59 protein-coding genes and 1 riboswitch (2 of these 60 cut by a window edge) are annotated in these 57671 nt (G+C 41.4%); of the genes, 27 read left to right on the top strand and 32 right to left on the bottom strand.

Translation table 11 applies throughout. The features are described from left to right. From FW757_RS04530 to FW757_RS04520, 3 genes are all read right to left on the bottom strand, one after another. A protein-coding gene (locus FW757_RS04530) for an OmpA family protein (protein ID WP_149980472.1) crosses the window boundary here: on the bottom strand, positions 1–324 show its 5' portion. It extends 741 nt beyond the left edge of the window; 324 of the gene's 1065 nt are visible here — the first part of the coding sequence; it begins with the start codon at positions 322–324; its stop codon lies beyond the left edge, outside the window. Between the two features lie 463 nt (positions 325–787). Then, positions 788–2203 carry a protein adenylyltransferase SelO gene (locus FW757_RS04525; protein WP_404674838.1) on the bottom strand — a complete coding sequence of 472 codons (1416 nt, stop codon included), beginning with the start codon at positions 2201–2203 and terminating at the stop codon, positions 788–790. 8 nt (positions 2204–2211) lie between these two features. Beyond that, positions 2212–2913: a DNA-3-methyladenine glycosylase I gene (locus FW757_RS04520; protein WP_404674839.1), complete on the bottom strand. Its 702-nt coding sequence runs from the start codon at positions 2911–2913 to the stop codon at positions 2212–2214. 190 nt (positions 2914–3103) lie between these two features. Continuing rightward, positions 3104–3297: riboswitch (Lysine riboswitch) on the top strand. Between the two features lie 132 nt (positions 3298–3429). On the opposite strand from FW757_RS04520, the gene dapA reads away from it, so the two are divergent. The 5 genes from dapA to FW757_RS04495 all read left to right on the top strand — a co-directional run bounded on the left by dapA (position 3430) and on the right by FW757_RS04495 (position 8728). Further along, positions 3430–4314, top strand: a complete 885-nt coding sequence (gene dapA, locus FW757_RS04515; protein ID WP_446440904.1) for a 4-hydroxy-tetrahydrodipicolinate synthase — start codon at positions 3430–3432, stop codon at positions 4312–4314. 15 nt (positions 4315–4329) lie between these two features. Continuing rightward, positions 4330–5070 carry a 2,3,4,5-tetrahydropyridine-2,6-dicarboxylate N-succinyltransferase gene (locus FW757_RS04510; protein ID WP_149980468.1) on the top strand — a complete coding sequence of 247 codons (741 nt, stop codon included), beginning with the start codon at positions 4330–4332 and terminating at the stop codon, positions 5068–5070. Continuing rightward, a complete protein-coding gene (locus FW757_RS04505) occupies positions 5070–6275 on the top strand; it encodes a PLP-dependent decarboxylase (protein WP_182768012.1) in 1206 nt (401 codons plus the stop codon). The genes FW757_RS04510 and FW757_RS04505 overlap by 1 nt, the downstream gene beginning before the upstream one ends. Positions 6276–6280: 5 nt before the next feature. After that, a complete protein-coding gene (locus FW757_RS04500; RefSeq protein WP_182768011.1) occupies positions 6281–7402 on the top strand; it encodes a succinylglutamate desuccinylase/aspartoacylase family protein in 1122 nt (373 codons plus the stop codon). Between the two features lie 285 nt (positions 7403–7687). Continuing rightward, positions 7688–8728 (top strand): phospholipase A, encoded by a 1041-nt coding sequence (locus FW757_RS04495; protein ID WP_446440903.1) that lies wholly within the window; start codon positions 7688–7690, stop codon positions 8726–8728. A 52-nt stretch (positions 8729–8780) separates the two neighbouring features. Here FW757_RS04495 and FW757_RS04490 read toward each other — a convergent pair whose 3' ends face one another. Then, entirely contained in the window at positions 8781–9674 is an 894-nt protein-coding gene (locus tag FW757_RS04490; RefSeq protein WP_145237973.1) for a bifunctional GNAT family N-acetyltransferase/hotdog fold thioesterase, read from the bottom strand. 217 nt (positions 9675–9891) lie between these two features. On the opposite strand from FW757_RS04490, the gene FW757_RS04485 reads away from it, so the two are divergent. Next, the gene (locus FW757_RS04485) at positions 9892–10581 is read left to right on the top strand and encodes a spermidine synthase (RefSeq protein ID WP_182718985.1); all 690 of its coding nucleotides are present in this window, start codon (positions 9892–9894) and stop codon (positions 10579–10581) included. A gap of 13 nt (positions 10582–10594) precedes the next feature. Here FW757_RS04485 and dtd read toward each other — a convergent pair whose 3' ends face one another. From dtd to FW757_RS04470, 3 genes are read right to left on the bottom strand one after another with little or no spacing between them, the layout of a single operon-like run. Continuing rightward, positions 10595–11032, bottom strand: a complete 438-nt coding sequence (gene dtd, locus FW757_RS04480) for a D-aminoacyl-tRNA deacylase (RefSeq protein ID WP_182794424.1) — start codon at positions 11030–11032, stop codon at positions 10595–10597. Beyond that, positions 11020–11973 (bottom strand): alpha/beta fold hydrolase, encoded by a 954-nt coding sequence (locus tag FW757_RS04475; RefSeq protein WP_182794423.1) that lies wholly within the window; start codon positions 11971–11973, stop codon positions 11020–11022. Before FW757_RS04475 ends, dtd begins: the two co-directional genes overlap by 13 nt. A gap of 32 nt (positions 11974–12005) precedes the next feature. Further along, positions 12006–12899 (bottom strand): virulence factor BrkB family protein, encoded by an 894-nt coding sequence (locus FW757_RS04470; RefSeq protein WP_145237963.1) that lies wholly within the window; start codon positions 12897–12899, stop codon positions 12006–12008. 88 nt (positions 12900–12987) lie between these two features. Between FW757_RS04470 and FW757_RS04465 the strand changes: the two genes are divergently transcribed. Beyond that, entirely contained in the window at positions 12988–13644 is a 657-nt protein-coding gene (locus FW757_RS04465) for a DUF2959 domain-containing protein (protein WP_446440902.1), read from the top strand. Positions 13645–13821: 177 nt separating this feature from the next. Beyond that, entirely contained in the window at positions 13822–14913 is a 1092-nt protein-coding gene (locus FW757_RS04460) for an MBL fold metallo-hydrolase (protein WP_446440901.1), read from the top strand. Here FW757_RS04460 and FW757_RS04455 read toward each other — a convergent pair. Further along, on the bottom strand, positions 14908–15153 hold the full coding sequence (locus FW757_RS04455; protein WP_446440931.1) for a hypothetical protein: 246 nt from the start codon (positions 15151–15153) through the stop codon (positions 14908–14910). The genes FW757_RS04460 and FW757_RS04455 overlap by 6 nt on opposite strands. A 217-nt stretch (positions 15154–15370) precedes the next feature. Between FW757_RS04455 and FW757_RS04450 the strand changes: the two genes are divergently transcribed. After that, positions 15371–16099: a CBM9 family sugar-binding protein gene (locus FW757_RS04450; RefSeq protein WP_446440900.1), complete on the top strand. Its 729-nt coding sequence runs from the start codon at positions 15371–15373 to the stop codon at positions 16097–16099. A gap of 461 nt (positions 16100–16560) precedes the next feature. Here FW757_RS04450 and typA read toward each other — a convergent pair whose 3' ends face one another. Continuing rightward, positions 16561–18384: a translational GTPase TypA gene (gene typA / locus FW757_RS04445; protein ID WP_145237948.1), complete on the bottom strand. Its 1824-nt coding sequence runs from the start codon at positions 18382–18384 to the stop codon at positions 16561–16563. A gap of 518 nt (positions 18385–18902) precedes the next feature. On the opposite strand from typA, the gene glnA reads away from it, so the two are divergent. From glnA to FW757_RS04420, 5 genes are all read left to right on the top strand, one after another. Further along, positions 18903–20309, top strand: coding sequence for a glutamate--ammonia ligase (gene glnA, locus FW757_RS04440; RefSeq protein WP_182718979.1), 1407 nt, complete (start codon positions 18903–18905; stop codon positions 20307–20309). 132 nt (positions 20310–20441) lie between these two features. Next, positions 20442–20954, top strand: a complete 513-nt coding sequence (locus FW757_RS04435; RefSeq protein ID WP_246175485.1) for a DUF4124 domain-containing protein — start codon at positions 20442–20444, stop codon at positions 20952–20954. A 90-nt stretch (positions 20955–21044) separates the two neighbouring features. Next, on the top strand, positions 21045–22115 hold the full coding sequence (gene glnL / locus FW757_RS04430) for a nitrogen regulation protein NR(II) (RefSeq protein ID WP_145237942.1): 1071 nt from the start codon (positions 21045–21047) through the stop codon (positions 22113–22115). An 18-nt stretch (positions 22116–22133) separates the two neighbouring features. After that, a complete protein-coding gene (ntrC, locus tag FW757_RS04425; protein ID WP_145237940.1) occupies positions 22134–23519 on the top strand; it encodes a nitrogen regulation protein NR(I) in 1386 nt (461 codons plus the stop codon). A 28-nt stretch (positions 23520–23547) separates the two neighbouring features. Further along, complete coding sequence (locus FW757_RS04420) at positions 23548–24006, top strand: cyclic nucleotide-binding domain-containing protein (protein WP_182718978.1); 459 nt, start codon at positions 23548–23550, stop codon at positions 24004–24006. On the opposite strand, the gene FW757_RS04415 is transcribed toward FW757_RS04420, so the two are convergent. Both FW757_RS04415 and FW757_RS04410 read right to left on the bottom strand, forming a co-directional pair. Continuing rightward, positions 24003–24668 (bottom strand): hypothetical protein, encoded by a 666-nt coding sequence (locus tag FW757_RS04415; protein ID WP_182740375.1) that lies wholly within the window; start codon positions 24666–24668, stop codon positions 24003–24005. The genes FW757_RS04420 and FW757_RS04415 overlap by 4 nt on opposite strands. A 56-nt stretch (positions 24669–24724) precedes the next feature. After that, on the bottom strand, positions 24725–25012 hold the full coding sequence (locus FW757_RS04410) for a hypothetical protein (protein WP_149980458.1): 288 nt from the start codon (positions 25010–25012) through the stop codon (positions 24725–24727). A gap of 257 nt (positions 25013–25269) precedes the next feature. On the opposite strand from FW757_RS04410, the gene FW757_RS04405 reads away from it, so the two are divergent. From FW757_RS04405 to FW757_RS04385, 5 genes are all read left to right on the top strand, one after another. After that, complete coding sequence (locus tag FW757_RS04405) at positions 25270–25653, top strand: RNA-binding S4 domain-containing protein (protein WP_446440899.1); 384 nt, start codon at positions 25270–25272, stop codon at positions 25651–25653. Positions 25654–25736: 83 nt separating this feature from the next. After that, positions 25737–26156: a hypothetical protein gene (locus FW757_RS04400; protein ID WP_149980456.1), complete on the top strand. Its 420-nt coding sequence runs from the start codon at positions 25737–25739 to the stop codon at positions 26154–26156. Positions 26157–26364: 208 nt separating this feature from the next. Then, positions 26365–29112, top strand: a complete 2748-nt coding sequence (gene acnA / locus FW757_RS04395) for an aconitate hydratase AcnA (protein WP_182761257.1) — start codon at positions 26365–26367, stop codon at positions 29110–29112. Positions 29113–29237: 125 nt separating this feature from the next. After that, the gene (locus tag FW757_RS04390; RefSeq protein WP_149980454.1) at positions 29238–29474 is read left to right on the top strand and encodes a hypothetical protein; all 237 of its coding nucleotides are present in this window, start codon (positions 29238–29240) and stop codon (positions 29472–29474) included. Beyond that, complete coding sequence (locus tag FW757_RS04385) at positions 29458–30330, top strand: substrate-binding periplasmic protein (RefSeq protein WP_182718974.1); 873 nt, start codon at positions 29458–29460, stop codon at positions 30328–30330. Before FW757_RS04390 ends, FW757_RS04385 begins: the two co-directional genes overlap by 17 nt. Here FW757_RS04385 and FW757_RS04380 read toward each other — a convergent pair. The 5 genes from FW757_RS04380 to FW757_RS04360 form a co-directional block, all read right to left on the bottom strand. Continuing rightward, positions 30327–30857, bottom strand: coding sequence for a DUF4124 domain-containing protein (locus FW757_RS04380; RefSeq protein WP_182740372.1), 531 nt, complete (start codon positions 30855–30857; stop codon positions 30327–30329). The two genes, FW757_RS04385 and FW757_RS04380, sit on opposite strands and share 4 nt — an antisense overlap. A gap of 45 nt (positions 30858–30902) precedes the next feature. After that, positions 30903–31640: a transporter substrate-binding domain-containing protein gene (locus tag FW757_RS04375; RefSeq protein WP_182718972.1), complete on the bottom strand. Its 738-nt coding sequence runs from the start codon at positions 31638–31640 to the stop codon at positions 30903–30905. Between the two features lie 104 nt (positions 31641–31744). Further along, positions 31745–32485: a phosphoadenylyl-sulfate reductase gene (locus tag FW757_RS04370; protein WP_149980450.1), complete on the bottom strand. Its 741-nt coding sequence runs from the start codon at positions 32483–32485 to the stop codon at positions 31745–31747. Between the two features lie 43 nt (positions 32486–32528). Then, positions 32529–34226, bottom strand: coding sequence for an assimilatory sulfite reductase (NADPH) hemoprotein subunit (gene cysI / locus FW757_RS04365; RefSeq protein ID WP_149980449.1), 1698 nt, complete (start codon positions 34224–34226; stop codon positions 32529–32531). Positions 34227–34288: 62 nt separating this feature from the next. Next, entirely contained in the window at positions 34289–36097 is a 1809-nt protein-coding gene (locus tag FW757_RS04360) for an assimilatory sulfite reductase (NADPH) flavoprotein subunit (protein ID WP_446440898.1), read from the bottom strand. A 406-nt stretch (positions 36098–36503) separates the two neighbouring features. Between FW757_RS04360 and FW757_RS04355 the strand changes: the two genes are divergently transcribed. Beyond that, positions 36504–38135, top strand: coding sequence for an endonuclease (locus FW757_RS04355; RefSeq protein ID WP_446440897.1), 1632 nt, complete (start codon positions 36504–36506; stop codon positions 38133–38135). 592 nt (positions 38136–38727) lie between these two features. On the opposite strand, the gene rpsQ is transcribed toward FW757_RS04355, so the two are convergent. The 11 genes from rpsQ to rpsJ are packed head-to-tail and all read right to left on the bottom strand — an operon-like array spanning position 38728 to position 43694. After that, positions 38728–38985, bottom strand: a complete 258-nt coding sequence (gene rpsQ / locus FW757_RS04350) for a 30S ribosomal protein S17 (protein WP_016709053.1) — start codon at positions 38983–38985, stop codon at positions 38728–38730. After that, positions 38985–39176: a 50S ribosomal protein L29 gene (gene rpmC / locus FW757_RS04345; RefSeq protein ID WP_054552371.1), complete on the bottom strand. Its 192-nt coding sequence runs from the start codon at positions 39174–39176 to the stop codon at positions 38985–38987. Before rpmC ends, rpsQ begins: the two co-directional genes overlap by 1 nt. After that, positions 39176–39589, bottom strand: a complete 414-nt coding sequence (rplP, locus tag FW757_RS04340) for a 50S ribosomal protein L16 (protein ID WP_002957890.1) — start codon at positions 39587–39589, stop codon at positions 39176–39178. Before rplP ends, rpmC begins: the two co-directional genes overlap by 1 nt. A 12-nt stretch (positions 39590–39601) precedes the next feature. After that, positions 39602–40303: a 30S ribosomal protein S3 gene (gene rpsC / locus FW757_RS04335; RefSeq protein WP_054206128.1), complete on the bottom strand. Its 702-nt coding sequence runs from the start codon at positions 40301–40303 to the stop codon at positions 39602–39604. Positions 40304–40314: 11 nt separating this feature from the next. After that, positions 40315–40647: a 50S ribosomal protein L22 gene (gene rplV / locus FW757_RS04330; protein ID WP_004588690.1), complete on the bottom strand. Its 333-nt coding sequence runs from the start codon at positions 40645–40647 to the stop codon at positions 40315–40317. A gap of 14 nt (positions 40648–40661) precedes the next feature. Beyond that, entirely contained in the window at positions 40662–40940 is a 279-nt protein-coding gene (rpsS, locus tag FW757_RS04325; RefSeq protein WP_010561269.1) for a 30S ribosomal protein S19, read from the bottom strand. Positions 40941–40955: 15 nt separating this feature from the next. Further along, positions 40956–41780, bottom strand: coding sequence for a 50S ribosomal protein L2 (gene rplB, locus FW757_RS04320; RefSeq protein WP_007376192.1), 825 nt, complete (start codon positions 41778–41780; stop codon positions 40956–40958). A 17-nt stretch (positions 41781–41797) separates the two neighbouring features. Continuing rightward, positions 41798–42100 (bottom strand): 50S ribosomal protein L23, encoded by a 303-nt coding sequence (gene rplW / locus FW757_RS04315; protein WP_054206127.1) that lies wholly within the window; start codon positions 42098–42100, stop codon positions 41798–41800. After that, the gene (rplD, locus tag FW757_RS04310) at positions 42097–42702 is read right to left on the bottom strand and encodes a 50S ribosomal protein L4 (protein WP_054206126.1); all 606 of its coding nucleotides are present in this window, start codon (positions 42700–42702) and stop codon (positions 42097–42099) included. Before rplD ends, rplW begins: the two co-directional genes overlap by 4 nt. Before the next feature lie 17 nt (positions 42703–42719). Next, positions 42720–43355 (bottom strand): 50S ribosomal protein L3, encoded by a 636-nt coding sequence (gene rplC, locus FW757_RS04305; protein WP_054206125.1) that lies wholly within the window; start codon positions 43353–43355, stop codon positions 42720–42722. 27 nt (positions 43356–43382) lie between these two features. Beyond that, on the bottom strand, positions 43383–43694 hold the full coding sequence (gene rpsJ, locus FW757_RS04300) for a 30S ribosomal protein S10 (RefSeq protein WP_002957900.1): 312 nt from the start codon (positions 43692–43694) through the stop codon (positions 43383–43385). Positions 43695–44113: 419 nt separating this feature from the next. On the opposite strand from rpsJ, the gene plsB reads away from it, so the two are divergent. Beyond that, complete coding sequence (plsB, locus tag FW757_RS04295) at positions 44114–46558, top strand: glycerol-3-phosphate 1-O-acyltransferase PlsB (protein ID WP_446440896.1); 2445 nt, start codon at positions 44114–44116, stop codon at positions 46556–46558. 14 nt (positions 46559–46572) lie between these two features. Here plsB and tesB read toward each other — a convergent pair whose 3' ends face one another. Next, positions 46573–47430 (bottom strand): acyl-CoA thioesterase II, encoded by an 858-nt coding sequence (tesB, locus tag FW757_RS04290; protein ID WP_182760127.1) that lies wholly within the window; start codon positions 47428–47430, stop codon positions 46573–46575. A 76-nt stretch (positions 47431–47506) separates the two neighbouring features. Between tesB and FW757_RS04285 the strand changes: the two genes are divergently transcribed. After that, positions 47507–47965 (top strand): EVE domain-containing protein, encoded by a 459-nt coding sequence (locus FW757_RS04285; RefSeq protein WP_446440895.1) that lies wholly within the window; start codon positions 47507–47509, stop codon positions 47963–47965. Positions 47966–48051: 86 nt separating this feature from the next. Continuing rightward, positions 48052–49083: a cytosolic protein gene (locus tag FW757_RS04280; RefSeq protein WP_149980444.1), complete on the top strand. Its 1032-nt coding sequence runs from the start codon at positions 48052–48054 to the stop codon at positions 49081–49083. A gap of 62 nt (positions 49084–49145) precedes the next feature. On the opposite strand, the gene FW757_RS04275 is transcribed toward FW757_RS04280, so the two are convergent. Together FW757_RS04275 and FW757_RS04270 are read right to left on the bottom strand one after the other, a co-directional pair. Then, complete coding sequence (locus FW757_RS04275; RefSeq protein ID WP_149980443.1) at positions 49146–49355, bottom strand: hypothetical protein; 210 nt, start codon at positions 49353–49355, stop codon at positions 49146–49148. Next, on the bottom strand, positions 49355–50422 hold the full coding sequence (locus FW757_RS04270) for a potassium channel protein (protein ID WP_182718559.1): 1068 nt from the start codon (positions 50420–50422) through the stop codon (positions 49355–49357). Before FW757_RS04270 ends, FW757_RS04275 begins: the two co-directional genes overlap by 1 nt. A gap of 168 nt (positions 50423–50590) precedes the next feature. On the opposite strand from FW757_RS04270, the gene FW757_RS04265 reads away from it, so the two are divergent. Both FW757_RS04265 and FW757_RS04260 read left to right on the top strand, forming a co-directional pair. Then, positions 50591–51541: a chemotaxis protein CheV gene (locus FW757_RS04265; protein ID WP_149980441.1), complete on the top strand. Its 951-nt coding sequence runs from the start codon at positions 50591–50593 to the stop codon at positions 51539–51541. A gap of 165 nt (positions 51542–51706) precedes the next feature. Beyond that, complete coding sequence (locus tag FW757_RS04260; RefSeq protein WP_182767859.1) at positions 51707–53020, top strand: short-chain fatty acid transporter; 1314 nt, start codon at positions 51707–51709, stop codon at positions 53018–53020. A gap of 51 nt (positions 53021–53071) precedes the next feature. Here FW757_RS04260 and FW757_RS04255 read toward each other — a convergent pair whose 3' ends face one another. Further along, positions 53072–54088 carry a metalloprotease gene (locus tag FW757_RS04255; RefSeq protein ID WP_182718563.1) on the bottom strand — a complete coding sequence of 339 codons (1017 nt, stop codon included), beginning with the start codon at positions 54086–54088 and terminating at the stop codon, positions 53072–53074. 144 nt (positions 54089–54232) lie between these two features. On the opposite strand from FW757_RS04255, the gene FW757_RS04250 reads away from it, so the two are divergent. Next, on the top strand, positions 54233–55453 hold the full coding sequence (locus tag FW757_RS04250; protein ID WP_149980438.1) for an EAL domain-containing response regulator: 1221 nt from the start codon (positions 54233–54235) through the stop codon (positions 55451–55453). Here the strand turns inward: FW757_RS04250 and FW757_RS04245 are convergent. Beyond that, positions 55450–56526, bottom strand: coding sequence for a CNNM domain-containing protein (locus tag FW757_RS04245; RefSeq protein ID WP_182718562.1), 1077 nt, complete (start codon positions 56524–56526; stop codon positions 55450–55452). The genes FW757_RS04250 and FW757_RS04245 overlap by 4 nt on opposite strands. 156 nt (positions 56527–56682) lie before the next feature. Here FW757_RS04245 and FW757_RS04240 point away from each other — a divergent pair, with 156 nt between their 5' ends. Continuing rightward, positions 56683–57671, top strand: the 5' portion of a protein-coding gene (locus FW757_RS04240) for an alpha/beta hydrolase family protein (RefSeq protein ID WP_182718557.1). 1507 nt of this gene lie beyond the right edge of the window; the window shows 989 of its 2496 coding nt (coding positions 1–989); the start codon lies at positions 56683–56685; its stop codon lies off the right edge, out of view.

Below are 57671 nucleotides of genomic sequence, written 5' to 3'. Positions count from 1 at the left end.
GTTGATGTGATAAAGACCATCAATACCTAAACGGTCGCCGTCCATGCTTGTTGCGTTCATGGCAGGATTTGCATTTGAAATGTCAAAATCCATATCAGCATATTCTAGACGTGCACTCCAGTAATCGTTAAAACGATAACCAATTTCTGCACCCCAACCAGTTGAATCATCAACGTTAGTACCTGCGCTTCCACGGACATTTTCCCATGAAGCATCGTAATAATCGCCAAAAGCACCGATAAAGAAACCTTCTTTTTCAGCAGCGAAACTTGAAGCGCTAGTTGCAGCTAGTGCTAAAGCAATAGTAAGTGATTTTAATTTCATTGTTTCCTTCCCATTTTCACAATTAAAATTGTAGCTAAGAGACCCTAGCTCAATAAGTTTAACCATAGAGTACCGTATCTTTAGTTAATCATTACTTAACGAAAATATTTAAATGCATATTTTGCAATTTAACTATTTATTAAAATAAAGCGCCCTACATTATAGTTCAGATAAAAAACTTTACCTAACTTGCACATCTATCGATTGTCAGCATTGTAATTGCTATCACTGCAATTTCAGCCACAACGTTTCTAATATCTTTGGCTTTAATAATTTAAATGCTTAAGCTAATGAGTGCATTATATTGGTTAATTTTAAATCAACAAGTAGTTAAGCATATTTATTTCTTATAATTATTAATAAATAACAGCTTTTAACTAAAGATCTGGATGTATAAGTCACATCAATTCATTAGTCATCGCTCAATTTACGAACAATACGCCTAACAATCAGCACTGCGTTATTATGTTCCGCAGAATGTTTGGTAATTAGTATCCCCATCAACAGGCGGGGAGTACCAAAATGCAGGGCTTGCCAACAATTGGTAAGGCGACCTCAAGGCCGTTAAATATTCATCTAACATGCTGCTTTCACCAGTACTTTCATACTGCTGTATTATGCTTTCAACAATATGATTACGCGGGATCAAGCGTGGGTTGGCTTGGCGCATCAGCTGATAGCTTTGCGTATTTGTTCTGGCTAACCACTTAATAGACCAACCAGCCAAGTCACTCGGAATGGCAGTCTGACCTTGCAATGATTCTGTTAAGGAGTCAAAAGTATTGGTGTAATCAAGCTGATGGGTTTTCAGTAAAGTTAATAACTCGGATACTAATTCAGCATCGCCATCTTGATGACCATCAAAGCCCAGTTTTTTCGCCCACATCTGTGTAAAGGCTTGATGAAACTGCTCAGCAAAACCATTTATTAATGGGCTTAATAGCTCAACAGCCTGCTCTTCGTCATCGCTAATTAAAGGAATTAAACTTTCAGCTAAACGTGCACAATTCCAATTAGCAATATTAGGTTGATTGCCAAAAGCATAGCGACCTTGGCGATCAATAGAACTAAATACAGTATCAAAATCAAACTGATTCATCATTGCACAAGGGCCATAATCGATGGTCTCACCACTGACGAGCGTATTATCAGTATTCATTACTCCATGAATAAAACCAACCCGCATCCAGCTAACAATCAGGCTAACTTGCTTTTCAATTACCGCACTTAAAAATGCCAAATAACGCGCAGAGCCCGTAGACTTTATCTCAGGATAATGACGCTCAATAGCTAAATCAGCTAAGGCTTTTAAACCAGTCTCGTCACCTTGCGCAGCTAAATACTGAAACGAACCGACACGTATATGACTACTAGCAACGCGGGTAACAATGGCTCCTTGTTGTGGTGGTTGACGGTAAACTGTTTCACCACTGGCAACAACTGCCAAACAACGTGTCGTCGCTATGCCAAGCCCGTGCATTGCCTCACTCATTATATATTCACGTACCGCAGGACCGATCGCACAACGGCCATCACCTCCACGTGAAAATGGCGTAGCACCAGAACCTTTGAGTTGAATGTCCCAAAGCTGTTGCTGCTGATCAGTGACAGCCCCTAATAAATGTGCCCGCCCATCACCTAAACGCGGTGAAAAATGTCCAAATTGATGCCCTGAGTAACCTAATGCCACAGCAGCAACATCGCTGTTATTAAGATTACCAGAAAAAATTACCGCACGTTCTGATGTGGCAACCTCAATATTAAGCTGCCTAGCTAACGTATCGTTCCACAGCAGTAAGTTTGGAGCAATAACAGCACTTGGCTGATCCGCCACAGCAAAATCATCAGCAATCTGGGTGTAACGAGCAACTAATTTCATAGTATTCCTTAGGCTTGGGTTGTTTGTATACCAACGCGATTATCGCCCACGCTGTATGCAACTAACAGACTGAGCTCTTGTAGGCTTAATCCGCTTTGTTGCTGCAATTCATTAAAAAAATGTTGAGCGCTGGCAAGTGACTTTTTAGTTTGTAAACCGCCATCAATTATTTTATGAGCACGGAGATAACTTTCTACATCACGCGATAATAAAAAAGTGTCTTTCCCTAAGATTCGCAATGCATAAGGGCCGGTGTTACCACCTAAACGCGCCCCATGCTTTTTTAAATACCCCCACAAACCAATAATATCGTCGCTCGGCCAATCTGCAATAAACTGACTAAAACTGCCATGTTCACTTGCCACTTCATGGATCATATACGCATTTTCTGGGATCGTTTGCACTTTTTTAAAGTTACGAACGATTCGCTCATCGGTGGCTTTTTGCTCAAGCATATCTGGCGGCATCATTAATAATTTAGCCACACTAAAATCCCAAAATACTTCCCGAAAACCTGGCCATTTATTGTTGATCACTGACCAATAAAAACCACTTTGAAAAATTTTGCGGGTAAACTCTTCAAGCCATGCATCATCAGGTAAAGCAGTTAATTGCTTTGCATTTTGAGGGGCAACAAGTAATTGCTGTAACATTACTTCGCTACCTTTTCGCTGTGCCGCTCGTTGATATATATCTTGAAATTTTTCCATTACTCACTACCACTGCTTGTTATTACGCTTACTGTAACGCTATTTACGTTGTAAAAAAATGTCAGGAGCACATTGCAGCTAAAAATAAACTTAAAAATATCCAGCCTTGACACCTAGACGGCTAAAATGCTTTAATCTTTCGCATTACCCCTATTAAAGGTGTGAGTTTTAAACGATAAAACTTACACCATGGGCTAGAAGAGGTGCGTTATTCAGGTAACGTATGTGAGGAGCACACACTCCAGTGATCATACGTGAGGGGAATTAACGCCGAGAAGTAACACTTTTTGTGAAGTTTTACTTCGGGCGACTGGGTTGAATCCCAGCGACTGTCACCAATAACAGCTTGGCTGTTAAAATATTTGGTGGAGAGCTTCTGGTCTTAGCGTAATAAGGCCATAGCGCCCTATTATATTAAGCCCATTCGCTCTTCGAATTATTAGTTCGAACGACGTTAATGTGGCTCCAATCATAAAAGCTTATTAACTCCTCGAATCACTTATAAGTTCGTGAGAGATGATCAATAACTTCAATTTAAATGACTACCCTTTGTGGACGGCACTCGTCACGCCATTTACTGACGCTGGTGAAGTCGACTATGCCACTCTTGATCAGTTAGTTGCACAGCAGCAAGTGGCTAACAATGGTATTTTATTACTTGGTAGCACCGGCGAAGGCCTCGCACTAACACTCAAAGAGCAACAAGCGATTGTTGAACACGTGTGCCAATTAATGCCAACAGTACCGCTGATGGTTGCAGTAGGCGGTATAAATCTAAAGCAACAACTTGCCTGGGTTGAATACTGTAATCAGTTACCCATTCATAGCTATTTACTGGGCACTCCCCTATACGCTAAGCCCGGCGTGGTAGGCCAAACACATTGGTTTGAAAGCTTACTTAATACCAGTAAACATCCTTGCATGCTTTATAACGTACCAGGGCGCAGTGCTGTTGATATTCCATCGGCCGTAATTAGCAACTTGAAAGACCATAAAAACTTGTGGGCACTCAAAGAAGCCAGTGGCGACATTGCTAAATTTGAAGGTTTTAGAAAAGTCGCACCTAATTTAGCTATTTTTAGCGGTGACGATGCACTGATGCCTTACTTTGCCCAGGCTGGCGCAAAAGGTTTAGTCTCTGTGGCTGCTAATGCATGGCCTGTGCAAACCCATGAGTTTGTAAAACGAAGTCTCAGCGGTCAACACCCCAATTTATTTGCCGACTGGTCACAAGCCATTCAAAGCTTGTTTGCTGTCGCAAACCCTATCCCCGTCAAAGTATTGATGCATTTACAAGGGCGAATTAACAGCCCGTACTTACGTCCACCTTTGACGCATCTTGAGTTAACGCAAACTGATTGTATTAACAACGCAAACAACACCATTTTATCTTGGCATTAAATACAGGTTTTTATAATGAGCTGGTTAGAACTACTAAATAATTTAGAATCGGGCGCAGTGCGCGCAGCAACACAAGACGACAACGGCCAATGGCATGCTAACGTTCTGGTAAAACAAGGTATTTTAGAAGCGTTTAAAAATGGCACTAATACCGAATTTCCAGGTGGCTTTGTTGATAAACACAATTTAGCACCACAAGGTTTTGCAGCCGATGCTGGAGTGCGTATGGTACCTGGTGGCTCAAGCGTTCGCCGTGGCGCACACGTTGCTAAGGGCACGATTATTATGCCACCAGCATATGTAAACATTGGTGCCTTTATCGACGAAGGCACTATGGTTGATAGCCACGCGTTAGTGGGGTCGTGTGCGCAAGTAGGTAAAAATGTACATTTAAGCGCTGCTGTACAACTAGGCGGTGTACTTGAACCTATTGGTGCAAACCCGGTGGTGATAGAAGACGATGCATTCATCGGTGCAGGTTGCGTGATTGTTGAAGGCGTAGTAGTGAAAAAAGGCGCGGTGCTCGCACCAGGTGTACGCTTATCAGCAACTATTCCTGTTTATGACTGTGTTAATGAGCGCCAGCTGGCTAAAGGCGAGCCTATTCCTGAATACGCGATTGTTATTCCAGGTTCTCGCCCAGCTTCTAATACTTGGGCCCGCGAGCAAGGATTAAGTATGTCGTGTGCATTAATTGTAAAATACCGTGATGAACAAAGTGATGCATCATTGCTGCTTGAAGAGGTTTTACGTTAATGAGCTTTTTGAGCACGCCAGTTAAAACCGCCATTGATGAGCTATCAACTGCGCTTGATACACCCTTTTTTATTTACGACCTTGATACATTAAACGCACACTTAACGCGGTTAGTGACGCAAACTGAGGTAAAACTGTGGTATGCCGTAAAAGCTAACCCATTATCTAAAGTCATTCAAAGCTTAGATAACGCGGGTTTTAACTTTGATGTGGCAAGTAAGGGCGAACTTGAGCAAGTACTTGCTCAAGGTATTAACAGCGAGCGCGTGCTCAATACAGGGCCAGCCAAAAGCCCAAAACAAATTAAACACTTTATTGCGCGCGGCGTACGTACCTTTGTTGCCGAAAGCCTTAATCAAGTACGCTGGCTTAACGAGCAAGCAAGCTTACAAAACTGTCAGTTACAGGTATTACTGCGAGTGCAATTACGCTGGCCTGAAGGGGAAAAAAACCCACTTGGTGGCGATAGCCTTACTCCATTTGGTTTAGGTTGCGATGAATGGCAAGCGCTAAATACTAGCGACTACCCAGCGCTTAATTTTGACGGTCTGCATATTTTTCAGTGGGGCAACATGCTTAGCAGCGACAAACTCGCTGAGCTGTGGACACAAATGATTACGCCGTTAACAAAGCTTGCCAACGATTTAGGTATTCACTTAAAAGTACTCGACTTAGGCGGTGGTTTAGGTATTCCTTACACTCTTGATGCACCAACCTTAAGTTGGGATGCGCTCATTGATGCATTAGCTAACATTAAACATGCCGCAGGCGTACAAGAACTCTGGATGGAGCTTGGCCGTTATGCTGTGGGCGAATGCGGTCATTACGCAACGCCTGTCGTTGAGCGAAAACTTAACTATGCCCAACAACAAGTGATCTTAAGCGGCGGTATTAATCATTTATTGCGCCCTGCAGTCACCAGCCAAGATTTCCCAGCACGATTATTACGAGACTCAACTGCTGCATACCAAACTATGAGCTTATATGGGCCATTATGTACAGCACTTGATTGCTTAGGTGAACATCAATTACCTAGTGATTTAAATGAGCAAGACTGGTTGGTGTTTAGCCAATGTGGCGCGTACGGCTTTACCGAAAGTATGCCGTATTTTTTATGTCATGAGCTAGCAGCTGAATACACATTACAAAATGGCGAGCTTAACTGTATTCGCACAGCTGAAGATGCCAGCTACTACTTAAGGTAATTGAGATGAGTACGACTAAAGCTATAAGCCAAGAAAACATAGTAGTTGGTGAAGTTGCCAACGGCCTACCGCTCACAATTCCTGTCTATCGTTTAAAAGGCGATGGCACTGGGCCAAGTGTGTATGTGCAAGCTAATATGCACGGTGCAGAAGTACAAGGCAATGCGGTTATTTACCAATTACTTGAGCAGCTTAAGCACCTTGAACTCAAAGGCGATATCACCCTAGTGCCTTACGCGAACCCAATTGGTTGCAATCAAAAATCGGGGGAATTTACCCTTGGTCGTTTTGATCCAATCACCGGCACCAACTGGAACCGCATGTATCACTGTAATAGTAAGCTCGCGAGCCAATTTGCTGAGCAATATAGTGATGCCGATGAGCAAACCTTAAAAAGTGCGTTTAAAGCCGCACTGATTGATGAAGTAGACCAACAACTCAGCGGTCCAGCTTATCGCCTAACTACAGGCAAACGCATTGCACTTAACTTGCAAAAGTTGGCACACCAAGCTGATATCGTGCTCGACTTACACACAGGCCCCATTTCGAGTCAGCATTTATATTGCCCAGATTATGCCAAGGCCAGTGCCAACTACTTTAATATTCCTCATGTATTAATCATCCCTAATGATTTTGCAGGAGCAATGGATGAAGCAAGTTTTTGCCCATGGTGGCAATTAACCGAGGCATTAGCTCAACAAGGGCGTGAGTTTAAAGTGCAGGTTGAAGCTTTTACGGTCGAACTCGGCAGCCAAGAAAAAATCGATTTAACTGCGGCCCTTGATGATGCTAATAGTATTTTAAGTTACCTAAATCACAAGCAGGTATTCGTTGATGCCCCCTATCAGCCAAAAGTAATGAAGCGCTACGGCTGTGATTTAAATGATTACCTTGCTTACTATGCACCTATGGGCGGCATGGTTGAGTATATAGCGCCACTTGGCGGCCATATCAAAGCTGGCGAGCCGATTGCTAGAGTATTGCGAATGGAGCGCTACCTAGCAGAGCAACCATTACAAACCCTAACACTTGATTGTGACGCCATCGCGATTTTGCATTTTGCTTCAGCAAGCGTAAACCAAGGCACCGAACTATATAAATTCTTTACTAACGTATTTGAGCTTTAATTTTTATATCAAGCTCAACCCTTCTCATTGCGTGAGAGCACGACTATCCAATTGGAAAAAGTGCATTGAACAAGCGGCTTCGGCCGCTTTTTCTTTGTATTTATGGGCAAAAAGCGCCACAATCAACTAAGTTCAGTAACAATTCACTGATATTCAGTTAAAGTAAATGCTGGATAAATGTATGGGATAGGTATCTTAGTCGTTTTATGATACTGAAATTAGCCTATTCTCATTTACGAAAAACACAATAGCTACTCTCTATTTGATTTTATCAAAGGAATAATAATGACTTGGCACTATGGGATCCTATTTACTGCACTATTATCAAGCTCTGCATTCGCACAATCAGAATCAACAGCAAAAACCAACGAGCAAGATGATGATGTCGAGCTAGTAAAGCAATGTATTTTAAATGAGGCAATTGGCGGGGCTGGCGAGATGACGCTAGCACAACTGCGTGAAAAATGCTCATCACTTGATGAAAGCAAACAACTTACCGCACTCGATAAGCGCCAAGCACGCGAAGAAGTAAGTAAAGAAAACCGTAATGTTATTACCCCACACAAACGTAACTACATTTTACCTGTTTCTTATGTATCCCACCCAAACAATAGCTCGTTTGAAGCGTATGACGAACTAACCGGTGAAAAACAAGATGAACCACTCGATAACTTAGAAACAAAATATCAGCTTTCAATTAAGGTACCTATTTTCGATGATTTTTCTGATGAAGACCAGGCTATATTTTTTGCCTTTACATTACAGTCATATTGGCAGCTTTATAACAAAGAAAGTTCCTCACCATTTCGTGAGACCAACTATGAGCCTGAAATTTTTTGGGTTAATTATTTAGATAAAAAGCACGTTCCATGGGGCGACGAAATGGCAGTAGTCCTTGGTATTTCGCATCAATCTAACGGTAATAGTCAGCCTGATTCGCGCTCATGGAACCGTATTTATGCAAACTTTTTGTGGGAAAACGATGGCTATGTGTTTAGCTTTAAACCTTGGTACCGTATTTCAGAAAGCGAGAAGGAAACGCCATTAGATCCAAGAGGTGATGATAACCCTGATATTTACAAATACATGGGTTACTTTGAATTTAGCGGTGCATATCGACTTAATGATCATGAATTTAGTTTTATGACCCGCAATAATTTAAATTCAGATAACCGCGGTGCAATTCAGCTTGATTGGTCATTCCCATTATGGGGCCGAGTTCGCGGTTACGCCCAATACTTCAACGGCTACGGTGAAAGTTTAATTGATTATAACGCTGACATAGAACGTATTGGCGTGGGTATATTATTAACTGATTTACTATAAAAAAAGGCCAAGCAATTGCTTGGCCTTATCTTTTGTTTGCTCTGAATTCTAACTACTTAATAATTCTAAATGTACCTTCAAACTCAGCAACCAGTAACTCACCATCGTAGATTTCCACTGGCACTACATAGCTCGCTTTACCTTCTGACTCTAACTCGGCTAATTTACCCTTACAGCCGCTTAAATCAACGCTGCCACGTGGGTCGTTATTAAGCGGTTTTAAATATTTAATATTAGCATCAGCTAACACAATATTACCTTCAAGCCCGGCTTCTTTGAGTGCTAAATAAGTCGCGCCCCAGCCGGTTAACGTCGCTAAACTATAAATAGAGCCAGCAAACATAGTGTTATGCAAGTTTAAGTTCGCATTTAAATCTGCACTGGTGGTAAATTGCCAATCAGTGTAACTTTCAACTTTAATGCCCATAGCATCGCTGATCGGAATAGATTCGCGCCAGGTATTTTGCAGAACTTGGGTCCAATTGGGATGGCGGAACCAGCCTGGCTCAGACGGTTTTTGTTTCACCATTTTCCAGTGTTGTACATCATCGTAAGCTAAGTGAGCCTTTTCTTTTAATTCATAACCATGACGTTTGTAAAATTCTAATGCTCGTTCACGAGCGAATAAAACTAACTCATCGGCGTCTTGAGTCCAGGCTATTTTCTCGAGCTCATGCAATAAACGGCTACCAATGTGTTGATTACGGTTACCTTGTGCAACGGCCATATAACGGACTTGCGCTTGTTGTTGATTATTAAAATGCAGTCGTGCAACACCTAACACTGCCCCCTCTTTATTTTTAATAAAGCGATGCTCAGCATCTTGCTCTAAATCATCCTGCTCAGAACCACGCGGTTCATTCCAAGGCGCGCGCAATACTTGCCAACGTAATTGATAATACGCTTGCCAATCTTCGCTACTTTGTGGTGTTGTCACCTGAAACATAATCACTCCTGTTGCTACCAAGGCCGCAAACGCTTGCTAATTCAAGATGCGTTTATCTAACTAAAAATGCGGTCAGTTATTATTTGCAAACTACCATACTCCATCTGGTAAAAACTTGGAATACGACTTTGGTGAGCAACGCAAAATAACTGCTTTACCTGTAAAACTTGATAGACATATTGGCACTTTAGATTGACTCGTCTATGCTGATGTAACTATGGAACATTTTTTTGAAGACAACGGGGCAGTAAAACACAGCTTTATCGAAGATTGTCACCGTATCGGGCAACTACTCTATTGGCACAAATATGGCGCCGATTGCATTCAGGTACGCCAACATAAGCAGTTACGTTGGTTATTGATCAACGAAACACTACAGTCAGTGGTCGAGAAAAGCAGCCCAAGCCATTTGCTGTTTCCGCATTTGCAATATTTAGCGCAATTATGGCAACCACTCCCGGCACCAAACGCCGTACTTGAACTGGGCTTAGGTGGCGGCGCTATCCGCAATTACTTACAACACACCTACCCTGATAGTCAGCTACTTTCTGTAGAGAAAAATCCGAATATCATTCATTGCTATAAGCGTTTTTTTGGTGGTGAGCATGCATCGAATTTACGCTGTTTTGATGCTGAAGCTGTATTAGAGCATGGCCCACAATACGATTGGATCATTCTTGACCTATTTAGCCAATTAGATGCGCCGTTATTTTTATACAAACACCGCTTTTATGAAAAACTGCGCTGTGCTTTAACTAAAAATGGCTATTTATTTATTAATTTTTTATCTGGTCATGAATCACAATTAAAGCAGTTAGAACATTTGCTGATCACCACTTTTGGTAAAATACCTGGCATCGAAAAAATTCCAGGTTATGCCAACAACATCGTGGTGATCAGAAAATAACTGCTAGCCTTAACTACACTGTTAAATTAAATGTCACCGGCCCATCATTACATAAACTGACTTGCATATCCGCAGCAAATTGCCCTGTAGCTACGCTTAACCCCATAACTCTAGCTTGGCTAACAAAGTATTCGTATAGCTGATTAGCTTGTGCAGGTGTGGCTGCTGATGAAAAACTTGGCCGCATGCCTTTTTTAGTATCTGCCGCCAGAGTAAATTGCGATACCACCAATAACTCACCTTGAATATCTTGCAGGCTTAAATTCATTTTGTCGTTTTCATCGCTAAATACGCGGTAATTGCTAACTTTATGTAGCAGCTTATCAGTGCTTTGTTGATCATCATGCTTTTCAACTCCAAGCAACAATAAAAGCCCCAGCTCAATTTGCCCAACCACCTGACCATCCACTTCAACTTTTGCGTGTTTTACGCGCTGAATTAATCCTTGCATCTATTCCTCGATAATTTGATCCACATAAGATCGGCTGCACGCCGCACTGCCGCTAAATATACATTACTATCAACACCATGCCCAACACCATCTAAAATAAGTAACTGTGCGTTGAGTTGCTCAGCTAAATGCTGTACGGCATTAAAACGACACACTAAATCATGCCTGCCATGAATAAACCAAGTAGGAATTTTACTAATTTTTTTATAGTGTTCACCAATGAAGTTATCAGTAATAAAACACTGAGCAGTAAAGTAATGGACCATTAAACGCGCCATATTAAGCCCCAACTGTGGTGAACTTAACCCCCATTGATGTTGCTGTTTACCATGGCTTAATACGTTTTCCCATTGGCACCATAATTTAGCAAAGTGATTTGCATTAATTTGATTATCATCATTTAATTGCCGCCGATAAAACGCAAAAATGCTGGCAACATCAGGTAACTCCTGAGAAAAACGCGCATATAATTCAGGATAAAAATGTGCAGCAGCACCATGACGACTATATAGCCACTGAAAATCGGCTGAAGTAGCTAAAAACGTGCCTCGTAAAATTAACCCATGTACATGTTGAGTGTGTTCGATGGCATACAGCAAACACAGAGTTGCTCCCCACGAACCACCGCTTAACACCCACTTTTCTAGTCCTAAGTAAGTGCGTAAATAATCAAGGTCAGCGACCAGTTCTGTGGTTGTATTAGCGCTAGTTAAATGAGGCGTTGATTGCCCGCAGCCGCGTTGGCTATATAAAATAATACGATAACGGGTAGGATCAAAGAAACGGCAATTATCAGCATGTAAACCTACGCCGGGCCCGCCATGGCAAATTACCACCGGCAAGCCAGCTGGATCACCGAACTCTTGTACATGAATTTGGTGCCCACTTCCCACACTCAAATGAAAATCATGGTATGGGGTAATATTTGGATATAACTGCATAATGCCGATTCTCCTATCAGCGATGCAGTGAATTACTTATTAGCATCGCCCTCATCAAGGATAATATCGGGTGTATCTTCGATATTTTTAGGGCCAATACATACTGTAAACTCTGCACCGAGTAACACAACCACCCACGACAAATACACCCACACAAACAAAATTGGAATAGTTGCCACCGCACCATAAATCACTTCGTATGAAGGAAAGTGACTGATATAAAGTGCAAAACCTTTTTTAGTTAATTCAAACAACAAGGCTGCAAATAAAGCACCTGGTACTGCAGCTTTAAAAGATACGCGAGTATTAGGCACTAAAGTATAGAGCATAATAAAGCCAGCCATAGAAATTAAATAAGGCAGTAATTTTAATAAAAAGCCACTAAAGCCCGGAATACCCTGATCGGCAAATGATACTAACGACACAATATATGAAGTAACACCAATACTTGCGCCTAATAACAATGGCCCTAAACTCAACACCATCCAATATACCGCGAAAGAAATCATCATTGGTCGCTTGGTTTTAATCCGCCAAATTCGATTCAGTGTCGCATCAACATTACGGATCAGTAGCAATGCTATCGCTGCGAGAAAACCAATACCTACAGCGGTCATTTGATTCGCATTACCTGCAAAAGATGTTATATGCTCTTTAATTACATCTGATGAGGTAGGCACAAAGTTAGTAAATAAAAAGTTTTCAATAGCAATACGGGTATCTTCAAAGCCAGGAAAAGCCGAGAAAATAGCCACGCCAACTGCAATTAAAGGAACCAATGAAAGTAAGGTTACATAGGCTAAATAACCAGCATTTACAGTAATTTGGTCGTCAATGCAGCGATTAATATACTGCATCCACCACGTTGGCTGCTGACGTATAAGTACCCTCAACTGCTGTTTATAATGTGCGACCTTTTCATTCATAAAGTTAACTTTCTGCTAAAATAGTTTTGATTATCATAGCAATCCACCACATAATTTACAGCACTAACGGATTTAAAAAGGGATCTCGATGAAAAAACTGACTTTACTCAGCGCACCAATATTGGCCTTATTACTGGCTTTATCTGGCTGCCAATCTGCATATTACTCGGCTATGGAATCAGTTGGGGTGCATAAGCGTGACATTTTAGTGGACCGCGTAGAAGCAACTAAAGAGTCTCAAGAAGAGTCTCAAGAGGAATTCCAATCTGCACTTGAACGTTTAACAACATTGATTAACTTTGATGGTGGAGATGTTCAAGCAGCCTATGACCAACTCAATGATGACTACGAATCTAGCCTTGCGGCTGCTAATGACGTTACAAATAACATCAACAAAGTTGAAGATGTAGCTGAAGCATTGTTTGAAGAATGGAGCGATGAATTAGAACAATATTCTAACGCTTCACTTAAACGTGAAAGTAATAAAAAGCTCACCGCAACCAAACGTGACTTTGATAAACTGTTACGCTCTATGCGTAATGCTGAAAGCAAGATGGAGCCGGTACTGTCATCACTGCATGACAATGTTTTATACTTGAAGCATAACCTTAATGCACAAGCTGTATCAGCCATTCAAGGTGAATTCACTAATCTTAAGCGCGACATCAAAGTGTTAATGGATGACATGAACAAGTCGATTGCTGATTCAAATAAATTTATTGAGCAAATGAGTAAAGCAGGCTAAATCAGCTGTGAGTTTGCCTGTCACTTATCAAGAGCGCTAGTTTGCTAGTCGCAGAGTAATCAAAGCCTACATTTATGTAGGCTTTTTTGTTGTTATATCTTGTTACTTTTTAAGTGTTTTTTCATCGGCTATTTTTGCTACAATTCTACCTAATTAGAATTATAAAAACATTAAACAATGAAAATACGTGCAGTTAGTTTAATTATCGCATCAAGTTTATTAGCTGCGTGTAGCACTGCCAATCATGTGCAAAGAATTGCAGACGCTGATACTGTTGTGCCACTTCATCAAGAGGGTGAGCAGGCTGGGCGCTACCACAACCTCTATCCAGGGAAAAAAACCTATCCGATTAGCTGCGAAAGTGATTGTTACCCAAGTAATGCTAACTTGATATGTGAAACTCCGGGTGAAAACTGCCTCTATCAAGGCGCGCAACTAGCACCACAACTAAATACCGGCTACACAGTTCGCTGGCTCGGTCACGCCGGGTTTATGATCAACACTCCTAACGGCCAGCAAGTTGTATTTGACCCAGTAAAAGAGCAATTTGACTCCCCTGTTGATTTAGCTTTTCGGCTTGCATCTGGGTTTTATCGTAAACCTGGGGACTGGCTTAGTGAAAGCGAACTTAACAATCTAGACGCAGTAATTTATTCTCATATTCATTACGATCACTTCAATAAAGCAGACATTGAAAGCATCGGTAATAAACCTCGCTACTTAACACCACTTGGTATGGCAGATAACTTTCCTACCGGTGGTTTTAATATTAGCGAAATGGCGTGGTACGCAAACACTAACATTGATGATTTAACCATTCATGCGCTACCTGCACATCATTTTAGCGCCCGCGTGCTGGTACCTTTTATTTATGAAGATCGCGATAAAGATTTATGGAATGGCTGGTTACTTGAGCAAAATGGCAGCACTTTATTTTTTGCAGGCGACACAGGCTACTCCCAACATTTTAAGGATATCCAACAAAAATACGGTGATATTGATATCTGTTTAATGCCGATTGCCTCTTATTACCACGAAGAGAATGGCAACTGGTATCGTTATGTACATACTACTCCTGAGGATGCCTTAAAAGCCGCACAGGAGCTTAATTGTAAAGTTATGATACCTTGGGGCTATGGCAACTCAAGTTGGAAGATGGGCGATCACAGCAGCCATTCTGCATTGCTGCGCTTATTGCATATGTATGATGAGATGAAGTCACAAATCCCGCTGTATATTTTAAATGAAGGGCAAAGTGTCGCACTATAAAACGACACTTGGGTACTGATACGATTGCTCTTCCGCCTTACATTCATCATCACCGAGAGAACGATTTATTGGCCCAAGTAACATACTAAACAAACCATTAATGATATTCGCTGTTTGATGTGTATCTGAACTATCAAGCGAGTGGTTCTGCACTTGCCGTTGCTGACTTTGCACACTACCAACAACAAAGTCACAACCCGAGCTCATTACTTGCGACGAAGTACAGCCAGATAACAACATATCCACAACAATACGTTAGCCACAATTATTCCTTTTATATTAATTCTAGTAGTGCCATTACTTTAGCTGTTAATTACACTCAACAATGTAAAAAACTGTATTCACTTACGGTCCATTACTACCGCTAATTTTATACCTGAACATTCTGTCTGTTGTTTTCAATTTTTGTTTCAGTCACTATTGAGCCATAAACAAAATAAGAAACTTTGAGAATTAGATGAAAACAGTCGCGCTTACCTTAAGCCTATTAATGAGCAACGCCGCTATCGCTATCGATGTAGAGCATACAGCAACACCAATTACTATTGACGGTGTATCTGAAAGCCCATGGGACCAAGCAAAATGGCAGCCTATGCCTTTTCTTATGGATGGCACCTTGCCTGACTCAGATAAAGACTTTAAAGGCCGCTACAAGTTACTTTGGGATGAAAACTACCTGTATTTACAAGCCGATATTGTGGATGATGTGCTAATTGATACCCATCCAGATCCTACCGATAAGTACTGGGACGATGATGCCTTAGAAGTGTTTATAGATAGTGACGCATCTGGCGGTAACCATCAGTTCAATCATACTGCGTTTGCCTATCACATTGGTCTTGATAACCAAGCTGCCGATTTCGGAGCTGATAAAAAACCCCATTTATACACAGATCATTTAATCAGCCACTGGCAACGAAACAGTACCGCCCCATATAACATCACATGGGAAGTAGCCATTAAGCTCTACCCGAATGATTTCCAAGAAGGCGCGCAAAACACCCCACTTAAATTAACGGCAAAACAAGTAATCGGCTTTATGCTCGCCTACTGCGATAATGACGGCAGTGACGTTCGTGAGCACTTTATGGGTTCGCACGAAGTACAACCCGTTAATGGCAGCCGCAACCTAGGCTATATCGACGCCAGCGTATTTGGAAAGATTACGTTATTACCGAAAAAGTAATAGGAGTTGGCGAGTCAACTAGAGTAAAGTTATCAAGTTAAGCAAGGTTGGGTTGAGCGCAGCGAAACCCAACGAAAAAATACCCCGCTAACAAAAACAGGGGCTTTGCATTATCAGCTACTTTAAAAGCCCTTCCTCTTTTACTGCTCATTTTCTTCTCCTTGTGCAAAAAATCTTTAAGTCAGTTATTCACAAAGAGGATAAGAGGCGCTGCACTTTTAGAGGAAAGAGGTTATGTTGCATGGTTTATAAAATCTAGCGGTTTTTACCTAATAGCTATACAAACACCAATCTAGCCAACTACGCTGCTCTAATCTGACAGCTGACCGCTTATAGCTTACAGCTCTTCCCCTCACAAACTTTACTCTCGCTAACTTTACTCTCGCTAACTAATAACCACAAAAAAGCCGCTGTATTTTGCAATACAGCGGCTTTTAAAATCAGCTTAATTTATAAGGTGATTATCCTTTAGGCGCACGACCAGCACGTTTACGTTCGTTTTCTGTAAGATGACGCTTACGGATACGAATGTTTAGTGGTGTTACTTCAACTAGCTCGTCATCATCGATGAACTCAAGCGCTTGCTCAAGTGAGTAGTTTAGGTGCGGAGAAAGCGTTTGCGCTTCATCAGTACCAGATGCACGTACGTTAGTTAACTGCTTGCCTTTAAGGGCGTTAACTGTAAGGTCGTTATCACGGTTATGAATACCGATAACCATACCTTCGTATACTTCAACACCGTGACCGATGAATAAGCGACCACGTTCTTGTAAGTTGAATAATGCGTTAGTAAGTGCTTTACCTGTTGCATTTGCAATCATTACACCGTTCTTACGAACACCGATCTCGCCACCTTTGTGCGGACCGTAATGGTCGAAAGTATGGTACATAAGACCTGAACCTGATGTAAGCGTCATGAAATCAGTTTGGAAACCGATTAAACCACGACTTGGGATCATAAAGTCTAAACGCATACGACCTTTGCCATCTGGCGTCATATTTGTTAGTTCGCCTTTACGAAGACCAATTTGTTCCATTACAGAACCTTGGTGCTCATCTTGACAGTCAATTGTTACTGTTTCAAACGGTTCTTCTAGAACGCCATCAACAGTACGTAAGATTACTTCTGGACGAGAAACAGCTAGCTCGTAACCTTCACGACGCATGTTTTCGATTAAGATACCTAGGTGTAATTCACCACGACCAGATACACGGAAGCTATCTGGGCTAGCAGTATCTTCAACGCGAAGTGCTACGTTGTGTACTAATTCTTTGTCTAAACGCTCACGGATATTACGTGACGTTACAAACTTACCTTCTTTACCACAGAAAGGTGAGTTATTTACAGAGAATGTCATTGTTACAGTTGGCTCATCAACACTTAGTGGTGGTAATGCCTCAACGTTGCCAGGGAAACAAACTGTATCAGAAATCTTAAGCTCACCAATACCTGTTACTGTAACGATGTTACCAGCGTAAGCTTTATCAGTTTCGATACGCTCAAGGCCTAGGTAGCTTTGTACTGCGCCAATTTTACCATTACGTTTAGTACCATCGGCACTGATAATAGTAACTTGTTGGTTAGGAGCAACAGAACCACGTTTGATACGACCGATACCGACTACACCAACATATGAGTTGTAATCAAGTTGCGAAATCTGCATTTGGAAGTCACCTTCAGGATCTGCATCCGGTGGTGATACTTCGTCAACGATCATCTTGAACATAGGTTCCATGTTGTCTGATGGCTCGTCTAAATCTAATGTTGCCCAGCCGTTGATTGCTGATGCATAGATTACTTTAAAGTCTAACTGTTCGTCAGTTGCGCCTAAGTTGTCGAATAAATCAAAGATTTGATCCATAACCCAATCAGGACGTGCACCTGGCTTATCAATTTTATTGATAACAACGATTGGCTTTAAGCCTTGCGCGAATGCTTTTTGCGTAACGAAACGCGTTTGTGGCATTGGACCTTCTTGAGCATCAACAAGTAGTAATACTGAGTCAGCCATCGAAAGTACGCGTTCAACTTCACCGCCAAAGTCGGCGTGTCCAGGGGTGTCTACGATATTGATATGGTAGTCATTCCATGAAATGGCTGTGTTTTTAGCCAAAATGGTAATACCACGTTCTTTCTCAATGTCGTTTGAGTCCATCACGCGCTCTTCGTTACCGCCGCGTGTTTCTAATGTACCTGATTGCTCAAGTAGTTTGTCAACCAATGTTGTTTTACCGTGGTCAACGTGCGCGATAATCGCTATATTTCTTAACTTTTCGATGCTCATATTTTTACTCAGAGAAATTAATTCTCAATGATCCTGCAAGATCTACGCACTCACCTGCGTTTTCACGAGATGTCCCAGCATAGGATTTAAAAGGGCGCATATTATCCCTCATTAATGACATGGATGAAAGTTTATCCAATATATATTTCACAACTTTCTTCATACTTCTAATAAGTATCTGTTTTATATATGACATTTTAATTAATTTAATTTTTCAATTTGTCACTATTTTGCTCATTCCTAGCTATTATTGTCATAATTTGGCAGTATTTGGTGAGTAAGTTAGCTTTATGTTGGTGTTTATAATCTATACAATTTAGCGCAAAGAGAAGTGACCACACTGACGCACCAAAATGATCACAAGCCGATCCAATATGGTGCAAAACATATAACAGCTGGATGTAGAACTTATTTTTTAACCTTAAAAAACAATGCACTATAAAAATGGCATAAAAGCCGCTTACTATAAAAGCAAAAGCAATTATGCAGCAAAATAAAACCCAACAGTTGGAGGACACATGTCACAATCGGTTTTAGATTTTATTAAAGAAAATGACGTTAAGTTCGTTGATTTACGCTTTACTGATACCAAAGGTAAAGAGCAACATGTTTCTATTCCTCATCACCAAGTAGATGAAGATTTCTTTGAAGACGGCAAAATGTTTGACGGTTCTTCAATTGCTGGTTGGAAAGGCATTAACGAATCAGACATGGTATTACTACCTGTTGCTGAGTCTGCTAAATTAGACCCTTTCACAGAAGAAGCTACTTTAATTTTACGTTGTGATGTTGTTGAACCTGGCACATTACAAGGTTATGAGCGTGATCCTCGTTCAGTTGCTAAGCGCGCTGAAGAGTACATGCGTTCTACTGGTATTGCTGATACCGTGCTATTTGGTCCTGAGCCAGAGTTCTTCGTATTTGATGACATCAAATACAAAACTGATATGTCAGGTTCAATGTACAAAATTGATTCTAAGCAAGCAGCTTGGAACTCAGATAAAAGCTACGAAGGCGGCAACACTGGCCATCGTCCAGGCGTGAAAGGTGGTTATTTCCCTGTTGCTCCAGTTGATGATTTCCAAGATTGGCGTTCAGCGACGTGTTTAGTTCTTGAAGAGCTAGGTCAAGTTGTAGAAGCGCATCACCACGAAGTGGCTACAGCTGGTCAAAACGAAATCGCAACTCGCTTTAACACTATGGTATTAAAAGCGGATGAAATCCAAGAAATGAAATATGTTATCCATAACATGGCTCATTTATATGGCAAAACAGCTACCTTCATGCCTAAGCCAATAGTTGGTGACAATGGTTCTGGTATGCACTGTCACCAGTCTTTAGCTAAAGACGGTGTTAACTTATTCGCAGGCGACAAGTACGGCGGTCTTTCTGAAGAAGCGCTTTACTACATCGGTGGTATTATCAAGCATGCTAAAGCAATCAATGCTTTTGCAAATGCGTCTACTAACTCGTACAAACGTTTAGTACCAGGGTTTGAAGCGCCAGTAATGCTTGCATATTCTGCACGTAACCGTTCTGCATCAATCCGTATCCCAGTGGTTCCATCAGAAAAAGGTCGTCGTATCGAAGTACGCTTCCCAGATCCAACAGCTAACCCATACCTTGCTTTCGCTGCAATGCTTATGGCTGGCCTTGATGGTATCAAAAACAAGATCCACCCTGGCGATGCAATGGATAAAGATTTATACGACTTACCAGCAGAAGAAGCAGCAGAAATCCCAACAGTTGCAACTTCACTACAAGAAGCGCTTGCGTCTCTAGATGCTGACCGTGAGTTCTTAAATCAAGGTGGTGTATTCACTAACGATTTAATCGATGCTTACATTGCGCTTAAGTCTAAAGAAGTTGAAAAGCTTAACATGACGACTCACCCTGTTGAGTTCGAAATGTACTACAGCTGTTAATTAGGCTGTAGAAAAATTATCTTATAGATAATATATGTGTGTTCTCAAGGCCCGTTCTGCGGGCTTTTTTTATGGCTAATTTTCCCATTCTCCACTAAAGTTTAATTAGTGCAAAAAATGCAAGGTGACAAGGTGAAAAAGACGCTTTTATTACTAGTAACTCTGATTTTAATCAGCTTTTATGGCTATTCTGGCGATAAGAAAATTTATTCTTGGAAAGATAAAAATGGCGTATCAGTATTTTCAGATACTCCTAAACCAGGTGCGCAAGAAATCAAGCTCACCAATCAAAGTTTGTCGATGCCGACTGTTGATACAAGCATTTTAGATGAACAGCAACCAGCGGCTGTGAAAAGCTATAAAGCGGTTATTTCTTCCCCTGCCGATCAAGGCACTGTTCGTGAAAATACCGGTTCAGTGTATGTAACTAGCCGTATAACACCACGCTTTGAGAATGGTTTTAAAATTCAACTACTAGTTGATGGCGCACCGTACGCAGAACCTAGCAATATCAGTACTTTTGCCCTGCGCGAGGTAAACCGTGGCGAACACACATTGCAACTGAAGCTATTTGACCCACAAGGCTCTGTTGTCTCTGTTAGTCCAGTGAGCACATTTTATATGCATAGAGCATCGTCTTTATAAAAACCATGTATTTCTATCAAAGACCATAATTTACTTAAAATATTTGTGCTAAGCTGCTAATAATCATCAACGCACTAAAATGGTGCAACCATGCCCGATAATAAAAATTTTAACCCTGAGTTACTAACTAGCATTTGGCAAAACCTGTCAACGGCAGTGATCTTACTTGATCAACAATTCACCCTTATTTACGCTAATAATAGCGCCAGTGAACTGTTAGGATTAGGCCCTAAACGTATCCTCAATCAACCGTTTGACAGTCTTTTTAATTACCATTCCATTGACCTTAAACGCATTGCACAATACTCTTTGGTAGATGGTGTAGATTGCCACCAGCACAGAGCTGACGTGGTTTTTGTTGATTCTCGTCATGCCAAACTGGCAATTAGTTCGCGTCGCGTGAAGTTACAAAATGAGTATTTTATTTTATTCGAGTGTCGCCAAACTGATGATGAAATTCGCCACGATCAAGCTTCTAATCAAATGCATCAATATCAAGCAGCACGTAACCTAATTAGAGGGCTTGCTCATGAAATCAAAAATCCTTTAGGCGGAATTCGCGGAGCGGCGCAATTATTGCAGTATGAGGTTGATCAGCAAGAACGGGATGAATGTGCAGAATTAATTATTGAACAAGCCGATCGCTTACGAGAGCTTGTTGACAGGCTACTGGGCCCGAATCAATTACCACAAAAGTCATACGGTAATATTCATCAAACCTTAGAGTCTGTAATTAAACTAAGTACATTAGATAATTGCGCCAATATTAGCTTGGAGAAAGATTACGACCCAAGTATACCTGATGTCTATATTGACCAAGGTAAAATTCAGCAAGTAGTACTTAACATCGTTCGAAATGCACAACAAGCGTTAGTCGGTGGTGGCGTGATAAAAATTAAAACACGTATTAATCACCAGCAACGTCGCCCCGGAAAAGCCCCTAAAAAGGCACTGCTGATCCAAATTTCAGATGACGGACCAGGTATCGATTCCAGCATCAAAGAGACATTATTTTACCCGATGATCACCAACAAAGAAGGTGGTTCTGGCTTAGGTCTCTCGATTGCACAAACCTTGATCGATCAACACAACGGCTATATAGAATGCGATAGCTGGCCAGGTCATACAGAGTTTAATATATATCTGCCTTTTGCGGATTAATCGGTTTTTGGAGTTTGCATGAAAACAGTTTGGCTGGTTGATGATGATGCATCTATTCGCTTTGTACTTGAAAAAGCACTAACTCGCGCAGGATTTAATGCTGAAAGTTTTTCTAATGCACAAGACGTGCTGTCAGCATTAAAGTTTAGCCAACCTACGGTACTGGTGTCTGATGTACGTATGCCTGGTATGGATGGTATGGCATTATTAGAACTGATCGCTGAACAAAACCCAGGCTTGCCAGTGATCATCATGACTGCGCATTCAGATTTAGACTCAGCGGTAAATGCGTTTCAAAAAGGTGCTTTTGAATACCTAGCCAAACCATTTGATTTAAATGAAGCCGTTGCGTTAGTAGAAAGCGCGTGTCGCGCTAACTCAACTAAAAAAGTAAAACGTAAACCCGCACCACCTAAAAGTGCCCATATCATTGGCGAAGCGCCAGCCATGCAGGAAGTATTTCGGGCAATAGGTAAGCTGTCAGCATCAAGTATGAGCGTACTTATCAATGGTGAATCTGGCACCGGTAAAGAATTAGTAGCCAGTGCTTTACATAACCACAGCCCACGCAAAGAAAACCAGTTTATTGCCTTAAACATGGCAGCTATTCCAAAAGAGTTGGTTGAATCAGAGCTATTTGGCCATGAAAAAGGCGCTTTTACTGGTGCTGATAGCGTACGTAAAGGTCGCTTTGAGCAAGCCAATGGCGGTACGCTATTCTTAGATGAGATTGGTGATATGCCGCTGGATGTACAAACCCGTTTGCTGCGTGTTTTAGCTGATGGTGAGTTTTATCGTGTTGGTGGCCATCAAAGTATTAAGGTGGATGTCCGGATCATTGCCGCGACTCACCAAAACCTTGAAGACTTAGTAAAACAAGGCAAATTCAGAGACGATTTATTTCATCGCTTAAATGTTGTGCGCCTGCGCCTACCTGCACTGCGTGAACGTACCGAAGACATTGAACGCTTAGCACAGCATTTTTTACATAAAAGCGCCAAAGACTTACAAGTCGAAAGCAAAATTCTCAGCTCAAAAGCCACCGACTTACTACGCTTGTTCAACTGGCCTGGCAATGTTCGTCAACTAGAGAACACCTGCCGCTGGCTTACTGTTATGGCTCCCGGCGAGCTTGTGAGTGAGCAAGACTTACCTCCAGAGATCTTAGCAATTGACGAGACTCAACAAGAGGGTGATTGGCTTGATGCCTTTCAACAATGGCTTAACCTAGAGCTTAAGCAAGGCAAAGAAAACATCTGGCCTAATGTACAAGCGCAATTAGAAACCCGCCTAATTAAAACCGCATTGGCAAACTGTGCAGGACATAAACAAGAAGCCGCAGTAAAAATAGGCTGGGGCCGCAATACATTGACCCGTAAATTAAAAGAGCGCAATATCAACTAACTTCCCTGCTCAAACGAAGGAAAATAAGTTGAAGTTAATCGAGCATATTCCATTAATAAAGCAGATGGAGATACTTAATAGGCTGAGTTTTTTTAGAGAGTTCAGCCTCAATGAGCGCCAAGTATTACTGGAGTCATTCAGTCACTTATACTTAATCAATAAAGATCGCTTTGTGTTTAAACAGTTTGATAACGACAAACAACTGTATATCGTGCTCAGCGGCGCTATTGTGGTATTTAAACATAGTCATTTGATGGATTTAGGCACCATTGAACCCGGCGAATTTATTGGTGAAGGTGCGTTTATAAATAACCGCGAGCACAGCACCAGTGCTCGTGCTAAAAGCGATACCATAGTACTGGCGATTACCAGCGAAGCACTAATACGTTTACCAAATGTGATCCGCGAAAAAATTAAAGACCGCATTATCGAAGGGATGAGTGGACGTATTGCTAAATTAAGCGATTACCTCGAGTCACGCGGCTAATCCATATACACAACCTGTAGCGAACAGTTTAACCATTGCGGCCCTGCAATGTGTGCGTTATAGCGAAATGTATCTGAGGGTTTTTCACCAAAAGGCGTTGCAACCAAAGGGGTTGAATGCGTGTATGACTGCGCAGTATCTCTATAATTGATGACTAAATAATTTTCATAACGCTGCCAAACTAACTGAGCGCGGGCACCGTTTAGTAAAGTAAATTCAACCAAGTTATCAAAAAATCTGACTTTAAGGTTATTGTAGCGGTCTTCAACGCAACCAGTAGTATGCAGCTGTTGCGGCATCTCAAAACCTTGCTCTATTTGCTCACCACGTAAGTAAAAGCCAATATTGCCATCGCTATAGTGATGATTTGCCACCGACACATAATTAAGCTGCGGCTGATAACCCATTGCTTGCATAATATTTGCAAGCTGCTCTGTTTCAGCAGTAAGTATTTTATCTTCTGAGGTTAATAATGTCGCAGCGCTAAACTCTTTAGGTACTGCCAGTTCAGTAAATTGAAAAGGCAAGGTCTGCTGTTGTAGTTGCTCTGTCAGTTGTTGTTTTTGCAAAGCAGTTAACCCCTCCGTATAAACATACACTGTAGGGTGCTGACAGGCTGTTAAAAGCAACAACAGTATGCCAATTAAAATGCCATATTTCATAGTCACCTCGAATAGATTACAACTGTAGTCTATTCGAGGTGACTATTTATAGCAAGTTAATTCACTTGGCTATTGAGCCAAGCATCCACGCTTTTACGGGTATATAAAACATCCTTAAACAAGCGGTGTCGTTGAAACTCAAGTAGTTTTTCTTTGCTATTTTCACCACAACTTAATTGGCTGTGATTGTCGTTAAAACGTGAAATTAAAGAAAAACCACGATCTGACCTATCAGGCGCTTTTTTTACAATCTTGCTAAGTTCAGACCTTACATCATCAGCGGTCATAAACCCTGAACCCTCCAGGCCCATTAACTCTTTTTTCATGGCTGATCTAACACCCATTTTAAATCTCCAGTACTGCGGCATTTGTAATAAAATGACCAACTAAATATCGAATACGACACGAATAGCAAATTACAGGCCAGCTACTGACGCGGATACTACGCTTGAATTACTACCGTTTTTTTAAAGACGGTAGAAAATTCAAAAAAGTTTCAGGTTAATTCTATTTAATGCCCTGTATACTTTTGGCAGCTTGATGCAAAAGTCGCGCACAGCCTTTATACTACAGGCTGTGCCCTACCTTAATGAGATCAAACATGAACGACGAATATATTGAAATTGAATTAGAAGAAGAGCCAATTGAGCTATGCAAACTCTTAAAAGTTCTTGATTTAGTCGAAGGTGGCGGCCAAGCCAAAAACCTTATCACTGAAGGCTATGTTGGCGTTAACCATGAAATTTGTACAATCAAGCGGAAAAAATTATACAGTGGCGACATTCTTGAATTTGATGGTGAGCAATTTCAACTGACATTAAGCGAAAGTGCTATTCCAGCAGAGCGCCCTGTTACATCAACGCAACCTGAACCACAACAAAGTGCAGAGCCTGCTACTAACGCGCCTTCTAAAGCTAAGCGTAAACGTACCAAAAAACCAAAAGTGGATGAAAAAACAGGCCGTCGCCCTATTTCATTCGGCTAATCCAATTTAGACTACGTGCAACTTGTAAAAGTAGCCGTAGTCGCCTTTAATAACTTTTTAAATAATAGTTTAAAAGGTAATGTATGACTCCTCCGCACTGGTTAAAATCTGTCGCTTGGGCAGCCCTTATTTGGAACTTGCTAGGGGTAATTGCATTCATTATGCAAATGCTCATGACTCCAGACATGATAAGTAAACTCCCTATAGAACAACAAGCTGCATATTCAAACACACCAATTTGGTCAACTATTGCATTCGCTACCGCGGTTTTTGGTGGGGTATTAGGCTGTATTTTATTATTACTTAAAAAAGCCCTTGCTCGAGTGCTTTTTGCGCTCTCACTCGCTGGGATTTTTATCCAGCAATTTTATAATTTCATTGTTATTAATAGTATTGAATTACTCGGTGCCAGCGCGGTGTTTATGCCAATATTCGTAGTCGTAATTGCAATTATCCTGCTACTGCTAAGCCACAAAGGCAAACAGCAAGGTTGGCTACTGTAAAACACGCTATTGAGTTGCTATTGAGTTGCTATTGTTTTACTGCTGACGCTTGAAATATAAATTTTCAGCATCATATATACCCTATTACTTGTATAAAAATCGTGCAAAGACACACTGGTATGTACTTTGCATTTTAATTATTCAAAGAGAGGTTACATTTACCACTTAAGTACCATTTAAGGATATTCATCTAACTTAGGGGCACATAATGAACAATAGTTTTGACACCCAAAAACAACTCACTATCAACGGTGAGCAGTTTCATATCCATTCACTGCAAGGTTTAGGCGATAAAGCCAAGCGACTGCCGTTCTCGCTCAAGATCCTACTCGAAAACTTACTGCGCAATGAAGACGGCGTAAATATTAAAAAACAAGATATTGAAGCGTTGCTAAACTGGGATTCACAAGCCAAGCCCAGTGCTGAGGTAGCATTTACACCCGCCCGCGTGGTGATGCAAGATTTTACTGGCGTACCAGCAATCGTCGATTTGGCCGCAATGCGTGATGCTATGGAAAGACTTGGCGGCGATCCTGCGAAAATAAACCCATTATCCCCTGCGGAATTAGTTATCGACCACTCAGTACAAGTAGACGGTTATGGTGAAGATGGCTCATTTGATTTAAATGCCAAGCTTGAGTACGAACGCAATAAAGAACGTTATGAGTTTTTACGCTGGGGTCAAACAGCCTTTGATAACTTAAAAGTTGTGCCACCAGCAACGGGGATTGTTCACCAAGTGAATTTAGAATACCTTGCTCGCGTTGTCTTTAATGAAGAGCGCAATGGGCAAAGATTTGCTTACCCTGACACCTTAGTCGGTACTGATTCACATACCACTATGATCAACGGCTTAGGCGTACTTGGTTGGGGTGTAGGCGGCATTGAAGCAGAAGCTGCAATGCTAGGCCAGCCAATTAGCTTACTGATCCCGCAAGTGGTGGGTATGAAGCTCAACGGCCGTTTACCGGAAGGCACCACAGCGACCGATTTAGTGCTGACCGTTACTGAAATATTGCGTAAGCATGGCGTTGTCGGTAAATTTGTAGAATTTTATGGCGATGGCCTTGCTGATTTACCACTGGCCGACCGCGCAACCATAGCCAACATGGCACCGGAATACGGCGCTACCTGTGGTATTTTCCCTATTGATGATGAAACAATTAATTATCTTCGTTTAACCAACCGTGATGAAACACAGCTAAAACTGATAGAAGACTACGCAAAACACCAAGGCCTATGGCGTAACGATGGCGATGAAGCAAATTACACCGACAAGCTCGAATTAAATCTAAACGATGTAGTGCCAAGCCTTGCCGGTCCGAAACGCCCACAAGACAGAATTGCCCTTGATCAAGCTGGCGAAGTTATTGCCAATCATTTAAAAACCTTTCAAGATGAACGTCTTGCTAAACGCGACAATAGTGATGAACAGCAATCACGTATCGAAAGTGAAGGCCCTGTCACTAATCCTGATGAGCCAACCAACGAAGCGCAATTTATGGGCGCAGCAAAGGTTAACTTTAAAGGCCAAGAATTTGAGTTAAAAGATGGCGCTTGTGTAATTGCTGCCATTACTAGCTGTACCAACACTTCAAACCCAAGCGTTATTTTAGCTGCGGGTTTAGTCGCGCAAAAAGCTCGCCAATTAGGAATTAACGTAAAACCTTGGGTAAAAACATCACTGGCACCTGGCTCGCAAGTGGTCACTGACTACTTAGAAAAAGCAGGCTTGATGGACGATTTAGATGCCCTTGGCTTTAATTTAGTGGGTTATGGCTGCACTACCTGTATTGGTAACTCAGGTCCGCTTGCCGATGAGATCAGTGAGGCAATTCAACAGCACAAATTAGTAGTAAGCTCTATTTTATCGGGTAACCGTAACTTTGAAGGACGTATTCACCAAGATGTGAAAATGAACTTTTTAGCCTCACCACCTTTAGTTGTCGCCTATGCGATTGCAGGTCGTACAGATATCGATGTTTATAACGAACCACTTGCGCAAGATGCTAATGGTAACGATATTTACCTGAAAAACATTTGGCCTAGTGTCAGCGAAGTGAATGAACTGGTGAAAAAAACCGTCACTAAAGAAATGTTCGCTACCAGTTACGGTAATGTTTATAAGGGTGATGATCGCTGGCAACAAATCAAAATTCCTGATGGTAAACTTTATGACTGGGATGATGCCTCAACGTATATTAAAAAAGCGCCGTTTTTTGATGGCATGACGACAGAACCACCAGGCATCCCTACTATTACGGGTGCTCGCTGTTTAGCAAAACTTGGCGATTCCGTCACTACTGATCATATATCCCCTGCTGGTGCAATTAAAGCAAGCGCGCCTGCTGGCGAATACTTACAAGAAAATGGCGTAGATAAATCGCAATTTAACTCATACGGTTCTCGCCGTGGTAATCATGAAGTAATGATGCGCGGTACATTTGCCAATGTACGCTTAAAAAACTTGCTTGCACCAGGCACCGAAGGCGGTGTAACGCGCACTCAACCTGATGATGAGCTTGCCAGTATTTACGATGCTGCAATGGCGTATCAACAGCAAGGCGTGCCACTCGTTGTGCTTGCCGGTGCTGAGTATGGTACGGGTTCATCACGAGACTGGGCAGCGAAAGGTTCGCTATTATTAGGTATTAAAGCGGTCATTGCGCAAAGTTATGAACGTATTCATCGCTCGAACCTAATTGGCATGGGCGTGCTACCACTGCAATTTAAAGCAGGTGAGAGCCATGAATCACTGGGGTTAACAGGTCAAGAGCAGTTCGATATCGAAGGTCTCTACGATAAAACCAAGGAAGTTAGTGTCGTTGCCACCAATAGCGAAGGCAAAAAACTAAGCTTTAGTGCCGATGTCCGTATTGATACCCCCAAAGAGTGGGATTACTACAAACATGGCGGCATTTTACAGTATGTATTGCGTAATATGTTAACTAGCTAATTAATCTATAATATTAGGGCTTTGCAAAATTAATTTGCTTAGCCCTTAATTTTTTGATGTAAAACAAGTCAGCTTACTCATTATTAACTACACTTAATTCATCTTATCATTAACGCCTGCATACTATGACCGAGCAAAAGATCATCAAAGTACTAAAAGTATTTATTGTCCTTGGCATATGCCTTATTGTGACTGGACATTATTTATTAGTGTCTGATCTGTTTGGTGAACAAAATAGTATTCATGGCATTATTATCAGCGCCGCTTTTATTGCTATTGGGGTGCTATTTTCTCTGCCTACAAAAATTTACCTCACTATTGTTTTAATGAACATAGAGGCTGTACATGACCAACATGTATAGCAGCAAGGTCTTGCAATTAATCAAACCATTTAACACCTCTAAAACTTTATTAATAGCGGCACTTTTAGTGCTTTGCTTACCCACTCAATTACGTGCAAATGAAAAACTGATTATTGCATCCGGTAATTTTGCACCTTATTTCATGCAAGATAACGTAACCGGTAATGGTTACTTCGATCAGCTTGTGGTTCAAGTGTTACGGATACAAGGCTATCAAAACCCGCAGTTGGTGCCGTTAAATAATGATGCTATTCAACGCTACTTCAACAATAAAGTCGCTGATATCGCGATCAACTATACGGCACAACCAGCTGCACACGCCTTTACTTCTCGTTATCGTGTGCGATTTATGAACCGCGTGACCATGCTCCGTTCTGCATGGACCGAGAAAGTAACTACGCTGAACGATTTGAAAAATTTAAGAGTCGGTAGTTTTATAGGGGCGAGCGATATCTTTGGTGCTGAGTATAAAAACATGGCGACACAGGTATTCACTCACTATAGTGAAGTAGGAAATCAACAAGCCCTAAATAAACAGTTACTTACCAATAAGATCGATGTCCGTATCGGTGATTATTTAATGCTCTACTGGCATACATCAACAAACACCCAACTTGACCCTACAAGTTTTATATATCGCGATATTTTAAACTATCAAGGCTCTTACATTGTTTTTCAAGATAAGTCTGTCAGAGATAATTTTGATGAAGGCCTGACAAGGTTAGTTGCTTCAGGAGAACTAATGATAGCTACTGAGCGTTGGTTAAAAGCTTATAACCTGCCAATCATTAAGCAACAATTTTTTGTAACACAGCCCGAAAAAACACAGCAAAACAACGCTATTGAAGCAAATTAATGCGTCTCATCTAACGATTTAGTGCGATGCTCTAACTGTTCTTTCACTTGCTCTGCATCTTCAAACAGCTTTTTCATCACCACGGGATCATAAACACTGCTTGAGTTTGGCATTAAAGACATATTAGTTGTTTTTGAGGTACCTTTTAAAATAGACGTATCTTCTGCGGCAGTTACCGTAATATCACGCGGATCTAGAATTACTTTTTCACTTGTACCGTTAGGATTAGGCTGATCGGAGTAATGCCATTGCCCTTGCTGATCTTGCCATTTATAAATAACGGTCGTTGCTACTGAGCTTTCATCGGTAATTGATTCAACAACTTTTTGACTAGTCTCACTGACCAATTTGGCAGCTATAGCAAAGGTGTCACTTGATAACTCAACCATTTGCTCTGTTAGCTGATTTGATTTACTACTAATACCATCACTGGTTAACCACGTTTGGCCATCGGGTCGTTGCAAGTAAAATAATGCCGCGACACTGATCAGCAATACCATAATCGCTAGGTACGCAAAATACTTCATCTTCAATCCTTTGAGTTAAATTTTTTTCTTTCTATTTTCTTACTATCATTGATAGCGAGCTATGATTTTAGCTAGGTCACCATTATCTTTCAAGCTTTGTAAAAAATCATTAAATTCTTTTGCCCGCTTCTTGCCACGCTCAGTATGTGCAAATTGTAGCTGCAAAGGCGCCTCACCGACATTAAAAGCACTTACACCAAGAGCTGAGAATTTAGGGTATTTATTGACGTACCAATCAAAAACCGCGCGCGACATAATAGTAAAACGTCTACTAATATGGTTATCATTATAAAGACTCTGTAATACATCTAGATCCGAATAAAAGTTCTCACGATGTAGGATTTGATCACGCACCAATGGCTCATATTCAGGATATACATAACCAAAGCGCCCTAGCAGTACACCATTATGCAGCACTTTTTCATCTTGAAAATCACTGGGGTTTGCACCATGGGTCACCACCATGACATCTTCAACCATCACAATTTCTTGACTCCAATAATACTTATGGGCTGTCAAGAGCCAACTTTCAGATTCCATACGCGCATCAACCTCACCATTACAAACCATTTTCTCCGAGCGCATTTCAGGGACATATGTATACTCAATAGTAAGGGAGTGCTGCTCAGCAAACTGGGTTATTAACTCATTCAACAGTCCTTTTTTAGCGCCTCCAATAATGTGATATGGGGGATAATTCTCATCAGGTAACGCAACACGAAAGGTGTCAGCAAAAGAGTGGTTTGGAAAAAATAAAAACAAGATAGCAAAGTATCTATTCATCAATGATGCACACAAAGCTAATGGCTACTTACTTTATACTGTAGTCAAAAAAATAAAGCACAGCTAGTAGGCTGCGCTTTAGGAATTTAATGATAACCGTAAGATTAGATCCCATCACCATCAATGTGTAGGCCACATTCGCGGTTTAGGCCAAAAAAACGGGTCTCTTCTTCGCTCATACCTGGCTCTAGTTTACGCGTAGTATGCACATCGCCCATTGACACATAACCTTGCTCCCATAATGGGTGGTATGGTAAGTCATGTTTAGTCAGGTACTGATAAACATCGCGATTTGACCATTCAATGATTGGATAAACCTTTACCGTGCCACGGCTAATTTCAACAACTTGCTTGTCAGCACGTGTCGATGATTGGTCACGACGCAAGCCGCTAAACCAAGTACCTGCATTTATATCTTTTAATGCGCGAGTCATTGGCTCAACTTTATTAAGCTGGTTATATTGTTTAATACCCGCTTCGCCTAGCTCCCATAACTTACCAAACTTGGCTTCTTGCCAAGCTGGGCTTAACTGCGACTTATACACTTTCAAATTTAGTGATAAGCGTTCGGTCATTTGCTCAATAAACTGATAAGTCTCTGGAAATAAATAACCTGTATCAGTTAGCACCACTGGAATATCGGCTTTTTGTGACGTTACTAAATGCAACATTACCGCGGCTTGAATACCAAAGCTTGATGATAAAAACTGCGTATCTGGCAAGTTTTCCAGTGCCCATGCTACACGCTGTTCAGCGCTCATATCTTTTAATATGCCGTTAGCATCAGCAAGCAGTGTTACTTGGCTTTCTTTATCAAGCTGTAAAATGTTTTTAAATTCACTCATAGTAAATTCCAAACCTTAGCAAGCGCGAACGCTTGCTTTTAAATTAAGCGTAGAAATCGGTGACTGAGACTTTAACTTCAGCAACAATGCCTTTACGGATCACAAAATCACCAAAACATTCGCCGTCGTTACGCTCACTTGCCCATTGACCTATTAATTTATCAAAGGCCTCTAAATACACGTCTTCACCGACGTTCTCTAAATACAACTTAGGAATACGAGTACCTTCAAGATTGCCACCTAAGTAAACGTTATATTTGCCAGGTCCTTTACCCACCAACCCTGCTTCAGCCAACATTGCGCGGCCACAGCCATTCGGGCAACCAACAACACGCATGATAATACTGTCATCAGGAATACCGTGTTTAGCAAGCAGCGCTTCAGTTTTTTCAATTAAGCTTGGTAAATAACGCTCGGCTTCCGCCATCGCTAAAGGGCAAGTCGGCAGTGAAACACAGGCCATTGAGTTTTTTCGCTGCTCTGAATCTTTGTCATCAATCAAACCGTGTTCACGCGCTATTTTTTCAATTATTGCTTTTTGATCAGCAGGCACACCGGCAATGATCAAGTTTTGATTTGCCGTCATACGAAAATCACCTTGGTGAATTTCAGCAATTTTACGACAACCTGTTTTCAGTGGTTTACCCGGAAAATCTAAAATACGACCACTTTGGATAAATAAGGTTAAGTGATGCTTACCATCAATACCTTCAACCCAACCAATGCGATCGCCACGATGAGTAAACTCATAAGGGCGGCTTGGTGCAAATTTAACCCCTGCACGTTGCTCTACTTCCGCTTTAAATACATCAGTACCTACACGATCTAAGGTGTATTTAGTTTTTGCATTTTTACGGTTTGAGCGATTACCCCAGTCGCGCTGTACAGACACCACATGCTCAGCAATTTTTAGCGTATCTTCGAGTGCGATAAAACCAAAATCATCGGCTTTACGTGGATACGTTGCAGTATCGCCGTGAGTCATAGCAAGACCACCACCTACTAGCACGTTAAAACCAACTAATTTACCGTTATCAGCAATCGCGACAAAGTTTAAGTCATTCGCATGCACATCCACTTCGTTGTTCGGTGGAATAGTCACTGTGGTTTTAAACTTACGTGGTAAGTAAGTTGAACCTAAAATTGGCTCTTCTGTGGTTTCGCTTTTTTCGCCGTTTAGCCAAATTTCAGCATACGCTTTAGTTTTTGGTAACAAGTGCTCAGAAATTTTCGCTGCCCACTCATACGCTTCTTGATGCAGCTCAGATTCAACCGGATTAGTAGTGCATAGTACGTTACGGTTTACATCACCCGCTGTTGCGATTGAGTCAATGCCCACGCTATCCAACATTTGGTGCATGCCTTTTATATTTGGCTTTAACACACCATGAAACTGAAACGTTTGGCGAGTTGTTAAACGAATACTACCGTAGCTGGTTTTTTCATCTGCGAACTTATCAATTGCTAACCATTGCTCTGGCTTGATGATACCGCCAGGCATACGTGCACGTAACATGACGTTGTGTAATGGCTCAAGCTTTTGCTTAGCACGCTCACCACGAATATCACGGTCATCTTGCTGATACATCCCGTGGAAACGAATTAACTGAAAGTTATCCGCAGTGAAACCACCGGTGATCTCATTTTTTAAGTCTTGTTCAATTGTGCCACGTAAAAAGTTACTTTCTCTTTTCAAGCGCTCGTTATCAGAAAGCTTTACGTTTTTATCTTGTTCGCTCATGTTTAATCCTAAATTTGTTACAGTGACGGCTGTTAGCTTTTAATAAAATAAACAACGTGCGCTTAGTACACGTCTTTCTGATAGCGGTTAGCGCTGCGCAAATCTTTCAAGTATTGATCTGCATCTTCATAGCTCTTACCTGTGTTCTCGCTAATAATATCAACCAACGCATTGTGCACGTCTTTTGCCATTCGATTAGCGTCACCACAAATATATAAATGCGCGCCCGCTTCTAGCCATGCAAATACGTCTTTGCTGTTTTGGCGTAGCTTGTCTTGCACGTAGACCTTCTCTGCTTGGTCACGGCTAAACGCCACATCAACTTTACTTAGTAGCCCTGATTTTAAGTAACCTTGAATTTCTACTTGATATAAGAAATCTTGGGTAAAGTGTGGGTTACCAAAGAATAACCAGTTTTTACCGGATGCTTCGCGGGCATCACGTTCTTGTAAGAAAGCACGGAACGGCGCAATACCAGTACCAGGGCCGACCATGATCACTGGCGTTTCGTCGTTAGCAGGTAAACGGAAGTTATCGTTATGCTCGCTATATACTTTTACTCTACAGCCTTCTTCGGCACGACGTGCTAAATAACCCGAACAACCACCTAAGTGCTCACTACCGAATGCCTCAAATTCAACTAGACCAATGGTTAAATGCACTTCATCTTCAACCTCAGCTTGGCTTGAAGCGATAGAATATAAACGCGCTTGTAGTTTGCGTAGGCAATCAACTAAAGTTTGTGCTTCAAGCTTGGCTGGATTTTGGCGGATCACATCATAGATTTGACGAGGCTCGATGTATTCACGCATTGCCGCTTTATCTTCAACCAGCTTTAATAACTCAGGTGTGCCTGTCGCTATCGCGTACTTTTCCACAAAACCTGGGTATGATTGAGTCAGCTCTAACTTTTCAATTAAGGCATCACGAATGCTTAGCTCTTCATCAGCGATTTTAACTTGGCTTGCAGCATCAATTTGCGTCAATGTCAGTACTTCATCAACCAGAATCTCGTCATTTAAGAAATACACCCCTAATGAATCACCCGGTGTGTAAGTAATATCAGACCCTTCCAGTGAAATCTCAACATGGCGCACATCTTTGGTTGAATCTCGACCAGTGATCTTTTGCACTAGGCTAAGCTCTGCTGGAAATGGGTTTTGCTTGGTATATTGGCTGGCAGCTGTTGCAGGTGTACCAAATGACACCACTTGCCCACCTGTTACGCCTTGCTGTGCTTTTAAATCAGGTTCAAATGCATCAAGTGCTCCGCTGATCCAGCTGGCGGCTTCATCATCGTAATCAACGTCTAAATCAGCACGCTGATAAATGGTTTCTGCACCGAGCTTATTTAAGCGCTGTTCAAAGTCTTTTGCTGTTTGACAGAAGAACTCATAGCTTGAATCACCTAAACCTATAACCGCAATTTTAACGCCATCAAGCTTAGGCGCTTTTTTGGTTGCTAAAAACTCATGTAATGTTTCGGCATCTTCCGGCGGCTCACCTTCACCGTAAGTAGAAACAACAACAGTTAAGAATTTTTCTTTTTTCAGGGCCGTTGGTTTGTAATCAGCCATGCTAACTAGCTTAACAGCTAAACCACGAGACTCCGCTTGCTCTTTGAGCTTAGTCGCTACACCTTTTGAATTACCGGTTTGTGAGCCATATAAAATGGTCAATGCCGCTGCATCCCCAGCACTTGGCTCAGCACCTACAACACCACCTAAGGCCGCCGTATTGGCATTCGCAGCAAGGTAGCCACTTACCCAAGCTTGCTGAATTGGATTAAGCTCAGCCACTAAACCTTGCAGCTTTTGTACTTGCTCTTGCGATAGCGGACTTGCCGCGGCATTGAGTTGACCTAACAACATGAATTAATTCCCCGTAACCCTGAAAGTTATCTGCAAAATGATCACTGATTGCAGTAATCATTTTGCCTAAAATTTGTGTCGCCTTTAAGGCAAATAACTCAGGCCCTAAAGATTTCTCTGAGTGTGAAGAATAACGGGGTACGCGCCAATAAAAAAAGAATAGAATCTGCTTTGTTATTCCATTTAGTTATTAATTTATAAATTAACCAGTAAAAACAGATTAAAAGGTAAAAATAACTGCTGATGATTTCAGCACCACGCTTAGCCGAACAGAAATATCATATAAAAATTATTCACTTCATTTTTCTCAAAATACAAATTAACTTTTTTGCAACAAACCTCGAGTAGGCTATAGTGGATTTGGCTACATTCTGTGCGCCGACTATAAATACAATAAGGAAACACTATGTCACACGGGGCATATAGAAAACTCATACTCAGCAGTGCTATGTTAGCTACAGCACTTCCCTGCATGGCCAGCATTAATAATGGTGACTTTGAAAACTGGTCAAGTAATAGCCCTAACGGCTGGAGTACGATTGACTCAGGCATTACACTATCAGCTTCAAATACCATAGTGAATTCAGGATCTCTTGCTGCAAAAGTAGTGGTTAATACCGCTAGTCAAAGCAATACTGATTTACTGCAAGAAGTTACTGTTGAGGCCGGCAAAAGCTACTTATTCTCAAGCTGGGTTTATCACACCGAAGGCGGCATTAAAGCGCGCTTAATTGCCGACGGCTATCAAGGCTATTCAAATCCAGCGTTATTAAATCAGTGGCAACAAATAAGCTATACATATACAGCAACCAGCAATGCTACGATTACCGTGGGCCTGCGTTTTTACGATGTCAGCGGCTTTGATGGCAGTGAAACTATTTATGTGGATAGTTTTACACCAGGTTCTAGTGATACCACCCCACCGCCACCAGTCGGTTGTGCTGATAACACCGTTAACTTAGCACTGACAACTGATAACTATGGCGAAGAGACTAGCTGGCAAATCACTAACGCCCAAGGCATAGCAGTTGCGTCAGGTGGCAGTTATAGTGGCAACAACAGCTATACAGAGCAAGCTTGCTTAGTTGATGGCGATTACACATTTAGTATTTTTGATAGTTACGGCGACGGTATTTGCTGTTCATTTGGTAATGGCAGCTACGCGCTAACATCCGCCCAAACAACATTGGCTAGCGGCAGTAGTTTTCAAAGCAGTGAAGCAACTCCCTTTATACTTGGTGATAATACCAACCCAGAAACGCCGCCCAGCGAGCCAACTGGCTACTATGTTACAGTACAAGGTTTAACGGGCTATGCACTTAAAACCGCGCTTTATAACATTATTAAAGGTCACAACTCACAAGGTTATTCAGCTATTTGGAGTTTTTACGATCTTGCTTCACGGGATAAGTACTTTGAAAATGACAATTCAATACTCGATCGCTATTCAGAAAATCCCACCGGTCAAGACAGCTATAACTATGTCGCTGTAAGTGATCAATGCGGCACTTACAATAGTGAAGCTGATTGTTATAACCGCGAACATTCATTTCCGAAAAGTTGGTTTGGCGGCACAAATGAGCCTATGAACTCAGACGTACATCATATTTTTGCAACCGATGGTTATGTTAATTCAAAACGTAGCAATTACCCATTTGGCGAAGTAGGCAGCGCCAGTTTCACCTCAAGCAATGGCAGTAAACTTGGCAGCGCAGCAAGCTCGATTAATTACTCAGGCACAGTATTTGAGCCAATCGATGAGTTTAAAGGTGACTTTGCTCGCGCCTACTTCTATATGGCAACCCGCTACGAAAACGTCATTGGTACTTGGCAAAACAACACCACGGCTAGTAATGCCGTGCTTAACGGCTCTAGTAACCAAGTGTTTGAGAATTGGGTAGTGACTATGTTGGTTAATTGGCATAACGACGATCCAGTCAGTCAACTTGAACTAGATAGAAACCAAGCCGCTTATGAGCATCAAGGCAACCGCAATCCATATATCGATCATCCAGAATTTGTTGAGATGATTTGGTAAAGGTCAGCGGTCAGCGGTCAGCGGTCAGCGGTCAGCGGTCAGCGCAGAAAAACATCAGCCTTTGCACTTGCAAAGGCTGTTTTGCTCTCTAATTTTATAACCCAATTTATGCAGTAAGAATATAATTAATGCTCTTTTGTTTGTCATTGTTGGGCATCTTTTTTGTTGCTCAACCCATGCTAACGCAGCAGTTGCAAATTCACTGTTATTTGCAATTGAGTGATCCACCGCTTCTGCAAGCTTCACAATTTGCAAAATAGATTGTCTATATTCGGTAAGGCCTAGGCTTAAAAGGTAATTTTGAATCGGACACATAGCATTTAATCAGAGTGAAAAAATACAGCATAAAAGCTGGAGCTAGGTTAAGGTCAAGTAGTTTTTTATGAGGGAAATTTAGCGAAGTGCTTTTCTGTAGTATGAATTTTTATACCTGCATATTCGTGACGTTCTTTTCTTCAAGGCCCTCAATAGACTCAGGCGTTCAACTTCACTCCGAGCGGCTTACGGCTTAAAACTTACCGCTTATAGCTTTTTAAAAACAAAAAGCCCCAGCTAATGCCGGGGCTTTTTATAAAACAGACTTAATTAAAAATTAAGCTTGTTTTGGACTAGAAATAACGTCTACTAATGTCCAAGACTTAGTCTTAGAGATTGGAGCGCATTCACGGATAGTAACAACGTCACCCGCTTTTGCTGTGTTATTTTCGTCATGTACGTGTAATTTAGTCGTACGTTTGATGAATTTCCCATAGATTGGGTGCTTCACGTAACGTGCGATAGCGATAGTGAAAGATTTTTCCATCTTGTCGCTGATTACAGTGCCTTGAAGAGTACGAATTTTATCACTCATTATTGACCTGCCTTCTGGTTAATAACTGTTTTTACACGCGCGATATCGCGACGTACTGTTCTTAGCGTGTGAGTTTGAGCTAACTGACCAGTGCTTGCTTGCATGCGCAGGTTAAACTGCTCACGAAGAAGACCTAGAAGTTCAGCATTAAGCTCTTCTACGCTTTTATCTTTTAGTTCGCTTGCTTTCATCACATTACCGTCCGAGTTACGAAAGTTGTTTTGAATGGCAGTTTACGAGCAGCAAGGTCGAATGCTTCACGAGCAAGCTCTTCAGAAACACCTTCCATTTCGTAAAGTACTTTACCAGGCTGAATTTCAGCAACCCAATATTCAACAGAACCTTTACCTTTACCCATACGAACTTCAAGAGGCTTTTCTGTGATCGGTTTGTCAGGGAAGACACGGATCCAGATTTTACCTTGACGTTTCACGTGACGTGTCATGGCACGACGAGCTGCTTCGATTTGACGAGCAGTCATGCGGCCACGGCCAGTAGCTTTCAAACCGAAAGTACCGAAGCTTACTTTGTTACCGTTTTGCGCTAAACCACGGTTGCGGCCTTTGTGCATTTTACGGAATTTTGTACGTTTTGGCTGTAACATTACTCGCTACCTCTACTTAGCACTTTTTTTGGCTTTCTTTGGTGCGCGTTTAGCTGGCTTCTCTTGCTCTTGTACTAGTGGTAAACCACCAATAACTTCGCCTTTGAAGATCCAAACTTTAACACCAATGATACCATAAGTGGTTAAGGCTTCAGAAGTTGCGTAGTCGATATCAGCACGAAGAGTATGTAGAGGTACACGACCTTCACGATACCATTCTGAACGTGCGATTTCTGCGCCGCCAAGACGACCGCTAACTTCAACTTTGATCCCTTTAGAACCGATGCGCATTGCATTTTGTACCGAACGCTTCATAGCGCGACGGAACATAACACGACGCTCTAGTTGAGAGGCAATGCCGTCTGCTACTAGTTGTGCATCTAGTTCTGGTTTACGTACTTCAGAAATATTGATCTGAGCAGGTACACCAGCAATCTTAGTTACCGCTTGACGTAATTTTTCTACGTCTTCGCCTTTTTTACCGATAACAACACCCGGACGAGCCGTGTGAATTGTTACGCGGATTGATTTTGCTGGACGCTCAATAACGATTTTAGACACAGAAGCCGCTTTCAATTCCTTAGTAAGGAATGTACGTACTTTGTGATCGCCAAAAAGCTGTGCAGAGAAATCTTTTGAACTCGCGTACCAGGTAGAAACCCAAGGTTTAGATATACCTAGGCGAATACCAGTAGGATGAACTTTTTGTCCCATTACTTATACTCCTAGCTATCTGAAACCACAACAGTGATGTGGCTTGTACGCTTAAGGATGCGGTCTGCGCGTCCTTTAGCACGTGGCATAATACGTTTCATTGTTGGACCATCGTCCACAAAGATCGTTGTTACACGTAGCTCATCAATGTCAGCACCTTCGTTATGCTCTGCGTTAGCAATAGCAGACTCAAGTACTTTCTTAACTAATACAGCCGCTTTCTTAGGGCTGTACGCCAGGATTTCTAGTGCGCGATCGACAGGTAACCCGCGGATCTGATCTGCAACTAGACGTGCTTTTTGCGCCGAACCAGAGGCGAATTTATGTTTAGCTAATGCTTGCATTTATCATTCCCCTCTTAACGTTTCTTCGCTTTCTTATCCGCAGCGTGGCCACGGTAAGTGCGAGTTGGTGCAAATTCACCTAGTTTGTGACCGATCATTTCGTCAGAAACGAAAACTGGTACATGCTGGCGACCATTATGGACAGCAATGGTCAATCCGATCATGTTAGGTATGATCATTGAACGACGGCTCCAAGTTTTAATTGGCTTCTTGTCACCGCTTTCCAAAGCTTTCTCTACCTTCTTCAGCAAGTGTAGGTCTATAAAAGGACCCTTCTTGAGAGAGCGTGGCATGGCTATTCCTCAATATTACTTAGTACGACGACGTACTATAAATTTATCCGTACGCTTGTTCTTACGCGTCTTAGCACCTTTAGTCGGCTTACCCCATGGAGACACAGGATGACGACCACCAGATGTACGACCTTCACCACCACCGTGTGGGTGATCAACCGGGTTCATGGCAACACCACGAACTGTCGGACGAATACCACGCCAGCGATTTGCACCTGCTTTACCAAGTGAACGAAGCATATGCTCAGCATTGCCTACTTCACCTAGCGTCGCACGACAATCTGATTCAACTTTACGAACTTCGCCTGAACGAAGACGCAATGTTACATACTGACCATCACGAGCAAGGATTTGAACGTATGCACCAGCAGAACGTGCGATTTGAGCACCTTTACCTGGTTTTAATTCTACGTTGTGAACAGTCGAACCTACAGGCATATTGCGCATAGGTAATGCATTACCAGGCTTGATTGGTGCATCAACACCAGACTGGATTGCATCACCAGCTTTTAAGCCTTTTGGTGCGATAATGTAACGACGCTCACCGTCTGCATATAATACAAGTGCGATGTTTGCGCTACGATTTGGATCATATTCTAAACGCTCAACAGTGGCTGGAATGCCATCTTTAGTACGTTTAAAATCGATTAAACGGTAATGCTGCTTATGACCACCACCGATATGACGAACCGTAATACGACCATTGTTATTACGACCACCTGATTTAGAGTTTTTCTCTAATAGTGGTGCGTATGGCTTGCCCTTATGTAGATCTGGGTTTACCACTTTAACTAGGTGACGACGACCCGCAGAAGTTGGCTTACACTTTTGAAGTGCCATAATTCTAACTCCCCTTATTACTCGGCGCCGCCGACAAAGTCTAGTTCGCTGCCTTCTTTAAGAGTAACGTAAGCTTTTTTCCAGTCGCTACGACGACCGAAACGTGCGCCAGTACGTTTTGTTTTACCCTTAACATTAAGTGTGCGAACACCAGTTACTTCCACTTCAAAAAGCTTCTCTACAGCTGCTTTAACTTCAGCTTTAGTTGCGTCATTTACTACTTTGAAAACGATAGTGTTGTTTTCTTCAGCAGCAATAGTGCTTTTTTCAGAGATATGTGGAGCAAGGATCACTTTTAAAAGACGTTCTTCACGAATCATGCTAGCGTCTCCTCAAGTTGCTTAACAGCAGCTGCTGTAATAAGTACCTTATCGAAAGCGATTAAGCTTACAGGGTCGATACCAGCTACATCACGCGTGTCAACCTTGTACAGGTTACGTGCCGATAAAAATAGATTCTCATCTACTTCTTCAGTTACGATTAGAACATCTTTAAGCTCAAGTTCTTTAAGCTTAGCAACTAGTTCTTTAGTTTTTGGTGCTGCTAGAGCAAAACTTTCAACAACGATTAAACGCTCTTGACGAACTAATTCAGATAAAATGCTTTTGATCGCACCGCGGTACATTTTACGGTTTACTTTTTGGCTGTGGTCTTGTGGTTTAGCTGCGAAGCTAACGCCACCTGAACGCCAAATTGGACTACGGATTGTACCAGCACGTGCACGGCCAGTACCTTTTTGAGCCCATGGTTTTTTACCACCACCGCTTACTTCAGAACGTGTCTTCTGAGCACGAGTACCTTGACGAGCACCTGCTGCGTATGCAACAACTACTTGATGTACTAATGCTTCGTTAAACTCACGTCCAAAAGTAGCTTCAGAAACTTCAAGACCGCCAGAAGCGTCTTTAATTGCTAATTCCATCACTAAATCTCCAGGACTTATGCTTTAACAGCAGGTTTAACGATAACGTCACCGCCGATAGCGCCAGGTACTGCACCTTTAACTAAAAGCAAGTTACGCTCAGCGTCAACGCGTACTAGTTCTAAGTTTTGAGTCGTTACACGCTCAGCACCCATATGACCGGCCATTTTCTTACCTTTAAACACCTTACCAGGTGATTGGTTTTGACCGATTGAACCAGGAGCACGGTGAGATAGAGAGTTACCATGTGTAGCGTCTTGCATGCTGAAATTCCAGCGCTTAACACCACCTTGGAAACCTTTACCTTTAGAAGTACCGGTTACGTCAACTTTGTTGATTTCGTTGAATAATTCAACAGTAAGCTCAGCGCCTACTTCAAAATCGCCTTCACCACCATTTAGGCGGAATTCCCACAGACCGCGACCCGCTTCAACACCAGCTTTAGCGAAGTGACCCGCTGTTGCTTTGTTTACACGGCTTGCTTTTTTAGTGCCTGCGGTTACTTGAAGCGCGTTATAACCGTCTGTTGCGTCAGATTTGATCTGAGCAATGCGGTTAGGTGTCGCTTCAATAACTGTCACAGGGATAGATACACCATCTTCAGTGAAGATACGTGTCATACCCACTTTACGACCGACTAGACCTAATGCCATTTTCCTAAAACCTCTCTAATCTTTCGATTAACCCAGGCTGATTTGAACATCAACACCAGCAGCAAGATCTAAACGCATAAGTGCGTCAACAGTCTTGTCAGTTGGTTCTACGATGTCGATCAGACGTTTATGGGTGCGGATCTCGTACTGATCACGCGCATCTTTATTAACGTGCGGTGATGTAAGTACAGTAAAACGTTCAAAGCGTGTAGGTAGTGGAATTGGACCACGTACTTGTGCGCCAGTGCGTTTCGCAGTTTCCACGATTTCCGCCGTTGATTGGTCAATCAAACGGTGGTCAAAAGCTTTTAGGCGAATACGAATGCGTTGATTTGACATTCTTAAACCTCAATATAAAGAGCATTTAAAAGAGCATAAAAAAACGACCGAAACAATCTTAAAAACATAAGATGCCGGTTGTTGATTTATATCTACGTTGAGTTCCAAATCGGAACTCCTGTTTTATTAGCTTGAAATCCAAGCTTAATGTTCCTTCCAAGTTCCCGGGGGAATTTTGAAAGCCTGCGTATTATAGTGATATTGGTGATAAATGCAACAACTATTTCAAACTACCAGAATGAGGATTATTTATACTGTAAAAAAGGGTTGTCACTATGTCGTCATTACTGGGAATTTACTATAGTTAGGAAGCCATGCAATCGGACTTGGCACTAATGATAATGGTCAGTCCAGTTTTTAATTGTTATTATTCATCCTTATTTTGCTTTTATCTCTTAATCCTTAACCTTGGTGAGTTGATGCGTATTTTTAATTATTGCTTGAATTTTGTGTCTATGGTGATGAATCGCCTATTTGTGAAAAGCAAAGTACTGCCCGAGAACCCAATTGAACAATACGGTCTTAATCCCGCCTACCCTACTTTTTATATAGTTAAACTTAATGCTCGCTCAGATTTAGCGGCTCTTGACCGAGTTTGTAAAAAGTACAATCTGCCCAGACCAACTGAACAACAGCTGTTGGGTAATGCAGAGTTATACCGCTTTATTGGCCTACAAAATCCACCACCACTGTTTGGCAGCCAAGCGAAGCCAACTGACGCGCTAAACCAGGGTAAACAAATAATTGCTCAACTATTTACCAGTGGCGAAAAAAACGTGCAAGTCATTCCGGTCACTATTTTATGGGGTCGTAATCCAGGTAAAGAAAAACCAGGTTTAGGTACGCTGGTTTCGCACTCACTTACACCTAGCTGGTTTCGTAAGTTTTTTGTATTACTGTTTTCAGGGCGTGATAACTTTATACGCTTTAGTCAACCGTTGGATTTATCGTTATTAGTAAATGAAAAAGCCGATGTTGATGAGTTACCTCATAAATTACTTCGCGTCGCTAGGGTGCATTTTCGGCGTCAAAAATTGGCGGCAACGGGCCCTAAAATGCCCTCACGCGAGCAACTATTTAATTCATTGTTAGCATCACCGACTATAAAAAAAGCAATTAACGATGAAGCAAAAAGCAAAAAAATCAGCCATGAGCAAGCACGGCAAAATGCGTTAAAGCTATTAGATGAGATTGCTGCTAACTACAGTGATGCCACCATACGTGTTGCAGATCGTGTATTAACCTGGCTATGGAACAAGCTCTATAACGGCATTGATATAAAATACACCGAACAAATCCATGATCTAACCAATAAAGGTCATGAAATTATTTATATGCCGTGTCATCGCAGCCACATGGATTACTTATTACTTACCTACTCGATTTATCATCTTGGTTTAGTACCACCACATATTGCTGCTGGTATTAACTTAAACTTCTTCCCAGCAGGCGGCATATTCCGCCGCAGTGGCGCATTTTTTATCCGCCGCTCATTTGCTGGCAACAAGCTTTACTCTGCTGTATTTAAAGAGTATTTAAGTCAGTTGTTTATCAAAGGTTACTCAGTTAAGTTTTATACTGAGGGCGGACGTAGCCGTACCGGGCGTTTACTACCACCAAAAACAGGTATGTTGGCAATGACACTGCAAGCTATGTTACGTGGTATTGATCGCCCTATTTCGATTGTGCCGGTGTACATTGGTTATGAACACGTCATGGAAATAAATACTTATCTGAAAGAACTCGCAGGTGATGATAAAAAAGGCGAGTCGATTTTCGGTATTTTCAAAGCCATTAAAAATCTCAAAAACTATGGCCGCGGCTATTTGAATTTTGGCGATCCGATTTCGGTTAATCAATATTTAAATGAGCATCAACCTGATTGGCGTGAATCTATTCACCCAACTGATGTTCAAAAACCACAATGGCTTGGTCCGCAAGTGGCGACTTTAGCGGATAAAGTGATGGTTAATATTAATAGTGCCGCCGCGCTCAACGCAGTTAATTTACTGGCAATGATCTTACTGGTAAATGATAAGCAAGCATTGAGCAAGCCTAAATTGTTAGCACAACTAGACTTTTACTTACATTTACAACGTAGCGCTAGTTACAGTGAAAAAATCACCACCCCAGATGAAACTTCATCACAGTTACTCGAACATGCTTTAAAGTTGAATAAATTTGACGTTATAAGCGATGAGTTTGGCGAGATTATCGCGATTAACGATAAAGAGAAAATCCTCTTTAACTACTACCGTAATAATATTCTACATGTGTTTGCCGTACCAAGCTTACTGGCACTGCATATATTTAAAAGCCATAAAACGACAATATCGCAGTGCCAAAAATTGGTTAACTGTTTTTACCCGATGTTTGCTAAAGAATGGTTTTTACACGAACTTGATGAAAATTATATCACCCGCATACTGGCCAGCTTTGTAGATCAAGATTTAATAGAAATTGATGGTGATAACATAAAAATCACCAACAGTAATGATTGCTTAGCCAAGCTAGAAATTCTAGGTCGTGCGCTTAGCTTAACCCTGCAACGCTACGCCATTGTGATTGGCTTTATTCAAACCAGTAAAGAAATTGAACGCGCAGAGCTTGAACGCGAAAGCCAAGTATTAGCGCAGCGCTTAGGTACTTTGCATGGTATTAAGACCCCTGAGTTTTTTGACAAAAAAGTATTGGTAGGTTTTATTAGCAACTTGCGCGAACAAAGTTTAATTAGCGAAACCGAGAATGGCTTACAGGGCAGTACTGAACTTTGTGAAGTGTATATTCATCTTAAAGCCTTGCTGCCAGCGCGAGTCTGGCAGTCAATTAGTGATATTGTGCAAGGACAATGTAAGCAAAAATAACTGCAAGCGGCATATCAACGCTGACGCATTACACCTTCTTGGATCGTTGAGGCAACTAAATTGCCTTGACGGTCAAAGAACTGACCACGTACCAACCCCCGCCCTGAGCTCGCACTTGGGCTATCAATGGTATATAAAATCCAATCATCCATTCGAAACGGACGATGAAACCACATCGCATGGTCAATTGTTGCTACTTGCATGTTTGGCTGCATAAACGAGACACCATGGGGCTGTAGAGCCGTTGGTAAAAACTCAAAGTCAGACGCATACGCCAATAAATAGTTATGAATACGTTGATCATCTGGCATCTCGCCATTGGCTTTGAACCAAATATGTTTAACCGGCTCCATTACCTCTGGCTTAAATGGGTTATGAAAGGTGACCGGACGCATTTCAATCGGCATTTCGCGAATAAACTTATTGCGGATCACCTCAGGTATATGAGATGCGTGCTCTTGATAAAACTCCAGTGATGAGCGCAGCTCCTCAGGAGCAGGTACATCCGGCATAGTAGCTTGATGCGACAAGCCTTCTTCAGCACCTTGAAATGATGCCGTCATATAAAAAATAGGTTTCCCATATTGAATAGCACTAACTCGGCGAGTACTAAAGCTCTTACCATCACGGATCGTTTCAACATCGTACACAATTGGCTTTGCAGCATCACCAGGGCGTAAAAAATAAGAATGCAGTGAATGAACAATACGGCCTTCCGGTAAGGTTTCTTTAGCTGCAGACAGTGCCTGGCCCATGACTTGACCACCAAATACCGCACGAAAACCCAAATCTTGGCTTTGCCCTCGATACAAGCCCTGCTCTATTTCTTCTAACGTTAATAACGACAATAAATCATCTAAAACTTGGCTCATAGTTGCTCCTCAATCCCATTTAGATTTTAATGATACTATAGACAAGTATGATGTAAATATTTCAAGGATCCTAGTTATGGCGTATTGGTTATTTAAAACTGAACCCGATGCATTTTCAATCGACGATTTAAAAAGCGCCCCTGCACAAACCACTGCATGGGAAGGTGTGCGCAACTACCAAGCCCGTAATTTTATGCGCGATGGCGTAAAGCTCGGCGATTTAGTAATGATTTACCATTCTAGCTGTAAACACGTCGGCGTTGCAGGTATCGCAATAGTGACTGCTGAAGCCTACCCAGATCCTTGCCAGTTTGATTTAAGCAGTGATTATTACGATCCTAAATCAACCAGTGATAAACCGAGATGGGTTGTGGTTGATGTGACCTATCAGCAGCATTTAAATAAATTAGTCAGCTTAAAAGCGATTAAAGAAAACGACACCATCACCGAAATCGCTCTAAAAAAAGGCGGTCGATTATCGGTAATGCCAGTGACTAAAGCGGATTGGCAAGCAATTATAAAAATGGCAGAGTAACAACAATAGATTGTTGCTAATACATCACGTTTCCTTCTTTTTCCAAATTTGCTAAAATAGACGGCTTGTTTTAGTTAGGGGGTTAGATGAAATTACTGTATTGGTTAGATGAGTGGTTAACTCTACCTCAAGATGAACAGCAAACCAGATTACCTATCTCTGGAGGCGATTTACTTGGCGATGTTTTTGTTAAGTATCACTTTATTGATATAAATAAGCCTTTATTGTTCACCTTTTCTCCTGCAGGTACTAATTACCAAGAGCATGATCTCAATGATGATTTTAGCCCTTGGGGATTTCAACTAGCGCAAAAACAACATGTGAATGTTATTTCTTTTCAGCACTTAGGAATAAGTAATTGGTTTAGACACCGTAATTTACTGTTTTTCCTCGAGCAACTCGCTCCCTTGCTAACACCCTTTACCCAGAGATTAGGCTACGGCTTAAGCCGAGGTGGCTTTGCTGTGGGTGCATTTGCTAATTTACTAAAGCTAGATAAGGTACTGTTATTTCACCCTGTTAGCACCAAAAATAAAGCACTTGCTCCTTGGGATGACCGCTCAAGTACCGATATAGCACAACAATTCGATTGGGAGCAAGATTACCACGATCTCGATTTAGGCAATGCTAAAGGCTATATAATTTACGACCCGACCAATCGTATTGACCGTGGCCATGCTAAGCGCTATTCGCAACTAACCCACTTACGCGTGTTTGGTATGGGTCACAGTACCCATGCCACCTACCTAAATAAATTTGGCTTCTATAAACAAGTGGCCGTCGACTTTATTAGCCATCAACAAGTCGATATTGCGCAATTTCGCCTACAAACCAAAACCCTGCGCTTTAAAGAAGACTATTATAGAAGGCTCAACAAGGCGAATGCTAAATCGGCACACCGCCAAGTATTATTAAGCAAAGCGCACAACATACTAATTGATGAAAAAGCAGCGCATGTGCAAGAGCATCAAGCAAAAATTGATATTCAACCATTGATTGATGTCGCGCTAAAGCACCAAGATGAACACCCTAAGGATGCCATTCAGCTGCTGGAAGTTGCTCAGCAACTTGCCCCTGATGATCCTTTAGTGGAGCACAAACTAAAACAGTTAAAATAAAAAACCGTGCTTGTTTAATCAAGCACGGTTGGCAAATTTATATGTAAACTGACAACTCAATTTTAACCTTTCTTTTTCTTGGTAGTTTTCTTTTTATGCCCGTGCTTGGGCACTATCGCAAAGTACATTATCAGTGCGAGCCAGGAGAAAAGGATAATGCCTATTAACCAGCCATTTTTTTCATGACCTTGCGTGCGCTTACTGTTAAGCACAATTACCACTGGTAAAATATAAGCACTCAAAAGTAGAATTAAAAACGCCACTTCATTCATTACTTAGCAAGCCCCTGCCAATCGACTTCGCTGCTTAAAACACGATCAACCGCAATGTAATGTAAAATATCACCACTGTTAACCGGATAATCCAGTGGTGGATTTAAATCCATATTTTGCGCACTCAGGTTGTGAGCAACACCAAGTAAAATAGCATCATGGTCGTGTTTAAAATGATGAAATAATTTACCAAATTCCATTACCGCTAAATCAGCAGGAATAGCTAAACTAAACTGGGTATCACCATGCAAAGTAGATAATAATTCCTCTTGTACACGACTTGAGCCGGGGTCTTGCATTGAACGTACTAGAATTTCGGCTGACTTAGCCGTTGAACATTCCACGTTGTAACAATGTTCTAGTAGCATTTCGACTTTACTCTCATCGTTAAAGTGCGCACTAATATGGCAGTCATCTTTCACTAATTTACTAATGCGCAGGGCGGTGGTAAAAGTTTCGTCGTCGTCTTGCCCGTCAATAATAATTTTATCTGCCAGTTTAATTGCGACCCTTTCCAGCTCGCTTAAATCTGTAAAACTAGTTAAGCGCACAAAATCAACATGGGCATTAGCTAAAAACGGATGCTCCATTGACTCTGTGACCGCAAGCAAAATTCGTCGATCCAAACGCTTTTGGTCAGCGAGAATATAATCAATCATTTTTTTAGTACGAATTTGATGCCAGCCAAAAATAATAATGTGATTGTGAAAATGTGCAAAACTTTTATCACCCGTCATAGCGCGCCTAATTAAATAAGTAACTGTTTGCCCTGTTTTACCTAACAGAACACCAAATAAAGCTAAACCAAATGGAATTTGCAGTATCGCCACAATCCATCTACCCAGATCTGTAGTTGCACTAAAATCACCATATCCTACCGTTGAGGTAGTAACGATATAGTAATAAACAAAGGTGCTAACGGGCCTTAGTGCGGCTTCTCCTGCGAAGATTAACAACAACCAGATCAAGACCATATGTAATAATGTAGCAATAGCGACAGCTTGCCAACTAACCTGATCAATATGGTTTCTGACTAGTAAAAATAATCGTTTAAATATAAAAGGCATGCCCACACTTGGTTATTCAGCTATCAATTATCGGTAAGTTACTGTAATGCTGAAATGAAGGCAATGTTTGAAATACCTTTCTTGAGCAAGATTATTTTCTAGACTGCTTTTTTAAAGTAGAACAGTGTAAGCTATACTTGAATTATTAATTATAAAGTCGAGCGTGTTATGTCAGGTGTATTAGCTTCTGTTGATCAACGAACTCAACTTGTTGGTGAAAATCGCTTAGAGTTATTATTGTTTTATTTGCACAGTCGTCACTTGTTTGCTCTTAATGTCTTTAAAGTTAAAGAAGTAGTGAAACTGCCGCATCTTAGTATCATTCCACATGCCCATCCTAAAATATCAGGCGTGGCCAATATTCGTGGTGAATCAATCCCTGTTATTGATTTACGCCAAGCGATTTGCATGTCTGCGGCTAAGAATACTGAAGATAGTAACTTAGTGATCACTGAATACAATCGTACAGTACAAGGGTTTTTAATTGGTAAGGTTGATCAAATCGTTAATATGACATGGTCAGATATAATGCCACCGCCTTCCTCTATCGGTAAAAATCATTATCTAACTGCGCTCACTAAAATTCAACGTGATGGCCAAGAGCAGTTAGTAGAGATCATTGATGTAGAAAAAGTACTAGCTGAGATTATTGAGTACGAAGTGCAAATCTCTGATGAGGTACTTGACCAAAGTATCGTAAACGAATTTGTTGGCCGAAAAATACTCCATGCTGACGACTCACCTACAGCACGAAAACAAGTGAGCGATACATTAACGCAGTTGGGTATTGAGATTATCCCAGCCAGTAATGGTCTTGAAGCACTCAATATGCTTAAAGCCTGGGCTGATAAAGGCATGGACGTAGAAAAAGAATTACTGATGGTGATCACCGATGCAGAAATGCCAGCAATGGATGGTTATCGCTTAACGCACGAGATCCGTAACGATAACCGCTTAAAAAATCTGCATGTGGTACTTAACACATCCCTCAGTGGCAGCTTTAACCAAGCCATGGTCGAGAAAGTGGGTTGCAATGCGTTTTTATCTAAATTTCAACCAGACTTACTCGTAGAAGAAGTACAAACACGTTTAAAAGCGGTCCTCGCACCACAGAAATAGCACTGTATCTAAGCGTGGCTTATGCCACGCTAGTGCTTGAATTAACGTTTGTTATAATGACGAAGAAATACGCGATTTAATACCACGACTACAACACTATTTGCCAATTAAACGCTTTCGTGATTAATTGGCAATATGTAGCAATAATCAAAACACACAATCATTATGCTAAATCATGTTGCCAAACCGTTCACTAAATTAGTGGAACGTTACCTACCCGATCCATTTATTTTTGTTATTTTACTCACACTACTTACCTTTATAATTGCGTGTGTAGTGACACCTTCAAACCCACAACAAGTGCTGAGCGCGTGGGGCAGTGGTTTTTGGAACTTACTAAGTTTTGCCATGCAGATGCTGTTGGTATTACTCACCGGATATATGCTGGCAAGTACACCGATGATGAGCCGACTGCTCACGCAATTAGCAAAACTTGCCAATACTGCGCCAAAAGCTATTTTATTAGTGACTTTTGTATCATTACTCGCCAGCTGGATTAACTGGGGATTTGGCTTAGTTATTGGCGCTTTATTTGCCAAAGCCATTGCCCGCCACACACTCGTTGATTATCGCTTACTGGTTGCCAGTGCCTATTCTGGCTTTATTGTTTGGCATGGTGGCTTAGCAGGTTCAATTCCATTAACCATTGCTACTCCAGGGCATTTTGCTGAGCAAAGTATGGGCGTGATAAACACCAGCGCCACCTTGTTCTCAGGTTTTAATATCGCCATTGTGGTGGGCTTATTTATTATTATGCCGCTAGTTAATCGCTATATGTTACCCAGCGCCGAAGACAGTATCTATGTAGATAAAAACCTATTAGCAGAACCTACACCTAAGGCCAATAATGTTACCCGCCCTGCCGATAAAATTGAGCACAGCAAATTATTAGGACTGGGCATTGGAGTGCTTGGGCTAGTTTATTTAGCTAATTATTTTGTGTTTAGTGGCGGCTCACTTAATTTAAACAGTGTGATTGCACTGTTTTTATTTTCTGCGATTTTACTGCATCAAACGCCGTACAATTTACTTAATAGCTTGCAGCAAGCAGTCCCCAGCGGAGCAGGGATTATTATCCAGTTCCCATTTTATGCAGGGATCATGGCAATCATGGTACAAACGGGTTTGGCGCAGCAGATATCACAAGGATTTATCGCCATCGCCAGTGCACAATCATTGCCATTTTGGAGCTTTTTAAGCGCGGGATTAGTCAATATATTTGTGCCATCTGGCGGTGGACAATGGGCGGTACAAGCACCGATAGTGATACCCGCAGCACAAGCTCTGGGTGCAGATATGCCGCGCGTCGCGATGGCAGTAGCGTGGGGGGATGCGTGGACTAATCTTATTCAGCCATTCTGGGCTTTACCGGTATTGGCAATTGCCGGCCTAAAAGCCAAAGACATTATGGGCTTTTGTTTAGTGCAGCTAATTATAACCGGCGTGTTTATATCATTGATGTTGAGTTTTTATCCGTAACGCTTGCTGCAAAAATACAGCGTGAGTAACACCTCACGCTATTTAAATTTGTTAACTCGATAGAATTTTCATTGGCAGGCTTAAAATTGCGTTTTCAGAATCAGCAAAATGCATCATCACAGCCACATGGCCTGCAACTACCAAAGCGTACATCACAGCCGAAAAACCTTGCCCGTATTTATCTAGTGGCAGTAAATGCGAATAGTGGCGGCCGCGCCATTCAAAGGCGATTTCCAGTGCACCGATAAATAAGAAAAACACTAATAGCATTAAACCAAAGGTGTAGCTTAGCCATAAGCCAAATAACACGCCTAAAATACAAATACTTAAACCAACCCATGAACGCATTGAGAAGCTAATACTTTTTAATACATGCCCGCCATCAAGCGGTAAAATAGGCAGCAAGTTAAATAAATTCAATAATGCGCTGAGTACTGCGACCCCGGCAAATATTTCCATCTCGGTGGCATAATAAAGCACCACACCAAGTACGGAGGTGATCAAACCAAATGCAGGCCCCATTAAAGAAATCACCACATCTTGCCAGCGGGTGGTAATTTTATCGTCGCTTACGGCAAGCCCGCCAACAAATGGGATTAAATAGATACCCTTGGTTTTAATACCAAAATATTGCATTGCTCTGACATGGCCGTACTCGTGGATCACCAAACAAGCAATTAGCATAAGCGCAAACTCAAACGTAAATAACCAAGCATAACCAGCCACTGAGGCGCCCGCTAATACTACCTTGACGACTTTCGCACTTTTAAAAATCTTAAAACCGAGCGCAAATAATCCAAGCAGCCCCTGCTTAGGTTTAGTTTTTTCAATAGGCGGTAATGTCAGTTGTTTTACAAATTCATTATCAATATGTAGCGCTATACTATGCTCAATGACCGTACTGGTGTCTAAACCAATCACTTGATTATTTAGCTTAAATTCAAAATAGTTAACACGTGGATTATCAAATCCGATTGCCTGTTGTTGCTGAAAAATTTTTACAATTTGTTGCCCCGCGAGCACTAAACTAAATTGTTGATCAGCAAGGGTCAGCTGTATTTGCATGATGTCACTTCAAATCTTAAAAATTATATCGTTAGTATACCCATTTTTTTAGCTAGATTATGGAATATATTTGCAACTATAAAGCTGACACCTTCGCTATTCTCGACTACTTTTAATTAACGAGTAAATTTTATTTCAGGGAAGAAAATGACAAAGCTAGCACGCAGCATTTTGGTCGTTGATGATTCAAAAGCTATTTTAGTAGTGATGCAGGCTATCTTAAATGAGCTTGATGTGCCCAATGTAACAACCTGTTTAGATGCGCAAGATGCCCTCAATAAAGTAAAAGCGCATCCATATGCTTTTGATGCCGTATTTACTGATCTGAATATGCCGAACATGGATGGCATGGAGCTTATTCGTCACCTTGGCGAGTTACATTACCCTGGGGCAATTGTCATTATTTCTGAAATGAATTCAAAAATCATTGATTTAGCGGCTGATTTAGCGCGTAAAAACAACGTACATTTAATTGGTAATATCGCCAAACCAGTACAACTCAACCAAGTTTATACACTGCTACAAAAACTAGAGTATTTAGCTTGTCATACTGAAAAGCCCACAGAACCAATTTCTGAAACGCAATTACTGCATGCGATAAGCCATAATGAGATAACGCCGTTTTATCAACCAAAAATAAACCGTACTAATAATAAAGTTGAAAGCGTAGAAGTATTAGCCAGAATTGTGACCGCAGCACAAGGTGCTATATTTTTACCTGAACGGTTTATTTGTGTTGCTGAAGATTTAGATTTAATTAATCTGATCACGTTTCAGTTGTTTGAAAAGGCAACAGGCGATTTCTCAGAAATAAAAACTCGTTTAGGCTACAAACTTAAACTGGCTTTTAATTTGTCCCCCTGCCAGCTAGAAGATTTAAGCTGCCCGGATAAGCTGGCTTTAATTTTACATCTTAATCAACTGACCCCAAGTGAGATTATTTTAGAGATCACAGAACAGCATGCTTTATCCAGTTCTGCACAGCTAGAAACTCTAAACCGTTTACGAATGCGCGGTTTTGGCATTTCTCTTGATGATTTTGGCACCGGCTTTACCAATGTACAGCAATTAAAAACATTGCCTTTTACTGAGGTGAAAATAGATCGTACCTTGATCAGTAATATTGAAAGTGATTTATTTTCTCAAGTCATTGTTAGTAGCTTAGTAAATATAGCCATTCAAGATGACTTAACAATTGTCGCTGAAGGCATTGAGCGCGTTGAAGAGCTTGAATACTTAGATCGTTTTAAAGAGCACATCTTAATGCAGGGCTTTTTGATCAGTCGCCCAAAAGGCAAAACTGAATTTATTCGTTGGGCGCAATCATGGCTACATATGGTTTCATTAAATAGTCATAGCCGACGTTAATTTTTTCGTTTCGCCATGGTATTCTCAGCACTTAACAATTTATTGCTACTTTCCAAGCGCTGACGCCAGCGTTGCTTAGCAACTGCCTGCATATTAGCTGATTGATCATGCTCATCGACTATTTCAAAGCCCATTAACGCTTCGATCATATCTTCGAGTGTCACAATCCCCTGCACATCACCATATTCATCTATCACTAAACAAATATGAGTACGCTCAGCTAGCAAAGTATGCAATAAAGTAGGTACGTATAAAGTCTCTGGCACAGTATAAATAGGTTTTATCAACTTACTGATTTTATAGTTTTCACCCAACCTATGATACGCCAGCATAATATCGTTTTTATGCACAAAACCGATAATATCATCACCATTTTTATCATATACCAACACCCGAGAAAACGACGCTGAACCATGCTCAGCCAAATATTGATTTACGGTTAAATCTTTATGTACTTTAAACAAAACGGTACGCGGGGTAATTAACGCATCTAATTTGGCGTGACGAAAATGCAATAAACTACGGATGATTTCAGACTCTTCCTGATGTAAGGCACCTGATTGCGATCCCATATCAGCCATGGCTTCAATTTCTTGGCGAATATAGTACTCTTCGTTGTAATTACGACCCAACATACCGGTGAGTTTTTCAGCAAGCCACACAAAAGGTTTGAGTGCGATAACTAAATACTGTAATGCTTTGGTCACCATAGGAGCAAGCGTTCGCCAATGCTTTGCGCCCAGAGTTTTTGGAATGATTTCCGACAACACTAATACTAACAAAGTCATTATCGCCGAAGCAATTCCCACCGCCGCATCAGAAAAAACTACGGCAGCTTGTGCCCCTACACCGGCAGCTCCAGCAGTATGGGCAACCGTATTTAAGGTTAAAATAGCAGCTAAAGGCTGATCAACATTGGTTTTCAAGTGCTCGAAACGCTTGGCTAGTTTAGGCTTTTTTTTACGTAATACTGCAACATAGCTAGGCGTTATACTCAATAATACGGCTTCCATAATCGAACATAAAAAAGAAATCGTAATCGCCGCTACCATGTAAACGATTAATAATGTCACTGTTACCTCTACGCTACTCAATTGCTCAACACCTTACCAAGTGTCAGCCCTAACCTCAAACCTTATACTGCTGAGCAATGGAATCCATCGCAGAGCACTTTTTGACATCACAACCACATGCTATATTAAATTAAATTCCCTACATCAGGCTCAATAATGAATTTTAGCTCACTATGGCGCGGAAAAACACCTCGCCTAACAACCACACTCGCGGTGTTAACTTTAAGCACGTTAAGTAGCGCTCTAGTGGCTGCACCATTAGATAAAGCAGATATTAAGTTTATTGGCCCAATTGCAGCCGACATGCAGCTAAAGCCATACCAAACTGAGCATCAAGATGCGATTATTAACGCCCTATTACCTAGCATTCAACAACCAACAACAAGCATTACGGTATTTGGCGAAAAATTAAAATGGCAAACCTTAGATAAAGTAAATGCATTAACCCTCGGCGGTCTACAAGCATTAAAGTTTACCACTCATGCTGAGCGCTTTAGCCAAGGCACATTGACACTTAAAGGTATCGAAAAAGCGCAGTTGTTTATCAATGGTGAAAAACAAACAGCCACAAAAGAAAGCTATGAACTGGCATTACCGCAAGGCGATCACCAAATAGTGATTATTGCTGAACAAGTTGCTAATTGGCACGATGTTGACGTTGATTTCGAGCCTAAAGCAGCAATTGATCGATTAACTTTTAGCAATAAAGAGCAACATGGTTTATCTGCCAAGCAACTGTTTGATGCCACAACGGTCAGTTCACTATCTTTAGCACCTGATGCCAAACACTATTTAGTGGCAAAACGCCATTATCAAGATAGCACGGGTAATCAAGCAAATGTGATCACTGAGCTAAAAAATGATGATAATCAAATAGTTTACCGTTTTGAGTCGGGTCAACCGAGTAACATTATTTGGAGCCCTGATAACAATTATTTAGTCTATCTATTAGATGGAAAATTAAAGCAATTAAACCGCAAAACCCTTAATCTTAAAGTGATTGCCAACAACCTAGAGGGCGCGGGTGACTTTGCTTATTACGATAACAACAGCTTAATCTTCAGCTGGTCCAAATCACCAGCAGCTGATAACAGCCTAACTAAACACTACCAAGGTTTACAAGATCGCTGGTCATATGCCCGCAC

This window comes from Pseudoalteromonas sp. 1181_04, from assembly GCF_052850545.1.
This window is presented reverse-complemented; position numbering and strand designations above follow the sequence as displayed.

Excerpts from the sequence above, each read along its gene's own strand:
- rpsC (WP_054206128.1), bottom strand. The coding sequence starts at position 40,303 with ATGGGACAAAAAGTTCATCCTACTGGTATTCGCCTAGGTATATCTAAA.
- rplW (WP_054206127.1), bottom strand. The coding sequence starts at position 42,100 with ATGATTCGTGAAGAACGTCTTTTAAAAGTGATCCTTGCTCCACATATC.
- cysI (WP_149980449.1), bottom strand. The coding sequence starts at position 34,226 with ATGAGCGAACAAGATAAAAACGTAAAGCTTTCTGATAACGAGCGCTTG.
- acnA (WP_182761257.1), top strand. The coding sequence starts at position 26,365 with ATGAACAATAGTTTTGACACCCAAAAACAACTCACTATCAACGGTGAG.
- FW757_RS04355 (WP_446440897.1), top strand. The coding sequence starts at position 36,504 with ATGTCACACGGGGCATATAGAAAACTCATACTCAGCAGTGCTATGTTA.
- FW757_RS04360 (WP_446440898.1), bottom strand. The coding sequence starts at position 36,097 with ATGTTGTTAGGTCAACTCAATGCCGCGGCAAGTCCGCTATCGCAAGAG.
- tesB (WP_182760127.1), bottom strand. The coding sequence starts at position 47,430 with ATGAGCCAAGTTTTAGATGATTTATTGTCGTTATTAACGTTAGAAGAA.
- FW757_RS04265 (WP_149980441.1), top strand. The coding sequence starts at position 50,591 with ATGTCAGGTGTATTAGCTTCTGTTGATCAACGAACTCAACTTGTTGGT.
- plsB (WP_446440896.1), top strand. The coding sequence starts at position 44,114 with ATGCGTATTTTTAATTATTGCTTGAATTTTGTGTCTATGGTGATGAAT.
- dtd (WP_182794424.1), bottom strand. The coding sequence starts at position 11,032 with ATGCAAGGATTAATTCAGCGCGTAAAACACGCAAAAGTTGAAGTGGAT.
- FW757_RS04280 (WP_149980444.1), top strand. The coding sequence starts at position 48,052 with ATGAAATTACTGTATTGGTTAGATGAGTGGTTAACTCTACCTCAAGAT.
- rplP (WP_002957890.1), bottom strand. The coding sequence starts at position 39,589 with ATGTTACAGCCAAAACGTACAAAATTCCGTAAAATGCACAAAGGCCGC.
- rplD (WP_054206126.1), bottom strand. The coding sequence starts at position 42,702 with ATGGAATTAGCAATTAAAGACGCTTCTGGCGGTCTTGAAGTTTCTGAA.
- FW757_RS04260 (WP_182767859.1), top strand. The coding sequence starts at position 51,707 with ATGCTAAATCATGTTGCCAAACCGTTCACTAAATTAGTGGAACGTTAC.
- FW757_RS04520 (WP_404674839.1), bottom strand. The coding sequence starts at position 2,913 with ATGGAAAAATTTCAAGATATATATCAACGAGCGGCACAGCGAAAAGGT.
- FW757_RS04285 (WP_446440895.1), top strand. The coding sequence starts at position 47,507 with ATGGCGTATTGGTTATTTAAAACTGAACCCGATGCATTTTCAATCGAC.
- FW757_RS04505 (WP_182768012.1), top strand. The coding sequence starts at position 5,070 with ATGAGCTTTTTGAGCACGCCAGTTAAAACCGCCATTGATGAGCTATCA.
- FW757_RS04475 (WP_182794423.1), bottom strand. The coding sequence starts at position 11,973 with ATGCAGTTATATCCAAATATTACCCCATACCATGATTTTCATTTGAGT.
- FW757_RS04455 (WP_446440931.1), bottom strand. The coding sequence starts at position 15,153 with ATGTTGTTATCTGGCTGTACTTCGTCGCAAGTAATGAGCTCGGGTTGT.
- rpsS (WP_010561269.1), bottom strand. The coding sequence starts at position 40,940 with ATGCCACGCTCTCTCAAGAAGGGTCCTTTTATAGACCTACACTTGCTG.
- FW757_RS04525 (WP_404674838.1), bottom strand. The coding sequence starts at position 2,203 with ATGAAATTAGTTGCTCGTTACACCCAGATTGCTGATGATTTTGCTGTG.
- glnA (WP_182718979.1), top strand. The coding sequence starts at position 18,903 with ATGTCACAATCGGTTTTAGATTTTATTAAAGAAAATGACGTTAAGTTC.
- FW757_RS04465 (WP_446440902.1), top strand. The coding sequence starts at position 12,988 with ATGAAAAAACTGACTTTACTCAGCGCACCAATATTGGCCTTATTACTG.
- FW757_RS04485 (WP_182718985.1), top strand. The coding sequence starts at position 9,892 with ATGGAACATTTTTTTGAAGACAACGGGGCAGTAAAACACAGCTTTATC.
- FW757_RS04510 (WP_149980468.1), top strand. The coding sequence starts at position 4,330 with ATGAGCTGGTTAGAACTACTAAATAATTTAGAATCGGGCGCAGTGCGC.
- rplB (WP_007376192.1), bottom strand. The coding sequence starts at position 41,780 with ATGGCACTTCAAAAGTGTAAGCCAACTTCTGCGGGTCGTCGTCACCTA.
- FW757_RS04470 (WP_145237963.1), bottom strand. The coding sequence starts at position 12,899 with ATGAATGAAAAGGTCGCACATTATAAACAGCAGTTGAGGGTACTTATA.
- rpmC (WP_054552371.1), bottom strand. The coding sequence starts at position 39,176 with ATGAAAGCAAGCGAACTAAAAGATAAAAGCGTAGAAGAGCTTAATGCT.
- rplV (WP_004588690.1), bottom strand. The coding sequence starts at position 40,647 with ATGCAAGCATTAGCTAAACATAAATTCGCCTCTGGTTCGGCGCAAAAA.
- FW757_RS04375 (WP_182718972.1), bottom strand. The coding sequence starts at position 31,640 with ATGAATAGATACTTTGCTATCTTGTTTTTATTTTTTCCAAACCACTCT.
- FW757_RS04275 (WP_149980443.1), bottom strand. The coding sequence starts at position 49,355 with ATGAATGAAGTGGCGTTTTTAATTCTACTTTTGAGTGCTTATATTTTA.
- dapA (WP_446440904.1), top strand. The coding sequence starts at position 3,430 with ATGATCAATAACTTCAATTTAAATGACTACCCTTTGTGGACGGCACTC.
- typA (WP_145237948.1), bottom strand. The coding sequence starts at position 18,384 with ATGAGCATCGAAAAGTTAAGAAATATAGCGATTATCGCGCACGTTGAC.
- FW757_RS04495 (WP_446440903.1), top strand. The coding sequence starts at position 7,688 with ATGACTTGGCACTATGGGATCCTATTTACTGCACTATTATCAAGCTCT.
- FW757_RS04410 (WP_149980458.1), bottom strand. The coding sequence starts at position 25,012 with ATGGGTGTTAGATCAGCCATGAAAAAAGAGTTAATGGGCCTGGAGGGT.
- FW757_RS04490 (WP_145237973.1), bottom strand. The coding sequence starts at position 9,674 with ATGTTTCAGGTGACAACACCACAAAGTAGCGAAGATTGGCAAGCGTAT.
- rpsJ (WP_002957900.1), bottom strand. The coding sequence starts at position 43,694 with ATGTCAAATCAACGCATTCGTATTCGCCTAAAAGCTTTTGACCACCGT.
- glnL (WP_145237942.1), top strand. The coding sequence starts at position 21,045 with ATGCCCGATAATAAAAATTTTAACCCTGAGTTACTAACTAGCATTTGG.
- FW757_RS04270 (WP_182718559.1), bottom strand. The coding sequence starts at position 50,422 with ATGCCTTTTATATTTAAACGATTATTTTTACTAGTCAGAAACCATATT.
- FW757_RS04415 (WP_182740375.1), bottom strand. The coding sequence starts at position 24,668 with ATGAAATATGGCATTTTAATTGGCATACTGTTGTTGCTTTTAACAGCC.
- rplC (WP_054206125.1), bottom strand. The coding sequence starts at position 43,355 with ATGGCATTAGGTCTAGTCGGTCGTAAAGTGGGTATGACACGTATCTTC.
- ntrC (WP_145237940.1), top strand. The coding sequence starts at position 22,134 with ATGAAAACAGTTTGGCTGGTTGATGATGATGCATCTATTCGCTTTGTA.
- FW757_RS04460 (WP_446440901.1), top strand. The coding sequence starts at position 13,822 with ATGAAAATACGTGCAGTTAGTTTAATTATCGCATCAAGTTTATTAGCT.
- rpsQ (WP_016709053.1), bottom strand. The coding sequence starts at position 38,985 with ATGAGTGATAAAATTCGTACTCTTCAAGGCACTGTAATCAGCGACAAG.
- FW757_RS04450 (WP_446440900.1), top strand. The coding sequence starts at position 15,371 with ATGAAAACAGTCGCGCTTACCTTAAGCCTATTAATGAGCAACGCCGCT.
- FW757_RS04250 (WP_149980438.1), top strand. The coding sequence starts at position 54,233 with ATGACAAAGCTAGCACGCAGCATTTTGGTCGTTGATGATTCAAAAGCT.
- FW757_RS04500 (WP_182768011.1), top strand. The coding sequence starts at position 6,281 with ATGAGTACGACTAAAGCTATAAGCCAAGAAAACATAGTAGTTGGTGAA.
- FW757_RS04405 (WP_446440899.1), top strand. The coding sequence starts at position 25,270 with ATGAACGACGAATATATTGAAATTGAATTAGAAGAAGAGCCAATTGAG.
- FW757_RS04370 (WP_149980450.1), bottom strand. The coding sequence starts at position 32,485 with ATGAGTGAATTTAAAAACATTTTACAGCTTGATAAAGAAAGCCAAGTA.
- FW757_RS04390 (WP_149980454.1), top strand. The coding sequence starts at position 29,238 with ATGACCGAGCAAAAGATCATCAAAGTACTAAAAGTATTTATTGTCCTT.
- FW757_RS04380 (WP_182740372.1), bottom strand. The coding sequence starts at position 30,857 with ATGAAGTATTTTGCGTACCTAGCGATTATGGTATTGCTGATCAGTGTC.
- FW757_RS04385 (WP_182718974.1), top strand. The coding sequence starts at position 29,458 with ATGACCAACATGTATAGCAGCAAGGTCTTGCAATTAATCAAACCATTT.
- FW757_RS04400 (WP_149980456.1), top strand. The coding sequence starts at position 25,737 with ATGACTCCTCCGCACTGGTTAAAATCTGTCGCTTGGGCAGCCCTTATT.